Here is a 55,253-nt window from a genome sequence, read left to right as displayed (position 1 = left end):
CCTGACCAGCTTCACGCCGGAAATGCGCGACATGGCCGGCATCGTCGTCGAGGCGGCGCGGGTTACGGCGGAAGCGATCCCGCTATTGCGCTCGCTTGGCGACAATGCCGGGCGGCTGCACGAACTGACCGCGCGGCTGATCCAGATCGAGGGCCATGCCGACGACATCCACGATGCCGGGCTGAAGGCACTGTTCAAGGAACATGGCGAGGGCAACCCGATGGCGTTCATCGTCGGGCGTGAAATCTACAGCCATCTGGAAAAGATCATCGACCGTTTCGAGGACGTCGCCAACGAGATCGAGGGTCTCGTGATCGACCACGCCTGATCCGCCGCGATGGAACTGTCCTTTCCGCTGCTGGTCGGCCTGATCGGGGTCGCGCTGCTGTTCGATTTCCTGAACGGCCTGCACGATGCTGCCAATTCGATCGCCACCGTCGTATCGACGCGGGTGCTGAAGCCGCACCACGCAGTGCTGTGGGCAGCGTTCTTCAACTTCATCGCCTTCACCGTGTTCGGCCTGCACGTTGCCCAGACGGTTGGCACCGGCATCGTCTCCGCCAACATCATCGATCCGCAGGTGATCTTTGCGGCGCTGGTTGGGGCGATCGGCTGGAATGTCGCGACCTGGCTGTTCGGCATCCCGTCCAGCAGCAGCCATGCGCTGATCGGTGGCCTGCTCGGCGCCGGCATCGCCAAGGCGGGCTTCGACGTCATCGTCTGGGCCGGCGTGTTGAAGACAGTCGCCGCGATCGTGCTGTCGCCGGGTGTCGGCCTGCTGCTCGCGCTGCTGCTGGTACTATTCGTGGCGTGGACCAGCATCCGGCTCACGCCGCTCGCGGTCGACCGGCGCTTTCGCAAGCTGCAGCTCGTCTCGGCTGCGCTCTATTCGCTTGGCCATGGCGGCAACGATGCGCAGAAGACGATGGGGGTCATCGCGGTGCTGCTCTATTCGCAGGGGATGCTGGGCGGGACGTTCCATGTGCCGTTGTGGGTGGTGCTGTCCTGCCAGGCGGCGATGGCGCTCGGCACCGCGTCGGGCGGCTGGCGGATCGTCCACACCATGGGGTCGAAGATCACGCGGCTGACCCCGGCGATGGGGTTCTGCGCCGAGACCGGCGGCGCTATCAGCCTGTTCGCAGCAACCTGGATGGGGGTGCCGGTGTCGTCGACCCACACCATCACCGGCGCGATCGTCGGCGTCGGCGCGTCGCGCCGGTTGTCGGCGGTGCGCTGGAACGTCGCCAACAACATCGTCATCGCCTGGGTGGTGACGCTGCCGGCGGCGGGGCTGATCGGCGCGCTGACTTACGCGATCGTCGGCCTGTTTACCTAGTATAGTTACCGGCCGGTTCCCGACATTGCGGCTTTCAGGCGGCGCGGCTAACAGGTCGCCACGCATGTTGGTATCTTTGAAAGGGACCGTGATGACGCCGACCGTTAAGGCCATTCTCGCCAATTATGAGTCCGACAATCCGGGGGTGAAAGCCAATCTGGCCCGCATCCTGATGCATGGCCGGCTGGGCGGGACCGGCAAGTTGATCATCCTGCCGGTCGACCAGGGGTTCGAGCATGGGCCGGCGCGCAGCTTCGCGGTCAACGCGCCAGCTTACGACCCACATTATCACTATCAACTCGCTGTCGACGCAGGGCTTTCGGCCTATGCGGCGCCGCTTGGCATGCTGGAGGCGGGGGCCGCGACCTTTGCCGGGCAGATCCCGACGATCCTGAAGGTCAACAGCTCCAACAGCTGGGCGACGGGTGCGAACCAGGCGGTGACGGCGGGCGTCGACGACGCGCTGCGCCTTGGCTGCTCGGCGATCGGCTTCACCATCTATCCCGGGTCCGACGACTGTTTCGACATGATCGAGGAGATCCGGGAATTGTCGGCCGAGGCGAAGTCCGTTGGCCTGGCGACCGTCATCTGGTCCTATCCGCGCGGCGGTGCGCTGCCCAAGTCGGGCGAACTGGCGCTCGACGTCGGTGCCTATGCCGCGCATATGGCGGCGCTGCTCGGTGCGCACATCATCAAGGTCAAGCTGCCGAGCGACCATATCGAGCAGAAGGACGCGCAGAAGGCCTATGAGGGCGGCGACTGGTCGACCCAGGCGAAGCGCGTCGCCCATGTCGTCAAGACCTGTTTCGACGGCCGGCGCCTTGTCGTGTTTTCCGGCGGCGCGGCGAAGGGGGCCGACGCGGTCTACCAGGACGCGCGCGATATTCGCGACGGCGGCGGCAACGGATCGATCATCGGTCGCAACACGTTCCAGCGCGAACGGTCCGAGGCGCTGGCGATGCTCGACAAGCTGGTGCGGATCTACAAGAACGAGGAGTGACGATGGCGGAGGAACCCTGGAAGGCGGTCGACGCCTATATCGCCGACCGCCTGCTGCCGCCCGACCCGGCACTCGATGCGGCGCTGGCCGCCAATGCGGCGGGCGGCTTGCCAGCGATCGACGTGTCGCCGGCCCAGGGCAAGTTCCTCCACCTTCTCGCCCGGATCGTCGGCGCCCGCCGCATCCTGGAGGTCGGCACGCTGGGCGGCTATTCGACGATCTGGCTGGCGCGCGCCCTGGCCGAGGGCGGGGCGCTGGTGTCGCTGGAGATCGACCCGCGCCACGCCGCCGTCGCCCGCGCCAATGTCGACCGCGCCGGGGTCGGCGAACGGGTCGAGATCCGCGTCGCACCCGCGCGCGACACGCTGGCGGCGATGGTCGCGGCCGGCGAAGGGCCGTTCGACCTGGTGTTCATCGACGCCGACAAGGAGAACAACGCCCATTACGTCCGTCAGGCGCTGGCGCTGTCGCGCCCCGGCACGGTGATCGTCGTCGACAATGTCGTCCGCAAAGGGCGCGTCGCCGATTCCGGTAGCAGCGACCCGATGGTGCTGGGCAGCCGCGCGGTGTTCGATCTGCTCGCCGCCGAGCCGCGGCTTGACGCGACCGCTCTGCAGACCGTCGGCCTGAAAGGCTGGGACGGGCTGGCGATCGCGGTCGTCGACTGAACCGCCGCCATGTTCTAGAGCGCAGCCATGGATACCGACGACGACGCACTGCCGCTCGACCCCGATTTCGCCGCCCGTTTCGAACGCGATCCCGGCCGGCCGCCGTGTCAGCTTTACCTGATTTCGCCGTCGGCGGTTGATACCGGCTTCGCGGAGCGGCTGGCGCGGGCGCTGGACGCCGGACCGGTCGCGGCGTTCCAACTTCGGCTGAAGGGCGTGGACGATCATGCGATCGCGCGCGCGGCCGAGCCGCTGCAGCGCGTCTGCACGGACCATGGCGTCGCGTTCATCATCAATGACAGCATCGGGCTGGCCCAGCGGCTTGGCGCGGACGGCGTCCATCTGGGGCAGGAGGACGGCGATGTCCGCGATGCCCGCGCCCGGCTTGGTCCCAATGTACAGATCGGCGTTACCTGCCACGCCAGCCGCCATCTGGCGATGGAAGCGGGGGAGGCGGGCGCCGATTATGTCGCGTTCGGCAGCTTCTACCCGACGGCGACCAAGCAGGTCAGCCACTATGCGGAGCCGGCGCTGCTTGGCTGGTGGAGCACGCTGTTCGAGCTGCCGTGTGTCGCGATCGGCGGCATCACCCCAGCCAATGCCCGGCCGCTGGCCGAGGCGGGCGCCGATTTCGTCGCCGTGTCCGGCGCGGTGTGGAACGCGGCGGAAGGAGAGGCTGCCGCCGTCCGCGCTTTTGGGGCCGCGCTTGCCGGAAACCCGCCTACGCGCTAAGGGCCGCGCCTGCCTTTCGATATAGCGAGACCCCTATGAAGATCAGCGGCGTGGACGTTCGTCCCGGCAACATCCTCGAATATGAAAACGGCCTGTGGCGGGCGGTGAAAATCCAGCACACCCAGCCCGGCAAGGGCGGCGCCTACATGCAGGTCGAGATGAAGAACCTGATCGACGGCCGCAAGACCAACGTGCGGTTCCGCTCGGCGGAGACGCTGGAGAAGGTCAGGCTCGATACCAAGGACTTCCAGTTCCTGTTCCGCGACGGCGACACGCTGACCTTCATGGACAAGGATACCTACGACCAGATCACCCTGTCGGCCGACATGCTGGGCGACGAAGTCGCTTTCCTGCAAGACGGCATGGAGGTCGTGCTGGAACTGTACGAGGACCGGCCTATCTCGGTGCAGCTGCCCGACACGATCGAGGCGACGATCGTCGAGGCCGACGCCGTGGTGAAGGGGCAGACCGCCTCGTCCAGCTACAAGCCGGCGGTGCTCGACAACGGCGTCCGCGTGATGGTGCCGCCGCACATCTCGTCCGGCACGCGCATCGTCGTCGACGTTTACGAAAAGACCTACGTCAAGCGCGCCGACTGATCCGATGGCATCGCATTCCGGCCTGCTGACCGTCATGGAACGCGCGGCGCGCAAGGCCGCGCCACGCCTGCGCCGCGACTTCAACGAGGTCGCGCATCTTCAGGTCAGCCGCAAGGGGCCGGCCGACTTCGTGTCGATGGCCGACAGGCGGGCCGAGCGCACGCTGTTCGAGGAGTTGCAGAAGGCGCGGCCGGACTGGGGCTTCCTGATGGAGGAAGGCGGCGAGATCGCCGGCGACCCGACCAAGCCGCGCTGGGTCGTCGACCCGCTCGACGGCACCAGCAACTTCCTGCACGGCGTGCCGCATTTCGCGATTTCGATCGCGGTCGAGGAGCCGCGGCCGAACGGGCGCGGCGAAGTGACCAGCGCCCTCGTGTACCAGCCGCTGACCGATGAAAGCTTCTGGGCGGAAAAGGGTAGGGGTGCCTGGTTGCAGGATGCGCGGCTGCGCGTTTCGGCCCGGCGCGAGTTGGCCGATTCGCTGATCGCCACCGGTATTCCGTTCAAGGGGCACGGCGATTTCGCGCAGTGGTCGCGCATCTTCGGCGCTGTCGCGCCGGAGGTGGCCGGCATCCGCCGGATGGGGGCGGCGTCGCTTGACCTGGCCTGGGTCGCGGCCGGCCGGTTCGACGGTTATTGGGAGAGTGCGCTGTCGCCCTGGGACGTTGCCGCAGGCATATTGCTGGTGCGCGAGGCGGGCGGCTTCGTCACCGACTTTCGCGGTGGTGATCGCATGCTGGAACGCAACGAGTTCCTGGCGGTCAACGATGCGCTTCATTCGCGCCTGCACAAGCTGGTCGCGGGCGCCTTGCGGGGCTGATCGACAGGGCGGGGCGGGTGGTGCCATGCGGTTCCGCACCTTGGCAATTTTTGCGATTCATTCTCAACCCCGCAAGCCTTGCCTCCCCGGTGCGGGGGGCCTAGAAGCCGCCGCCAAGGCCGGGTTTTCCGGTTAGTAGTCGGAGCATGCGCATGGCGACGGTCGCCGCGGGGTATCTGCCGATATTGCTGTTTCTGGGCGTTGCGCTCGTCCTGTCGGCGGTGTTCGTTTTCCTGCCGATGCTGGTCGCCCGCCTGACCGGCGCGCACCAGCCCACTGCAGACAAGCTGAGCGAGTATGAATGCGGTTTTCCTGCCTTCGAGGATTCGCGCGGGCAGTTCGACGTGCGCTTCTATCTGGTCGCGATCCTGTTCATCATCTTCGACCTTGAGGCGGCGTTCCTGTTTCCGTGGGCGGTGTCGCTGGGCGAGATCGGCTGGGTCGGCTGGGCGGCGATGATGGTGTTCCTCGCCGAACTGATCATCGGCTATATCTACGTCTGGAAAAAGGGAGCGCTGGAATGGGAGTAGACCTCTCTCCGCCGCCGCCCGGCACGGCGCCCGATCCCGCCTTCTTCAACGACCTGAACGGCGAATTGAGCGACAAGGGTTTCCTGGTCGCGTCGACCGAGGACCTGTTCCAGTGGGCGCGGACCGGATCGCTGTGGTGGATGACCTTCGGCCTCGCCTGCTGCGCGGTCGAGATGATCCACGTCAACATGCCGCGCTATGACCTGGAGCGGTTCGGCGCGGCGCCGCGCGCCAGCCCGCGCCAGAGCGATGTGATGATCGTCGCCGGGACGCTGTGCAACAAGATGGCGCCGGCGCTGCGCCGCGTCTACGACCAGATGTCGGAGCCGAAATACGTCATCTCGATGGGTAGCTGCGCCAATGGCGGCGGCTATTACCATTACAGCTATTCGGTGGTGCGCGGCTGCGACCGGATCGTGCCGGTCGACATCTACGTGCCCGGATGCCCGCCGACCGCCGAGGCGCTGCTGTACGGCATCATGCAGTTGCAGCGGAAAATCCGCCGGATCGGGACGGTCGAACGGTGAGTCTCAGCCCCGCCCCGAGATATGCCGTGAACGACGGCGTGATCGACGCGGCGCGCGCCGCGATCGGCGATGCGCTGATCGATGCGTGGGACCGGGTCGGCGAGGTGACGCTGCTCGTCCGCCGCGATGCGCTGGTCGCGGCGATGACCGCGCTGCGCGACGACCCGGCGCTGCAATACCAGCAGTTGATGGAGATCGCCGGGGTCGATTATCCCGAGCGGGCGGAGCGGTTCGACGTCGTCTACCACCTGCTGTCGGTCACCCGGAACCACCGGCTGCGCGTGACCGTGCGCACCGACGACGAGGCGCCGGTGCCGAGCGTCACGGGCCTGTGGCCGGTCGCCGGCTGGCTGGAGCGCGAAGTCTACGACATGTACGGCGTGCTGTTTTCCGGCAATGCCGACCTGCGCCGCATCCTGACCGACTACGGCTTTCGCGGCCATCCGCAGCGCAAGGACTTCCCGCTGACCGGCTATGTCGAGCTGCGTTATTCCGAGGAGCGCAAGCGCGTCGTCTACGAACCGGTCAAGCTGGCGCAGGATTTCCGTAGCTTCGACTTCACCAGCCCGTGGGAAGGCGCCGAATATGTGCTGCCCGGCGATGAGAAGGCGCAGCCGGAGGCCAAGGGCGCGCCGACGCCGCTGACCGCCGACGAAATCGCGCGCTCGCCTGTTGCCAAGGCGGTGACCCCGGCACCGGCGCCCGCTGTATCGACACCCAAGACGACCGAAAGCCCGGCCCAGACCGGCGCCGGCAAGGCCGAGCCGGAGCTGAAGCCGAGGCCGAAGGCGCGGACGGCAAAGCCGAAGGCGGATGGTGGCGCGAAGGCCAAGGCGGCGCCCGCCAAACCGAAGGCGCCGCGCGCCCGCAAGCCGAAGGGCGACGCATGACCGACTATCTCGACGAGCTGGAAGGGGTCGCCGACGCGGAGAAGCCGACCGTCGGCGACCTGGCGATCCAGAACTACACGATCAACTTCGGCCCGCAACACCCGGCCGCGCACGGCGTGCTGCGGCTGGTGATGGAGCTTGACGGCGAGACGGTCGAGCGGGTCGACCCGCATGTCGGCCTGCTCCACCGCGGCACCGAGAAGCTGATCGAGCACAAGACCTATCTGCAGGCGCTGCCCTATTTCGACCGGCTCGACTATTGCTCGCCGCTCGCCATGGAGCACAGCTATGTGCTGGCGATCGAGAAGCTGCTCGACCTAGAAGTGCCGTTGCGCGCGCAATATCTGCGCGTGCTGTTCGCCGAGTTGACCCGCATCTGCAACCACACCCTGAACCTCGGCGCACACGTGATGGACGTCGGCGCGATGACGCCGAACCTGTGGTTCTTCGAGCTGCGCGAGGACTGCATGCAGTTTTTCGAGCGGGCGTCGGGCGCGCGGATGCACGCGGCGTGGTTCCGCCCGGGCGGCGTCCATCAGGATGCGCCGCTGAAGCTGCTGGCCGATATCGGCGACTGGATCGACAACCGGCTGTTCGGCCTGTTCGAGGACGCGGTGGCGCTGGTCGTCGACAACCGCATCTTCAAGCAGCGCAACGTCGACATCGGCGTCGTATCGCGCGAGGATTCGCTGAAATGGGGCTTTTCCGGCCCGATGATCCGCGCCGCCGGCCTGCCGTGGGATTTGCGCCGGTCGCAGCCCTACGACGTCTACGACCGAATGAAGTTCGACATCCCAGTCGGCACCAACGGTGACTGCTACGACCGCTTCATGGTTCGCTGCGAAGAGGTCCGCCAGTCGGCACGGATCATCAAGCAGTGCCTGGCCGAAATGCCGGAAGGGCCGATCGCCAGCCTCGACCGCAAGGTGGTGCCGCCCAAGCGCGGCGAGATGAAGCGCTCGATGGAGGCGCTGATCCACCACTTCAAGCTCTACACCGAGGGTTTCCACGTCCCCGCCGGCGAAGTCTATGTTGCCACCGAAAGCCCCAAGGGCGAGTTCGGCGTCTATCTGGTCAGCGACGGCACCAACAAGCCGTATCGCTGCAAGATCCGCGTCACCGGCTTCTCGCACCTGCAGGCGATGGACATGATGATGAAGGGCCACATGCTCGCCGATACCACCGCCGTCCTGTCCGCGATCGACGTCGTGTTCGGGGAGGTCGATCGCTGATGGCCGACGCACCGCACATTCCCGACGAGGCCGAGGTCCGCGCGCGCTGGGGCGCGTTCGCCTGGACCAAGGCCAATGCCGCCAAGATCAAGGAGATCATCGGCCGCTATCCGCCGGGCCGGCAGGCGTCGGCGGTGCTGCCGCTGCTCGACCTGGCCCAGCGGCAGGTCGGGGCGGAAACTAATACTCAGGGCTGGCTGCCGGTGCCGGTGATCGAATATGTCGCCGCCCAGCTCGATATGGCCTATATGCGGGTGTACGAAGTCGTCACCTTCTACACCATGTTCAACCTGGCGCCGGTCGGCCGGTTCCACGTCCAGGTTTGCGGGACGACGCCGTGCATGCTGCGCGGCTCCGACGACGTGCTGCGCGCTTGCAAGGACCGGGGGATGGCCAAGGGCGCGACGACGCCCGACGGGCTGTTCACCCTGCACGAGGTCGAGTGCATCGGCGCCTGCGCCAATGCGCCGGTCGTCCAGATCAACGACGACAACTACGAGGACCTGACCTACGAGAGCACGCTAGCCGTGCTCGACGCGCTGGCCCGGGGCGAGACACCGAAGACGCTGTCGCAGATCGGCCGCCAGACCAGTTGCCCGGAAGGTGGCCCGACTGTGCTGAAGCAGATGACGACGGACAACCACGATTATCGTGGGGAATGGGCATGAGCCATTCGCTGCTCTCCTTGCCTTGCCGCAATCCGTCCATCCCGAGCGCAGTCGAGGGACGGGTGGTGCTGGGCCGGATGCGTCCCTCGACTGCGCTCGGGGTGGACGGGGGTGATTGTATGATCGGGGTGGCTGGTTGCATTGGTCCGATGATCGAGGGAGTGGGCGCATGAGCACGCTGCTCGCCATCGTTGTCGGGCTGATCGTCTTCGTGCTGCTGCTGAAGGCGGTGTTCTGGCTGGTCGCGGTCGCGATCGGCCTGGTGCTGGCCATTGCCGCCTATTTCCTTGCCGAGAAGCTGATCGGGAGTGGGCGCTGATGCTTGCCGACAAGGATCGCATCTTCACGAACGTCTACGGATTCCAGCCGTGGACCCTCGACGCGGCGCGCAAGCGTGGCGACTGGGACGATACCAAGGCGCTGATGGCGCGCGGGCAGGACGCGATCATCGACGAGATCAAGGCGTCGGGCCTGCGCGGGCGCGGCGGTGCGGGTTTCCCGACCGGCATGAAGTGGAGCTTCATGCCCAAGGAGCCGCGCGCCGGAAAGCCGAGCTTCCTGGTTATCAACGCCGATGAGTCCGAACCGGGATCGTGCAAGGACCGCGAGATCATCCGCCACGATCCGCACAAGCTGATCGAAGGGGCGTTGATCGCCGGTTATGCGATGCGCGCGCGCGCCGCCTATATCTACATCCGCGGCGAGTTCATCCGCGAAGCGGAGGTGCTGTTCGCGGCGGTGGCGGAAGCCTATGCCGCCGGGCTGATCGGCAAGAACGCCAGCGGCTCCGGCTATGATTTCGACGTGTTCGTCCACCGGGGCGCCGGCGCTTATATCTGCGGCGAGGAAACCGCGCTGCTCGAAAGCCTGGAGGGCAAGAAGGGCCAGCCGCGCCTGAAGCCGCCGTTCCCGGCCGGGGCCGGCCTTTACGGCTGCCCGACGACGGTCAATAATGTCGAGAGCATCGCCGTCGGCCCGACGATCCTGCGGCGCGGCGCGGCGTGGTTCAAGGGCTTCGGCAACGAGAACAACGCCGGCACCAAGCTGTTCCAGATTTCCGGCCATGTGAACCGGCCCTGCGTCGTCGAGGAGGCGATGTCGATCCCGTTCCGCGAACTGATCGAACGCCACGCGGGCGGGGTGCGCGGCGGCTGGGACAACCTGCTTGCCGTCATCCCCGGCGGATCGTCGGTGCCTCTGGTGCCGGCGGCGCAGATCATGGACGCGCCGATGGATTTCGACGGGCTGAAGGCGCTGGGCAGCGGCCTTGGCACGGCGGCGGTGATCGTCATGGACAAGTCGACCGACATCGTCCGCGCGATCAGCCGGATCAGCTATTTCTACCGCCACGAAAGCTGCGGCCAGTGCACCCCGTGCCGCGAAGGCACCGGCTGGATGTGGCGGGTGATGGAGCGGCTGCGCGACGGCAATGCCGATATCTCGGAGATCGACACGCTCTATGAGGTGACCAAGCAGATCGAGGGCCACACGATCTGCGCGCTGGGCGATGCGGCGGCATGGCCGATTCAGGGCCTGATCCGCCATTTCCGGCCGGAGCTTGAGCGGCGGATCAACGAACGTGACGGCGCAATGCCGCTGGCTGCGGAGTAAGGCGGCATGCCCAAGGTCAAGGTCGACGGCGTCGAGATCGAGGTGCCCCAGGGCGCCACCGTGATGCAGGCGTGCGAGCTGGCGGGGAAGGAGATTCCGCGCTTTTGTTATCATGAGCGGCTGTCGATCGCCGGCAATTGCCGGATGTGCCTGGTCGAGGTGAAGCCGGGGCCGCCGAAGCCGCAGGCGTCCTGCGCGCTGCCGGCGGCGGACAATCAGGAAATCTTCACCAATACGCCGATGGTCAAGAAGGCGCGCGAGGGGGTGATGGAGTTCCTGCTCATCAACCACCCGCTCGACTGCCCGATCTGCGACCAGGGCGGCGAGTGCGACCTGCAGGACCAGGCCGTCGCCTATGGCAAGGGCTATTCGCGCTTTCAGGAGAACAAGCGCGCGGTCACTGAGAAGTATATGGGGCCGATCGTCAAGACGGTGATGACCCGCTGCATCCAGTGCACCCGCTGCGTGCGTTTCTCGCAGGAAGTCGCCGGGGTCGAGGAGATCGGCGCGATCTATCGCGGCGAGGACATGCAGATCACCTCCTACCTCGAGCGGGCGGTGACCAGCGAGCTTTCCGGTAATGTCGTCGATCTGTGCCCGGTCGGCGCGCTGACCAGCAAGCCCTATGCGTTCGAGGCGCGGCCGTGGGAGCTGACCAAGACGCCGACGATCGACGTGATGGACGCGGTCGGCACCAATATCCGCCTCGACAGCCGGGGGCGGCAGGTGTTGCGCGCGCTGCCCAGGATCAACGAGGACGTGAACGAGGAGTGGGCGACGGACAAGACCCGCCACGCCGTCGACGGACTAGTCCGCCGCCGGCTCGACCGGCCCTATGTCCGGCGCGACGGCAAGCTGGTCGAGGCGAGCTGGGACGAAGCGTTCGCCGCGATCGCTGCGGTCAAGGCGGGCAAGAGCGTTGCCGCGATCGCCGGCGACCTGGTCGATTGCGAGACGATGTATGCCGCGAAGACATTGCTGGCTGGCTTGGGGTCGGCACTGCTCGAAGGTCGGCAGACCGGCATGGATTATGACTGTACCAGCCTGGGCGCGGTCAATTTCAACACGTCGATCGCCGGCATCGAACGAGCCGACGCGATCCTGCTGGTCGGCAGCAACGTCCGCTGGGAAGCCCCGTTGGTCAACACGCGGATCAGAAAGGCTATCAAGAGCGGCGCGAAAGTATTTGCGATCGGCCCGGAAACTGACCTGACCTATCGTGTCGAGTGGCTAGGCAACGATCTGGCATTGCTCGGCAAGCTGCCCAAGGCGGTTACCGAAGCCTTCGCCAAGGCGGAGCGGCCGGCGATGATCGTCGGCGCCGGCGGCATCCGGGGGCTTGGCGCCGCGCTGAACGCCGCCGACACGCTGAAGCTGGTGCGGGATGACTGGAACGGTTTCAACGTCCTCCACATCAGCGCGGCGCGGATGGGGTCGCTGATGCTCGGCTATGCCCAGCCGGGCGGCATCGCCGACATTGTCGCCGCCAAGCCGAAGCTGGCCTTCTTTCTGGGCGCGGACGAAGTGGATTTCGCTTCGTTCGCCAAGAGCTTCAAGGTGTTCATCGGCCATCACGGCGACAAGGGCGCGGCGGCGGCGGACGTCGTCCTGCCCGGCGCCAGCTACGCCGAGAAATCGGGCACCTGGGTCAATCTGGAAGGCCGGGTGCAGGTGGGGCAGCGCGCGGTGTTCCCGCCCGGCGACGCGCGCGAGGACTGGACGATCCTGCGCGCGCTGTCGGCGGTGATCGGCAAGCCGTTGCCGTTCGACACGCTGGGCGAACTGCGCGCGGCGATGGCCGCCGAGGTGCCTGAACTGGGGCAGGAGGGGCTGGTCCGCTTCCCGTGGGCGCCGCCGAAGCTGGATGCCAAGGCGGCGGGCGAGATCGCCTATCCGATCAAGGATTTCTACCTGACCAACGCGATCTGCCGCGCGTCACCGACGATGCAGCGCTGCTCGGCGGAACTGATCCACGGCGAGAGCTTTGCGGAGGCCGCGGAATGACCGAGTGGTTCCAGGGCGTGTTCGGCTTCGGCCTCGGCTGGTTCCTCGCGACGCTGAGCCTGATCCTGCTTATCGCGCTGCCGCTGATGTTGGCGGTGGCGATGATCATCTACGCCGATCGCAAGATCTGGGCGGCGATGGCGCTGCGGCGTGGGCCGAACGTCGTCGGGCCATGGGGGCTGCTGCAATCCTTCGCCGACGGGCTGAAGGTGTTCCTGCAGGAAACGATCATTCCGTCGGCGGCTAATCGCGGCCTGTTCTTGATCGCGCCGATCATCACCTTCACCGTCGCGTTGGTTGCCTGGGCGGTGATCCCGTTTGCTGACGGGTGGGTGCTGGCCGACATCAATGTCGGGCTGCTCTACATCCTCGCGGTGTCGTCGCTCGGCGTGTACGGCGTCATCATCTCCGGCTGGGCGTCCAACTCCAAATATCCGTTCTATTCGGCGCTGCGCGCATCGGCGCAGATGATCTCCTATGAGGTGTCGATCGGCTTCGTGCTGATTTCCGTCGTGCTGTGGGCGGGGACGTTCAACCTGTCGGGCATCGTGCTGGCGCAGCAGGGGCTGTACGGTTTCCTGAACGGCTTCGGTTTCAACCCGCTGCTGTTCCCGATGGCGGTTGTGTTCCTGATCTCGTCGATGGCGGAAACGGCGCGGACGCCGTTCGACCTGACCGAGGCGGAGAGCGAACTGGTCGCCGGCTACCAGACCGAATATTCGTCGATGAGCTTCGCGCTGTTCTGGCTTGGCGAATATGCCAACGTGCTGCTGATGTGCGGGCTGAACGCGATCCTGTTCTGGGGCGGGTGGCTGCCGCCGGTCGACTGGGCGCCGCTCTATCTGGTGCCGGGAATCATCTGGTTCTTCATCAAGATCTTCGTCTTCTTCTTCATCTTCTCGTGGGTGAAGGCGACGGTGCCGCGCTACCGTTATGACCAGCTGATGCGGCTGGGCTGGAAAATCTTCCTGCCGATCTCGCTGCTGTGGGTGTTCCTCGTCTCCGGATTCCTGATGCTTACTCGTTACGGGGGCGTGCTATGAGCCTCGCTTCGCACATCAAGGCGTTTACGCTGTGGGAGTTTTTCGAGGCGCACTGGCTGACCTTGAAATATTTCTTCAAGCCGAAGGCGACAATCAATTACCCCTATGAGAAGTCGCCGCTGAGTCCCCGTTTTCGGGGGGAGCATGCGCTGCGTCGCTATCCAAACGGCGAGGAACGCTGCATTGCGTGCAAGCTGTGCGAGGCGGTGTGCCCGGCGCAGGCGATCACCATCGAAGCCGAACCGCGCGCCGACGGCAGTCGCCGGACGACGCGCTACGACATCGATATGACCAAGTGCATCTTCTGCGGGTTCTGCCAGGAGGCGTGCCCGGTAGACGCGATCGTCGAGGGGCCGAATTTCGAATACGCGACGGAAACCCGCGAGGAGCTGATCTACGACAAGGCGAAGCTCCTCGCCAACGGCGACAAGTGGGAAAGCGCGATTGCCGCGAACCTTGCCGCCGACGCACCCTATCGGTAGGTGGCGCGGATGACCGGAATCCTCCTTTTTTCCCACGCGGACGCGAGGCGCGCGGCATGATCGAAGCTGTCGCCTTCTACCTGTTCGCGACGCTGGTGATCGCGGCCGGGGCGCTGACCGTGCTGGTCCGCAACCCGGTGCACAGCGTGCTGTGGCTGATCGTCGCGTTCTTCAACGCCGCCGGGCTGATGGTGCTGGTCGGCGCCGAGTTCATCGCGATGCTGCTGGTCATCGTCTATGTCGGCGCGATCGCGGTGTTGTTCCTGTTCGTGGTGATGATGCTCGACATCGATTTCGCCGCGCTGCGTGCGGGGTTCGTGCGCTATCTGCCGCTGGGCGCGCTGCTGGCGTTGGTGCTGGCGGCGGAGATGGTGTTCGCGATCGCGGCGTGGACTGCGGGCGGCATCGACCTGGGCGCGCGGATCGCGCCGACGCCGGCGGCCAAGCCCAATATCGAGGCGGTCGGCGCGCTGCTCTACACCCATTATCTGTTCGTGTTCGAAGCGGCCGGGCTGGTGCTGCTGGTCGCGCTGATCGGCGCGGTGGTGCTGACCCAGCGCAAGCGCGGCGGCGGACGCCCGCAGAATGCGGCGAAGCAGATCGCCCGCCGGCCTGAGGATGCGGTCCGCAACATCGATGCGCCGGTGGGCGAGGGGATCGAACTGTGATCGGGCTTCAGCATTATCTGGTGGTCGGGGCGCTGCTGTTCGTGCTCGGGGTGTTCGGCATTCTGTTCAACCGCAAGAACGTCATCATCGTGCTGATGGCGATCGAGCTGATCCTGCTGGCGGTGAACATCAACCTGATCGCGTTCAGCGCCTATCTCGGCGATCTGGTCGGCCAGGTGTTCGCGATGTTCGTGCTGACCGTCGCGGCGGGCGAAGCGGCGGTCGGCCTTGCCATCGTCGTCCTCTATTTCCGCGGACGCGGCACGATCGCGGTTGACGACGTCAACCGGATGAAGGGTTGAACGCGGCGTGATCCAGCTCATTGTCTTCCTGCCGCTGCTCGCGGCGCTGATCGCCGGGCTCGGTAACCGGGCGATCGGCAATACCGCCGCCAAGGCGGTGACGACCGGCGCGCTGCTGGTGTCGTGCGCGCTTAGCTGGCCGGTATTCATCGGCTATCTCGCCGGGGATGGCGCGGCGACCGTGGTGCCGGTGCTGCAGTTCATCCATTCCGGCGACCTGATGGTCGACTGGTCGCTGCGCGTCGACACGCTGACTGCGGTGATGCTGGTCGTCGTCACCAGCGTGTCGGCACTCGTCCATGTCTACAGCTGGGGCTACATGGCCGAGGACCCCAGCCAGCCCCGCTTCTTCGCCTATTTGTCGCTGTTCACCTTCGCGATGCTGATGCTGGTGACGTCCGACAACCTGATCCAGATGTTCTTCGGCTGGGAAGGGGTGGGCCTCGCGTCTTACCTGCTGATCGGCTTCTGGTACGAAAAGCCATCGGCCAACGCGGCGGCGATCAAGGCGTTCGTCGTCAACCGCGTCGGCGACCTTGGCTTCATGATCGGCATCTTCGCGACCTTCATGGTGTTCGGCACCGTGTCGATCCCCGCGATCCTGGAAGCAGCGCCCGGCATGGTCGGTACCACCATCGGCTTTGCCGGCGGACGGTTCGAGGTGATGACCGTCATCTGCCTGCTGCTGTTCCTCGGCGCGTGCGGCAAATCGGCCCAGCTTGGGCTCCACACCTGGTTGCCCGACGCGATGGAAGGCCCGACGCCGGTTTCCGCGCTGATCCACGCCGCGACGATGGTCACCGCCGGCGTATTCATGGTCTGTCGCCTGTCGCCGATGTTCGAGGCAAGCGAGACGGCGCTGACCGTCGTCACCGTCGTCGGCGCGGCGACCGCGCTGTTTGCGGCGACGGTCGCCACCGTCCAGACCGACATCAAGCGGGTGATCGCCTATTCGACCTGCAGCCAGCTCGGCTACATGTTCTTCGCCGCCGGTGTCGGCGCCTATGGCGCGGCGATGTTCCACCTGTTCACTCACGCCTTCTTCAAGGCATTGCTGTTCCTTGCCGCCGGCTCGGTCATCCACGCGATGCACCATGAGCAGGACATGCGCTATTACGGCGCGCTCAGGACGCGCATCCCGGTCACCTACTGGGCGATGATCGCCGGTACGCTGGCGATCACCGGCGTCGGCATCGCCGGGGTGTTCGGTTTCGCGGGCTTCTACTCCAAGGACGCGATCCTCGAGGCGGCCTTCGCCAGCGGCACCGAGGTGGGGCGCACCGCCTTCGCCGTCGGCGTCGTCGCCGCGCTGCTGACCAGCTTCTATTCGTGGCGGCTGATCTTCATGACCTTCTTCGGCCCGGCGCGCTGGACCCAGAGCGAACACATCCAGCATGCGCTGCACGACGCCCATCACGGCGAAGCCCACGGGCACGACCACGCGGCGGTGGACGGAACCGGCGGTTATCATCCGCATGAAAGCCCGCTCAACATGCTGGTGCCGCTGATCGTGCTGTCGCTGGGCGCGGTGTTCGCCGGCTTCGTGTTCGTCGGGCCGTTCCTTGATGCCGAGCAGGGTGTTGCCTTCTGGCAGGGCAGCCTTTCGTTCGACGCGCATTTGATGCACGAAATGCATCTGGTGCCGACCTGGGTGAAGCTATCGGCCACGGCGGCGATGCTGGCCGGCCTGCTGGTCGCCTGGGCTGCCTATATCCGCTCGCCGGATTTTCCGGCGAAGTTCGTCGACCATTTCCGTGGGTTGCACAATTTCCTGATCCACAAATGGTATTTCGACGAGTTGTACAATCTGGTCTTCGTCAAGGGCGGTTTTGCGCTGGGCCGGCTGATGTGGCGCCGGGGCGACCAGGGCACGATCGACCGCTTCGGCCCCGACGGGATGTCGGCGGTGGTGGCACTGTCCAGCCGGCTGAACGCGCGGATGCAGAGCGGCTATATTTACACCTATGCGCTGCTCATGCTGCTCGGCCTTGCCGGCGCGGCGGCCTGGTTGATCGCGAGCTAACGGCATGAACGGCATTCCCATTCTTTCGATCATGCTGCTGGTGCCGATGGTGGCGGCGCTTGCATGCCTCTACGCGTCTGCCGGCAACGCGCGGCGCATCGCGCTTGGCGCGACCCTGCTCGACCTGGCGCTCGGCGCGCTGATGTGGGCGCAGTTCGACGTGTCCGGCGCGGCACCGCAATGGCAGTTCGTCGAGTTCCACCCGATCTTCGGTCGCTTCGCCTGGGCGCTCGGCATCGACGGCATCGCGTTGATGCTGATCATGCTGACCGTGTTCCTGATGCCGATCTGCATCGCCGCGTCCTGGCAGTCGATCCAGAAGCGAGTGCCGGAATATATGGCGCTGTTCCTGGTCGTCGAAGTGCTGATGATCGGCACCTTCTCGGCCCAGGACCTGTTCCTGTTCTATATCTTCTTCGAGGCCGGTCTGATCCCGATGTATCTGATTATCGGCATCTGGGGCGGGCCGAGGCGGATCTACGCCAGCTACAAGTTCTTCCTCTACACGCTGCTCGGCTCCGTGCTGATGCTGATCGCGATGCTGTGGATGGCGCACGAGGCGGGGACGACCGAGATCCCGGTGCTGTTGAACCACAACTTCCCGGTCGGGGCGCAGAACTGGCTGTGGCTGGCCTTCTTCGCTTCCTTCGCCGTCAAGGTGCCGATGTGGCCGGTCCACACCTGGCTGCCCGACGCGCACGTCGAGGCGCCGACCGCCGGGTCGGTGATCCTGGCCGGCGTGATGCTGAAGCTCGGCGGCTACGGTTTCATCCGTTTTTCGGTGCCGATGTTCCCCCAGGCGTCCGAGGCGCTGATCTGGGTGATCCTGTCGCTGTCGATGATCGCCGTCGTCTACACCTCGCTGGTTGCGCTGGTGCAGGCGGACATGAAGAAGCTGATCGCCTATTCGTCGGTCGCGCATATGGCGATCGTCACCATCGGCCTGTTTGCCTTCAACCAGCAGGGGCTGGAAGGGGCGATGATCGTCATGCTCAGCCACGGGCTGGTGTCCGGCGCGCTGTTCCTCTGCGTCGGCGTAATCTACGACCGGCTGCACACGCGCGAGATCGATCGTTACGGTGGGCTGGCGGAGAATATGCCGCGTTATGCGCTGTTCTTCATGCTGTTCACGATGGCGTCGATCGGCTTGCCGGGGACCAGCGGCTTCGTTGGCGAGCTGCTGTCGCTGATGGGCATCTATCAGGTCAGCAGTATCGCGACCGTCGTCTGCACCACCGGCATCATTCTGGGCGCTGCCTACATGCTCTACCTGTATCGCCGCATTGTCTTCGGTGCGCTGACCAAGCCCGACGTGAAGGCGATGCCCGACCTGTCGAAGCGCGAGATCGCGTTCCTGCTGCCGATCGCGCTGGCGGTGCTGTGGATGGGTATTTACCCGGAAAGCTTCTTGCGGCCGATGCGCGCCGACGTGGCGACGCTGGTCGCCCGGGTGGCGCAGGCCAAGCCGATCGGCGACGCGCAGCTTGCCGTATCCACTGTCGAGCCGGCTGATGCTGGTGCTGAAGGGGCGCATCAATGACCTACGCCGCTTCGCTGGCGCTGACCTTGCCGGAAATGATCCTTGCCGGCGGCGCGCTCGTGTTGCTGATGATCGCGGCTTTCGCCGGCGACCGTTCCGCCCGCGCCGTCCACTGGCTGGCGGTGGCGCTGATCGCTGCCGCCGGGCTGGCGTTGCTCGGCCCGGCCGGGAACGGCGGCGACGCCTTTGGCGGCCTGTACCGCGCCGATCCGTTCGCGGCCTTCGCCAAGTTGCTGATCTATGTCGCGGCGGCGGTCTCGCTGGCGATGGCGCCCGATTTCTTCGCGCGCGACACGACAGGCGGGCCGCAAGGGCAGCTTCGCGCCGAATATCCGGTGCTGATCCTGCTCTCCGCCGTCGGCATGGGGATGATGGTGTCGGCGGTCGACCTGCTGACCCTCTATGTCGGGCTGGAGCTGCAGAATCTGGTCGCCTACATCCTGGCCAGCTTCATGCGCAACAACACGCGCTCGGCCGAGGCGGGGCTGAAATATTTCGTGCTGAGCGCGCTGGCCAGCGGCATTCTGCTCTACGGCATCTCGCTGCTCTACGGTTTCACCGCAACCACCGGCTTCGACGGCATCGCGGCGGCGGTGGCGACGCAGGTCGAGGGCGGCGGGCTGGGCGCGGGGACGCTGATCGGCCTGGTGTTTCTGCTCGCCGGGATCGCGTTCAAGATCGCGGCGGTGCCGTTCCACATGTGGACGCCGGACATCTACGAAGGCTCGCCGACCCCGGTCACAGGCTTCTTCGCCTCGGCGCCGAAGGTGGCGGCGATGGCGCTGTTCGTCCGCGTGACCGTCGAGGCGCTTGGCCCGGCGACGGACGCCTGGCGGCAGATCATCATCTTCGCCGCGCTCGCCTCGATCCTGCTCGGCGCGTTCGGCGCGATCGGCCAGGGCAACATCAAGAGGATGCTGGCCTATTCCTCGATCAACAATATCGGCTTCGCGCTGATCGGCCTGGCGGCGGGGACCGAGGCGGGGGTCGCCGCGGTGATGAGCTACATGGCGATCTATATCGCTATGACGCTCGGCAGCTTCCTTGTCGTCCTCCAGATGCGCGATGCGGATGGCCGCCCGATCGAGACGATCGCCAGCCTGTCCGGCCTGTCGCAGTCGCGGCGCGGGCTGGCGGCGGCGTTCGCGATCTTCATGTTCTCGCTGGCCGGCATTCCGCCGCTGCTCGGCTTCTGGGCGAAGTTCCTGGTGTTCGACGCGGCCGTCGCTGCCGGGCTATGGCCGTTGGCCGCGATCGGCATCGCCGCGTCGGTGATCAGCGCCTTCTATTACCTGAAGATCGTCAAAACGATGTATTTCGACGATCCCGCGCCCGCCTATGCTCCGGCGAACAGCGTGCTGGAGGGCGGGCTTATCGCACTGGCCGCGACGGCGGTGTCGCCGCTCGGCTATTTCGCTGTACCCGCACTGGGCGTCGTTACCGCCAGTGCCGCGCGGGCGCTGTTCTGATCCGTTTTCGCACCGTCGCGGTCACCGCTTCGACCAACCTCGACATGATGGCGCTCGCTGGCGACGGTGCCGAGGAAGGACTGTGGCTGCGCGCCGAACGGCAGACGGCAGGACGCGGCCGGCTGGGGCGCGACTGGGTGTCGGCATCGGGGAACCTGTACGCCAGCACGCTGGTGCGCCTGCGCGCCGGCGACCCGCCGCCGGCGACGTTGGCCTTCGTCGCGGCGGTGGCGCTGGATGAAGTGGTCTCGGCCTATGCCGATCCGTCGGTCCTGATCCTCAAATGGCCGAACGACCTGCTGCTCGGCGGTGCCAAGCTGTCGGGCATCCTGCTGGAGCGGACGCACGAAGTGGTTGTCATCGGCATCGGTGTCAACCTGGCGGACCATCCGCATGACCTCGGTCGACCCGTCACCAGCCTCGCCACCGCCGGTTATGGCGCGCCCGATCCCGCGCTGTTCCTGGCCGATCTTGCCGATGCGTTCGCGCGCTGGCTGGCGGCATGGCGGCTGGGCCTTCAGGCCATTCTGGCCCGCTGGCAGGCCCGCGCCCACCCGCGCGGCACCGCGCTTTCGGTCCACCTGCCGGGCTTGGGCCGGCACGAAGGTCTGTTCGCCGGGCTTGACGCCGATGGCGCATTGAGGCTCCGTCTTGCCGGCGGCGCGGAGGAAGTCATCCACGCCGGCGACGTCTTCCTGGTCTAGGAACCCGCGATGCTGCTCGCCATAGATGCCGGAAACACCAACATCGTCTTCGCGCTGTTCGACGGCGACGACATCCGGGCGCGCTGGCGGATCGCCGCCGATGCCCGCCGTACCGCCGACGAATATGCCGTGTGGCTGCACCAGTTGCTGCTGCTGGAGGGGCTGGACCGAGGCGCTATCACCGGGGTCGTGATCGCGACGGTGGTGCCGCGGGCGCTGCACAACCTGCAGGTGCTGGCGCGCAAGTATTTCGGGGTGGAGGCGCTGGTGGCCGGGCGCCCGCCGCTCGCCTGGCCCGTCGTCCTCGACGTGGTCGAGCCGGATACGGTCGGCGCCGACCGGGTGGTCAACGCGATCGCCGCCCATGCCGCCTATGCCGGCGACCTGATCGTCATCGATTTCGGCACCGCCACCACCTTCGACGTGCTCGACTACAAGGGCACGTACAAGGGCGGAGTGATTGCCCCGGGCCTCAACCTGTCCCTGGACGCGCTGGTCGCTGCCGCCGCCAAGCTGCCGCGCATCGCCGTGGCGGTGCCGGTTTCCAGCTCGGTTATCGGGCGAAACACAGAGGACCAGATGTTGATCGGCATCTATTGGGGCTATGTCGCGATGATGGAGGGGATGATCGCGCGGTTGAAGGCGGAGATCGGCCGCCCGGCGCGGGTGATCGCAACCGGCGGGTTGGCGGTGCTGTTCGACGAACATGTCCCGCTGTTCGATGCGGTGGAACCCGATCTGACCATCAAGGGGCTGGCGATGCTGTATCGGCAGGCCCATATAGGCGGGTGACACATGCGCCGCCGTGATGCGGGCGCCACCAGAATAAGAAAGAATTGGATGACACCGGAAAACGAGCTGATCTTCCTCGCCCTCGGCGGATCGGGGGAGATCGGCATGAACGTCAATCTCTACGGCTGCCAGGGCAAGTGGGTGATGGTCGACTGCGGCCTGACCTTCGCCGACCCCGGCTATCCGGGCGTGGAACTGATCCTGCCCGACCTGAGTTTCATCGAGGAACGGGCCGGCGACCTGCTCGGCATCGTCCTGACCCACGGGCATGAGGACCATATCGGCGCGCTGCCCTATCTGGCTGCCGACCTGGGCGTGCCGCTCTATGCGACGCCGTTTACCGCCGGACTGATCCGCGGCAAGCTGGACGAGGAGGGGCTGGGCAACCAGGTCAAGCTGCATGTCGTCGAGAATGGCGGCCGTGTCGCCCTTGGCCCGTTCGGTTTTCGCTACGTGCCGCTTGCCCATTCGATCCCCGAGGGCAACGCGCTGCTGATCGATACCCCGCACGGCCGGATATTCCATACCGGCGACTGGAAGATCGACACCGATCCGCTGCTCGGCACGCCGGCCAGCGCGGCCGACCTGACCGCGATCGGCGACGAAGGGGTGCTGGCGCTGGTCTGCGATTCGACCAACGTGTTCAACGGCGAGGCGTCCGGTTCCGAAGCCGGGGTGCGCGAGGGGCTGGCGAAGGTGATCGGCGAGGCGAAGGGCCGGGTGCTCGTCACCACTTTTGCCTCCAACGCCGCGCGATTGCAGACGCTGGGCGAGGTGGCGCGCGACACCGGGCGCCAGTTGTGCGTCGCCGGGCGCTCGCTCGACCGCATCCTGCGCGTCGCGCAAAGCGTCGGCTACATGAAGGATTTCCCGCCGCTCGTCGATTTCGACGAGGCGATGCGCCTGCCGCCGCGCGAGGTGCTGATCGTCGCCACCGGCGGGCAGGGCGAGACGCGCGCCGCGCTGGCTCGCATCGCCTTCGGCCAGCACCAGATCAAGCTGTCGGAAGGTGACCTGGTGGTGTTCTCTTCCCGCCAGATCCCTGGCAACGAGATGGCGATCGGCCGCATCCAGAACACGCTGGCCGCCGCCGGCGTCGAGATGATCACCGAGCGGCAGGCGCACGTCCATGTTTCCGGCCACCCCGGCCGGCCGGAACTGGAAATGATGTACAAGTGGATCAGGCCGGACATCCTGGTTCCGGTCCACGGCGAGATGCGGCACATGGCCGAGCAGGCGCGCCTGGGCAGCGCGCTTGGCGTGCCGAACGTGGTGGTGCAGGACAACGGCACGATGATCCGCCTGGCGCCTGGCAAACCGACCGAGATCGGGCGCGAGCGCACCGGCCGGCTGGTGCTGGACGGCGACGTCATCCTGCCGGCGGACGGCACGACGATCAACGAGCGGCGGCGGATCGCGGCGAACGGCCAGATTTCCGTCGCGGTGGCGCTGAGCGGCAAGGGACGGCTGGCGGCGGACCCGGAAATCCGGCTGCAGGGTATTCCGGTCGAGGAGGATCGCGACGCCTTCGTCGACGATGCGCGCGACGCGGCCGCTGCCGCCGCCGTGACGGGCGAGCGCGACGAGGACCGGCTGCGCGAGGCGATCCGGCTTGCCGTCCGCCGTCGGGCGACCGAGTGGACGGGCAAGAAGCCGGTCGTCGACGTCCTGCTGTTGAGGACCGCATGAATCTCTACTCGATCGTCGCGATCTGGTCGTTGTTCTGGGTGCTGTGCGCCTTTCTGGTGATGCCGTTCAGCGAAAAGACCGACGAGGAGGCGGGGGCCGAGAAGATTCCGGGGCAGGCGGACAGCGCGCCGCATAATTTCCGCCCCGGCCGCATCATCCTGCGCACGACAATCCTGTCGTCGCTGCTGTTCGGCCTGTTCTACCTGAATTACGTCAATGGCTGGGTCGGCACCGAAGACATCAACCTGTTCAAATACGACCGAGCCGCCGCCGCGCACGGCGACTGACACCGATCAGTTGCGCAGCCGCTCGATCGCCTGGGTGAGCGCAACATAGAGCTTGCCCATGTCCGACGACAGGATGGTGACGCCGAGCGGCGAGCCGTCGCGGCTGTTGAGCACGGTGCGCAGCATCGATTCGAAGTCGTGGACGTAGCGGTTGACCTGTTCGCGGAATTCCGCGTCCTCTTCGTAATGGCGCAACACTTCGCGCGCTTCCGCCGCGTCGAGCAGGCGCACGGCGCGGCGGGTGAAGACGCCGCGGTCCCCCTTCAGATAGGCCGCCCAGGCGCTGTCGGTCACGTCGTTGGAGAGGATCTTGGTGACGTCGATCGCGGTCGAGTTCAGCGATTCGATCAGCAGCGAGACCCGCCGGGCGAATGCCTCGCGGCTGGTTTCCTCAGCCTCCGTCCGATGCTGTTCGAAGCGGCTGTCGATGTCCGCAGCCGTGGCGGAAAGGGTCAGCATGTGCGCGGCCAGCCGCTGGGACGCCTGACCCGCGGCGTCGACCGCCCGTTCCGCCGCGGTGGCGATCGCTGCCATCTGGGTTTCGATCCGGCTGCTGATCGCCTGTTCGATCGCCTGCTCGCTGGCTGCACCCAGGGCACTGCTTGCCTCCGGGATGATCCGCGCCATCGCTTCGCGGGCGCGCTCGGCCGCCTGCTGAGCGGTATCCCGCACGCGGAGCATCACCTCGATCAGCTGTGGCGCCGACTGGTCGGCAAGGTTGCGCGCCTGCCCATCGGCGGCGGCGAGCGCGTCTGCGAGCTGCTCGGCGCTCTGCCGGCTGCCGGCCAGCCGTTCCGCCACCGCCGCGTCGAGCTGGTCGATCGCCTCGCGCTGCTGGGTCAGCAGCTTTTCGGTTTCGGCGAGCCGGTCGATGGTCGCGCCGGCGACCGCCTCCAGCGCACCGATGTCGGGGGCGAGAGCGCTGATCCGCTCGCTGCTCGCCTGAGTCAGTGCCTGCAACCGGGCGAGCGCGCCGGGCAGCGTCTCGTCGATCTCGCGCGCGCTGGCGTCGAGTGCGGTCAGCAGCGTTTCCGCGCGACCGATCAGGGTTTCGGCGGTGTCGCCGCCGGTCGCCAGCGTTTCCGCCAGCGTTCCGGCATGGCCGGAAAGCGCCGCCACCGCCGCGCCAAGCCGCTCGGTTCGTACCGCGCCGTCGCTGTCGAGCGCGGCCAGTCGCGCTTCTATGTCGGCAAGGCCGTTGCTCAGCCACGAAACGAGCGCGTGGCCGCTCTTGTCGTGCGCCTCCAGCCGAGCGCCAAGGGCATCGACCTCCGCGACGATGGCGGCGACGCGCCGGGCGAGCGATTCGGCGGTTTCGTCGCTGGTGCGCGCCAGCGCCGCCCGCGACTGTTCGACCATCGCCAGCATCGCGCCGCCCTGCGCCTCTATTCCGCGCCGGGCTTCGTCGACCGCATTGACCGTGCGGGCCAGCGCGGCGTCAACCGTCTCGTTCATCCGGCCGGCAGCGTCTTCCAGCCTTGTGCCGGCATCGGCGCCGGTCGATTCGATCTGGCCGAGATGAGCGGCAAGCCGTTCCGCCGCGCCGCCGGCGATGTTGTCCGCCTCCTGCCCGCGCGCGGCGAGGGCGGCGATCTGCGTTTCCAGCGCCTGCGCCTGTTCGAGCGCGCCGGCGCCGGCCGCCTGCAACGCGGCGGCGAGCTGCCGGGTCTGGACCTGCGCCTTGGGCAGGCTGGACAGCAGCACCGCCATGTCGGCGCGGGCGGCTTCCGCCGCGCTGTCCAGCGCGCCGGCGTGGGTGCCGATGGCGTCGGCATCCTCCCGCATCGCGGCGGCGAGCGCGCCGAGCCGCCCGCTCGCTTCCTCGCCGAGGGTGGTCAGCGATTCGGCCTGGGCGGCGAGAGCGCGACGATTATCCTCCAGCCGGGCGCCGAGCGCCGCGACGCGGGCTTCCAGGCGGATCGCCTCGTCCCGCAGCGCGGCGGTGGTTTCGCCGAAGCGCCGCGCTTCGCGCCGGCTGCTCCGCATCAGCAGCAGGTAGAGGACGCCGATCAGCGCCAGCGGCGCGCTGGCCATCGCGATCGCGCCGACCGCGTCGGCCGGTGCCGCCACCGTCGCGGCGGTAGCCCAGGCAGTGAAGCCTAGCCAAGCCAGCGCAAGCAGGGCGCAGAGGACCGCCACAGCGTGGTCGCCGCGCCCGGATCGCGCTTCGTCCGGCGCATAATCCTCCATGACCGGCTCCGTGGCCGGGGCTTCCGCTGCGGGGACCGGTGGGTCGCCCCACAGGCCGACGATCTTCGATCCGCTTGCCATCCGTATTGTGTAACATTTTTCGGGGCGATGGAAACAGGCGGCGGCAACCCCGCGTTAACCCTGCCGCCGTTACAGCACGGGTCATGGCCGTTTATGATCCCGGAGCGCTCGACGCCGCCCTCGCGGCCGCCGTCGGCGACGACCCCTCGCTGGTTGCGGAGCTGCGCAGCGCCTTCATGGACAGCGCCGCCGCCCATATCGACGCGATGAGCAAGGCGGAGAACCCCGCCGACTGGCAGGCCGCCGTCTATCGGCTGAAGGGTCTTGCCGCCAGTTTCGGTGCGACCCGGCTGATGGATGTCGCCGAGCGCGCCGCGACGGCGCCCGCCGGCGATGCCGACGCGATCCGCACCGCCACGCGCGCGATATCGCGGTTCGGCAGCTAGAATCCGATTCGGCCGAGCCGAATCCGGGGCTGCACCATACTCATTTATCGGGACCGGACGCTTTGCAAGCGGCGGCCGAACCGCCTAACGCTGTGCCCCGATGGAAGCGGGGAGTGTCGCGATTTGCTGGCCGGCCTGATCGTTGCGATCGCCGAGGCGGAAGGCGAGGGCGTGCTGCGCGCCGAGCTGCCGCTTGCCGGACAGACATTGATCGAACAACAGGCGCGGTTGCTCGCATCGGCCGGCGCGACCCATCTGGTGCTGCTGGTCGAGCGGCTGCCGCCGGCGCTGCTCGCCGCCGTCGACCGGCTGCGCCGCGACGGACTGAGCGTGGAGATCGCGCGCAACGTCGCCGAGGCGGCCGACCGCGTCCACCCGGAGGAGCGGCTGGTGTTGCTGGCCGACGGCGTCGTCACCGACCGGGCGGTGCTCGACCGGCTGCTCGCCCGGCCGGACAGCGCTGTGCTGACCCTGCCCGACACCCCCGCGCATAGCGAATGGGAGCGGATCGACGCCGACGCGCGCTGGGGCGGGCTGATGCTGCTCGACGGCGCCCTGCTGCGGACGACCGCGGCGATGCTTGGCGACTGGGACCTGCAATCGACGCTGCTGCGGCGGGTGTTGCAGGCCGGCGCGCTGTATGTCGACGCTCCGGCGGGGGTGCTGGCGATGGCCGGCGCGCGGGGCGATTTGCCGGTGATCGAACGGGCGCTGGGCCGCCGCCGCACGGACGCGGGCACCGGGCTGCTCGACCGGATGCTGTTCGCGCCCGCTGCCCGCCTGGCGGCGCCGCTGGCGATGCGCGGGATGTTGGCGCCGGCGTGGTTCGTGTGGGGCGCGGTGGCGCTGCTCGGCGCGGCCGGGGGGCTGGCGCTGATCGGGCGGCCGGGGATCGGCCTTGGCCTTGCGATGCTGTCCGGGCCCGTGGCGGCGCTTGGGCGGCGGATCGCGGCGCTCGGTTGGCGCGACGACGGGGACGGCTTGCGCTGGCGGGATTGGGCGGGGGTGGCGGCGCTGCTGGCACTCGCCTGGCAGCTTTATGCGGGGGGTGCCGGTTGGGGCGTGTTCGCGCTGGCCGGGGCGATACTGGGCCTCGGCCTGGCGCTGATCGGCCACCGCCGCTTCGTCGGCAAGCCGACGGGCGTGCCCGGATGGCTTGCCGATCTGGATACCGCGATCTGGGGCCTGCTGCCGTTCGCGGTATTCGGCGCATGGGTGGCCGGGCTGGTGGCGGTGGCCGGACATATGCTGGCGACCCTGCTGATGATCCAGAAGTTGACGGCGCGAAAGGGAAGCGAATGCCCTTAACGTCGTTTTCACGGCATTGGCGCTAGGGCGGCGGGCATGTCAGTGGTGATCAGCGAGGAGCGGACGCAGCAGGCGGCGCCGGGCGGCGAGCGCCTGCTGGGCGATGCGGCGCGGGCGGCCGAAAGCAGCCACGCCCGGCTGGCCGGCCTGCTGACCGACATATTCCTGCCCGATGCCCACCGCGCCAGCGACCGGACGCGCGCGGTGATGGCGCGGCTGTTCGACCAGCTGGTCGGCGCGGTCGAGGCGGATCTGCGCGCGATCCTGACCCCGCATTTCGAAGGCGAGGCGCCGGACGTCGCCGCCGTACTCGCCAGCGAGCGGGTGGCGATCGCGCTGCCGATCCTGCACGAAACCGGGTTGCTGCGCGACACTGATCTGGTCCAGTTGCTGCTCGTCCGTGCCGAGGAACACCGGGTCGTCCTGGGGCTGCGGCGGATTGCCGAATCCGGACTCGACCCGGCGCCGGTGCTGTCGCCGCCGGACGATGTCGTTGCCGCCGCTGCCGACCATGCGCTGCGGTTGGCCGAGAATGACCGGATCGACGCCGCCTATGAGCCGGTGTTGGCGGCGTCCGACCTGCCCGCCGACCTGCTGCGTCGGGTGATATGGCGGGTCGCGGCGGCGCTGCGCGATTATCTGGTCCGCGCCCGCAATGTCGACCCGGCGGTTGCCGACCGGCATATCGCCGCCGCCGGAGCGGCGCTGCTCGCGGCGCATGATGCCGACGCGACGCTGGAGGCGGCGGCGCTGCGGCTGGCGACGCGCTGGCGGGAGCTGGGGAGCGATGACGATGCCCGGCTGCACCACGCGTTGCGGCAAGGGCGTTTCGTGCTGTTCGCGGCGATGCTGGCGGTGCGTGCCGGGATCGACGTCGATACCGCGACCGCGATGGCGGCGGACAGCGACATCGCCCGGCTGGCGGTGCTGCTGCGCGCCGTTGGCGTCGGCCGCGACACGGCGGTGATGATCCTGTTCGAGATGGCGGCGATCCACGGGCTGGAGGAGCAGCGGCTGATCGCCTGCGCCGACGCCTACGGCCGCCTTGACCCGGCGGCGGCGCGGGCGGCGCTGATGCCGCCGCCGCTCGACCCGGGCTACCGCTCGGCGCTGGCGGCGCTGGCGGTGGAGCGGGCGCCGTGACCGGCTTCGACGCCGTGCATGGCCGTGTCGACGGCGACGGGTTGCTGATCGAGGCCGATCCGCCGCTGGCCACGCTCAACGCCCGCAGCGGCGGCGCGATCGGGCGCGGCCTTGCCATCCCGCGAATCGCCGCCCTGGCGCGGCTGGCGCGCCGGCTGAACATTCCGGTGTCGCGCAGCGTCGTCGTCGCCGACGACGGTCAGGACCTGGAACTGTGGATACGCGCCCGGCCGGACGGCGACGGCGTCGCACTGGCGATCGGCGGCTGGCACCAGCGAGCCGCCCCGGCCGCGTCGCTGACCGAATCCGTCGAGCGCGAGCATGATTTCCTGCGCGCGAGCGCCGACTGGCTCTGGGAGACCGACGAGGCGATGCAACTGGTCGCGGTGCAGCCGGGCGGCAATGGCGTCGACCCGGCGTCGCTGATCGGCGCGCCGCTGACCGGGTTGTTCCGCTTCGTCGAGGATAGCGACGGCACGATGCCGCTGCTTGGTGCGCTGGCGGCGCACCGGCGCTTTTCCGGCCAGCCGGCGGAGATGCGGCCGACCGGCGCCCGCGTCCGGCTGTCGGCGGTGCCGCTGGTCGACGGCGCTGGGCGCTTTTCCGGCTATCGCGGCGCGGCGATCGTCGACGATGCCTGGCTGACGGAGCCGGAACCGGCGCCGGCGGTCAATGACGCGTTCGGCGAGCGGCTGGACGCGGCGCTGCGCCAGCCGCTCGGCCGCATCGTCGCCAGCGCCGAGGGATTGAGCGCGCGGGCCGATGGGCCGCTGCGCCGCGACTATGCCGATTATGCCGCCGACATCGCCAATGCCGGGCGGCACCTGCTGGCGCTGGTCGACGATCTGGTCGACCTGCAGGCGATCGAGCGCGCCGATTTCCAGCCACACCATGACCCGGTCGACCTGGCGGAGCTGGCGCGCAACGCCGCCGGACTGCTGACGATCAAGGCCGGGGCGCGGCGCATCCGCATCGATGCGCCGGGGCCGAAGGAGGCGCTGGCGGCGACCGGCGACTATCGCCGCGCGTTGCAGATCATGCTGAACCTGATCGGCAACGCCATCCGCCATTCGCCGGAAGACGCGATGATCTGGGTGCGCTGCGAGCAGCAGGACGAGATGGCGACGGTGACGGTCGCCGACCAGGGGCGGGGCATCGACCCGGCCGATCACCAGAAGATCTTCGAGAAATTTGTGCGGGTCGCGCCGGAGGATGGGCCGGGCAGCGGCCTTGGCCTCTACATTGCGCGGCGGCTGGCGCGGGCGATGGGCGGCGACATCCGCGTCGACAGCGCGCCCGGGCAGGGCGCCCGCTTCCAGTTCTCGCTGCCGGCGGCGCGGTAAAGCGCGGCACCCCGCCCGCGCCAAACGGACAGGGTGCCTGAGGTGCCTTACCGCTTGTTCAGCGGCACATAATCGCGCTGCGTCGGCCCGACATAGAGCTGACGCGGGCGGCCGATCTTCTGATCGGGATCGGCGATCATCTCGTTCCACTGCGCGACCCAGCCGACGGTGCGGGCGAGGGCAAACAGCACGGTGAACATCGAGGTCGGGAAGCCGATCGCCGACAGGATGACGCCGGAATAGAAGTCGACGTTCGGGTAGAGCTTCTTCTCGACGAAATAATCGTCCTTGAGAGCGATCTGCTCCAGCTCGCGCGCGACGTCGAATACCGGGTCGGTGACGCCCAGCTTGTCGAGCACCTCGTTCGCGGTCTTCTGCATCACCTTTGCGCGCGGATCGTAATTCTTGTAGACCCGATGACCGAAGCCCATCAGGCGGAACGGATCGTCCTTGTCCTTGGCGCGGGCGATATATTCGGGGATTCGCTCCGGACGGCCGATCTCGCGGAGCATGTTCAGCGCCGCTTCGTTGGCGCCGCCATGCGCCGGCCCCCACAGGCAGGCGATGCCGGCAGCGATGCAGGCGAACGGGTTGGCGCCCGACGAGCCAGCCAGCCGGACGGTCGAGGTCGACGCGTTCTGCTCATGGTCGGCGTGGAGGATGAAGATCCGATCCATCGCCTTTTCGATCAGCGGATCGACCTCATACTTCTCCGCCGGCACGCCGAAGGTCATGCGCAGGAAATTGCCGGGGTAGCTGAGCGCATTGTCGGGGTAGAGGAAAGGCTGCCCCAGCGAATATTTATAGGCCATCGCCGCCAGCGTCGGCATCTTAGCGATCAGCCGGTGGCTGGCGATCATGCGCTGGCGCGGATCGGTAATGTCGGTCGAATCATGATAGAAGGCGGAAAGCGCGCCGACCACGCCGCACATGATGGCCATCGGGTGCGCGTCGCGCCGGAAGCCACGGTAGAAGGTCGCCAGCTGCTCGTGCACCATTGTGTGGCGGCTGATCGTGTAGGTGAACTTGTTCAGCTCGTCCGGGCTGGGCAGTTCGTCGTTCAGCAGCAGATAGGCGACCTCCATGAAGGTCGACTGCTCGGCGAGCTGATCGATCGGATAGCCGCGGTGGAGAAGGATGCCGGCGTCGCCGTCGATATAGGTCAGCTTCGATTCGCAGCTTGCCGTGGAGGTGAAACCGGGATCGTAGGTGAAGGCACCGCCCTGGCCGTAGAGCTTGCGGATGTCGACGACATCCGGCCCGACGCTGCCCGATCGCACCGGGAAGGTCAGTTCCTGGTCGCCCAAGGTCAGCTTTGCGCTGGTTTCACCCATGTCGTTCTCCTTGATCAGTCAGATTCACGCCGACGCCGCATCGGCGATGCGCGCCAGCGATTCGTCCCGGCCCAGCAGAACCAGGACGTCGAAGATACCCGGCGAGGTCGTGCGTCCGGTGAGGGCCGCGCGCAACGGCTGCGCCACTTTACCCAGGCCGATGCCGGCCTTCTCCGCAACCTGCCGAATCTGTGCTTCAAGCACATCCGCCGACCAGACCGGCGCGGCGGCAAGCGCATCACGGGCATTGCCCAACAACGTGCGGGCGGCTGCGTCTAGCAGCGCGGATGCCTTGTCGTCGAGAGGAAGCGGCCGGCGGGCGAACAGAAACGCAGCCCCGTCGGCGATTTCATCGAGGGTGCGCGCCCGCGTCTTCAGCGACGGCATTGCCGTGGCGAGCAATCCCTCCTCGGCGCCGGTCAGGCGCGGCGCGACCAAGGCAGCCAGCCGCGCGTCGTCCGCCTCTCGCAGATAGTGGCCGTTCAGATTTTCCAGCTTCTTCAGGTCGAAGCGGGACGGAGAGCGGCCGACGGCGGCGATGTCGAACCATTCGATCGCCTGTTCGCGGCTGATCACCTCGTCATCGCCATGCCCCCAGCCGAGGCGGAGCAGATAGTTGCAGACCGCCTCCGGCAGCATGCCCATCTGGTCGCGATAGGCGTCGACGCCCAATGCGCCGTGCCGCTTCGACAGCTTCGCCCCGTCCGCGCCGTGGATCAGCGGGACATGGGCGTAGGCCGGTTCCGGCCAGCCCATCGCCCGGATGATGCCGAGCTGGCGAAAGGCGTTGTTCAGATGGTCGTCGCCGCGGATGACGTGGGTGACGCCCATGTCGTGATCGTCGACGACCACCGCCAGCATATAGGTCGGCGTGCCGTCGGAGCGCAGCAGCACCATGTCGTCCAGCTCGGCGTTGTTGACCGTCACCGTGCCCTGCACCAGATCTTCGATCGTCGTCGCGCCGTCCGTCTCCGCGCGCAGGCGGACGCTGAACGGGGCGCCGGCCGGCGCGTCGGACGGATCGCGGTCCCGCCAGCGGCCGTCGTAGCGGATCGGTTGCCTGGCGGCGCGCTGGGCCTCGCGCATCTCCGCCAGTTCCTCCGCCGTCGCATAGCAGCGGTAGGCGTTGCCCGATTCGAGCAGGGCGGCGACGACCTCGGCATGACGCGCGGCGCGTTCCGACTGGAAGACGACGTCGCCGTCCCAGTCCAGCCCGAGCCAACGCATGCCGTCGAGGATCGCGTCGATCGCCGCCTTGGTCGAGCGGACCTTGTCGGTATCCTCGATCCGCAGCTTGAACGTGCCGCCGAGGTGGCGCGCATAGAGCCAGTTGAACAATGCGGTGCGGGCGCCGCCGATGTGCAGAAACCCCGTCGGCGACGGGGCGAAACGGGTGACGACGTTGGCGGCTTCGCTGCTTGCGCTCACGCGCGCTTGCTCCCAGGATTCACGGATGGACGGCGATGCCCCTAGCATGGGTTCAGCGACCCTTCAAACAGTTGCGTTCGCACGTATTCGCCATGGCTGGCGGACGGCGATCGCGGCGGTCGAGCGGGGGCTGGAGGCGGAGCGCGACCAGGTGGCGCTGTGGTTGCCCGTTGCCGTTGGCGGCGGCATTGCCGCCTGGTTCGTGTTGCCGGATGCCTGGGAATGGGCGGCGTTCCTGCTGCTGGCGGCGGCGACCGCGCTGGCCGGGCGCTGCCTGCCCGGAACGCGGCTGGGCCGGGTGCTGACCGTCGGCGGGCTGGCGGCGGGGCTAGGTTGCGCGTTGGTCTGGGCGAGCGCCGAGCGGGCGGCCGCGCCGGTACTCCACCGGCCGCTGGTCGCCAGCCTGCTGGTGCGAGTCGATCAGGTGCAGCCACTGGCGGCGCGCAATGCGATCCGGGTAGTGGCGACGCCGATAGGCGCGCCGGCGATGCCGTTCCGCCTGCGCCTGACCATCGCCGAAGCCGACGCACCGGCGCGGCTTGCCGCCGGCGACCGGCTGCGGCTGCGCGCAAGGCTTGTGCCGCCGCAAGCCGCGCCGGTGCCCGGCGCCTATGATTTCGCCCGCGTTGCCTGGTTCCAGCGGGTTGGTGCGACCGGCCGGGCCTTTGCGCCGGTGGAGCGGGTCGGCGTGGGGGCGGAGGGACCCGGGCTTCGCGAGCGGCTGTCCGCCCATATCCGCGCGCGGCTGGCCGGCGGGGCGGGGGCGATTGCCGCCGCGCTCGCCACCGGCGACCAAGGGGCGATGCCCGATGCCGATGCCGACGCGATGCGCCGGTCAGGGCTGGCACACCTGCTGTCGGTCAGTGGCCTGCACATTACCGCCGTCGTCGGCTTTGCCATGCTGCTGGTGCTGCGGGTGCTGGCGCTCAGCCCCCGGCTTGCGCTGCGCTGGCCGCTGCTGCTGATCGCCGCCGGGGCAGGTGCGGTCGCCGGCATCGGCTACACGCTGCTGACCGGGGCGGAGGTGCCGACGATCCGTTCCTGCGTCGCCGCGCTGCTGGTGCTGGCCGCGCTGGCGATGGGGCGCGAGGCGCTGACCCTGCGGCTGGTCGCCGCCGGTGCGCTGGTCATCCTGCTGCTGTGGCCGGAAAGCCTGGTCGGCGCCAGCTTCCAGCTGAGCTTCGCGGCGGTGACGGCGCTGGTCGCGTTCCACGAGCGCCCGGCGGTCAAAGCGCTGCTGGCGCGGCGGGACGAGGGATTTGCCGCCGGCACCGGCCGGTTGCTGCTCGGCGCGTTGCTGACCGGGCTGGTCGTCGAACTGGCGCTGGCGCCGATCGCGCTGGTCCATTTCCACCGGGCGGGGCTGTACGGGGCGCTGGCCAATATCGTTGCGATCCCGCTCACCACCTTCGTCATCATGCCGCTGGAGGCGCTGGCCCTGCTGTTCGATGTCGCCGGGCTGGGCGCACCGTTGTGGTGGGCGGCGGGCAAGGCGCTGGCATTGCTGCTGTGGATCTCCCACGCCGTCGCGGCGGCGCCCGGCGCGGTCGCGATGCTGCCGACGATGGCGCGCGGCGCGTTCGCGTTGATTGTGGGCGGCGGCCTGTGGATGGTCCTGTGGAAAAGCCGGTTGGCATGGTGGGGAGCGATCCCGCTCGCCGCCGGCGCGGCGCTGGCGCTGGCCACGCCGGTGCCCGACCTGCTGGTCACCGGCGACGGCCGCCACGCGGCGGTGCGGGACGGCGGCACGGTGCGGCTGCTGCGCCCGCGGACCGGCGGATATATCCGCGACCTGCTCGCCGAGTCGGCGGGGCTGGACGGGCCGCCGGGGCTGATCGACGACTTGCCTGGTGTCCGCTGTGGGCCGGACAGTTGCATGGCTGAACTGATGCGCGACGGACGGCGGTGGCGAATACTGGCAACGCGTAGTGGCTATTTCCTGCCGTTCGCGCCGCTCGTCCGCGCCTGCGCTGCCGCCGACATCGTGATCAGCGACCGGCGATTGCCGGCGGCGTGCCGGCCGCGCTGGCTAAAGATCGACCGCACGTTCCTCGCGCACAACGGCGGAGTGGCCGTCACGCTGGCGACGGAGCGGGTGGAGACGGTGGCGGCGCTGGCCGGCGCCCATCCCTGGGCCGGCCGTTAGCGCGGATCAGGCGTTGGCGCCCACCGGACCGCCGACACGCCGCGGCGCTTCGCCCCGGTAATGGGCGATGCCGAGTTGAAAGCTTTCGGCGATCCGGTGGGCGCGGTCGGAGAACATCTCCGCTGCTTCGGCGGTTGCGACCTGACGGGCGGTACTGACAAACAAGGCCAGCCAGCGCGCGAAATGCAGGCGGTTGACCGGCAGGACCATGTGCTTGGGCATCGGTGCGCCCTTGAACCGGCCGGTCATCAGCATGACGCCGGACCAGAAATCGCACATCGTCTCGAGGTGGCTGTCCCAGTCCGCGATCCGTTCCTCGAAGATCGGGCCGATCAACGGGTCGTTGCGGACCTCGGCATAGAAGCCGTGGACCAGATCGTGGATCACTTCCTCGGTGATCCCGGCGGCGACGGCCGGCGCGATCGCGCGTGCCCGGCGCTGCAGGATGTCCTCGGATTCGGTGATCATCGGTTCGTCCTCATGCTGCTGAGCCGGCTATCTCACAGGCAAAGATGCATCGTCAATACATGTTTTGATGCGGGCGCACGAAATCGGCGGTGCCGGGGCGGACCGGGATGGCCTGGGCTCCTGCTTTCGCAGGAGCCCAGCGGCGGTGTGTCTATAGAATTTCGCGCACGGTTTCGGGCGGGCGGCAGAGGCGGACGCCCTTGTCGGTTTCGACCAGCGGTCGCTCGATCAGGATCGGGTTGACGACCATCGCGTCGAGGATCGCGTCGTCGTCGGCGCTTTTCAGCCCCAACTCGCCGGCCAGCGCTTCCTTGGCGCGCAGCCCCTGGCGCGGGGTCATGCCGGCGCGGGCGTAGAGCGCGGCCAGTGTCTCACGCGTCGGCGGGGTCGCCAGATATTCGACGACGGTGACCGAGACACCATGCGCCCCGCGCAGGATCTCCAGCGTCTTCCTGGAGTTGCTGCACCGGGGATTGTGCCAGATCGTCGCTTTCATCGCCTAACCTTCCTGCCGGGCCAGCCATTCCTCCAGCCACTTGATCGTGTAGTCGCCGGCCTGGAATTCCGGGTCGTCGAGCAGCGCCTGATGGAGGGGAATGGTGGTCTTGATCCCGTCGATCGCGAATTCCTCCAGCGCGCGTCGCAGGCGGCGCAGCGCCCCGGCGCGGGTGGTGCCGTAGACGATCAGCTTGGCGATCATGCTGTCGTAATAGGGCGGGATGCGATAGCCGGCGTAGAGGCCGCTATCGACGCGCACATGCATTCCGCCCGGCGTGTGGTAGCTTTTGACCAGCCCCGGCGACGGCGCGAAGCTGCGCGGGTCTTCCGCGTTGATCCGGCATTCGATCGCATGGCCGCGGAACTGCACATCCTGTTGGCGCAGGGTCAGGCCGTGGCCGTCGGCGATGCGGATCTGCTCGCGCACCAGATCGAGGCCGGTGATCGCCTCCGTCACCGGATGTTCGACCTGAAGCCGGGTGTTCATCTCGATGAAGTAGAATTTGCCGGCTTCCCACAGGAATTCGATGGTGCCGGCGCCGCGATAGCCCATGTCGGCCATCGCCCTGGCGACGACGCCGCCCATCCGCGCCCGTTCCTCCGGCGTGATGACAGGGGAGGGCGCTTCTTCGAGCACCTTCTGGTGACGGCGCTGCAGCGAGCAATCGCGCTCGCCCAGGTGGATGGCGTTGCCGTTGCCGTCGCCGAAGATCTGGAATTCGATATGGCGCGGATTGCCGAGATATTTCTCGAGGTAGACGGTGGCGTCGCCAAAGGCGGCTTTCGCCTCCGATCCGGCCTGTGCGATCAGGCTGTCCAGCTCGTCCGGGCCGTTGCACACCTTCATGCCGCGCCCGCCGCCGCCGCTCGCCGCCTTGATGATGACCGGATAGCCGATCTCGGCCGCGATCCGGTGCGCTTCCTCGCTGTCCGACACCGCACCGTCGGAGCCGGGGACGAGCGGCAGGCCGAGCTTGCCGGCGGTGTGCTTCGCCTCCACCTTGTCGCCCATCGTGCGGATATGTTCCGGCTTCGGGCCGATCCACACCAGATTGTGCATCTCGACGATCTCGGCGAAGCGGGCGTTTTCCGACAGGAAGCCGTAGCCGGGGTGGATTGCGTCGGCGCCGGAAATCTCCGCCGCCGAGATGATGTTGGGGATATTGAGATAGGAATCGATGGCGGGCGGCGGGCCGATGCACACCGCCTGATCGGCCAGCCGGACATGCATCGCGTCGGCATCGGCGGTGGAGTGCACCGCGACCGTCTTGATCCCCATTTCATGAGCCGCGCGGTGGATACGCAGCGCGATTTCGCCGCGATTGGCGATCAGTATCTTGCTGATGGGCATCGGATCAGCCGACGACGATCAGCGGCTGGTCGAACTCGACGGGCTGACCGCTTTCGACCAGCAGCGCCTTGACCGTGCCGGCGGAGGGCGCGGTGATCGGGTTCATCACCTTCATCGCTTCGACGATCAGCAGGGTCTGACCGGCCGCGACGCTGTCGCCGACGGAGACGAACGCGCGCGCGCCCGGCTCCGGCGACAGATAGGCGGTGCCGACCATCGGCGAGCGGATGGCGCCGGGATGGTCGGCCAGTACATCGCCGGTCGGCGCAGCCTCTGCGGCCGAGGCGGGGGCAGGCGCGGGGGCCGCCGCCGGGACGGCTGCCGCGGCGACGGGCGCCGCCGCGACGGTTACGGTGCGGGCGACGCGGATCGAGCGGTCGCCGTCCTCCACCTCGATTTCGGTCAGTCCGTTTTCGTCGAGCAGTTCGGCGAGCTGGCGGACCAGCGCCGTATCAACGCGCATCGGCGCGGCATCTTTCTTCTCGGTCATGCGACCCTCTTGGTTCCCTGTTGCGGCGTTCCCTGTCAGAGACGGGCGGCCGCGTCCAGCGCGAGCAGGTAGGACAGCGCGCCGAAACCGGCGACCGTGCCTTTCGCCGCACCGCCGACATAGCTGCGGTGGCGGAAGTGTTCCCGCCGGTGCGGATTGGACAGATGCACCTCGATCACCGGGACCGCAATCGCCTTGATCGCATCGTGCAGCGCGACGGAGGTGTGGGTGTAGCCGGCGGCGTTGAGCAGCACGGCCTTCGCGCCCGCCGCATTCGCCTCGTGCATCCAGTCGACCAGATGACCTTCGTGGTTGGACTGGCGGACGTCGACGGTCAGGCCCAGCTCGCGGGCGCGGTCCTCGAGCATACCGGCGATGTCGTCGAGCGTGTCCGCCCCGTATATCTCCGGCTCGCGCAATCCGAGCAGGTTCAGGTTGGGACCGTTCAGCACGTACACGGTATCGGCCATGACAGAAGCGCCTTTCGGTTGCGGCGGTGCGAAGCCGGTTCCTATATGACCCCTCACTCCAACACGCAAAGGCGCAGGATTCGATGAGCGGCGACAGGACGATCAGCATCACGGTCAACGGGGAAGGCCGCCGGGTCACGGCAGGACTGACTATTGCCGGGCTGGCGACCGAGCTGGGCCTGGCGCCAGAGAAGGTGGCGGTCGAGCGCAATCTGGAGATCGTGCCGCGCTCGACGCTGGCGGATGTGGTGATCGCCGATGGCGATTCGCTGGAAATAGTCCATTTCGTCGGCGGCGGCGACAGCGCCCGGCCGGTTGACGAGGACCGCTGGACCGTTGCCGGGCACAGTTTCCGTTCGCGCCTGATCGTCGGCACCGGCAAATACAAGGATTTCGCGCAGAATGCGGCGGCGGTCGCCGCTTCGGGCGCGGAGATCGTCACCGTCGCGGTGCGGCGGGTCAACATCGCCGACCCCAAGGCGCCGATGCTCACCGACTTCATCGACCCGAAGACGGTCACCTACCTGCCCAACACCGCCGGCTGCTTTACCGCCGAGGAGGCGATCCGCACCCTGCGGCTGGCGCGCGAGGCGGGGGGCTGGGACCTCGTCAAGCTGGAGGTGCTGGGCGAGGCGAAATCGCTCTACCCCGACATGCTGGAGACGTTGCGCGCGACCGAGGTCCTGGCGAAGGAAGGCTTCAAGCCAATGGTCTATTGCGCCGACGACCCGATCGCCGCGCGGCGGCTGGAGGATGCCGGGGCGGTGGCGATCATGCCGCTGGGCGCGCCGATCGGCTCCGGCCTCGGCATCCAGAACCGCGTTACCATCCGCCTGATCGTCGAAGGCGCGAAGGTGCCGGTGCTGGTCGACGCCGGCGTCGGTACCGCGTCCGACGCGGCGGCGGCGATGGAACTGGGCTGCGACGGCGTGCTGATGAACACCGCGATCGCCGAGGCGAAAGACCCGCTGCTGATGGCGGCGGCGATGAAGGCGGCAGTCGAATCCGGGCGGCTCGCCTATCGCGCCGGGCGGATGGGGCGGCGGCTGTATGCCGACCCGTCCAGTCCGCTCGCCGGGCTGATCTGACTGGAACAACAGGCGCTGCCCGTCCGTTATGCCGATCTACCCCGTATCGAGGAGTATGCGTAATGGGCGAGATGATCGACAAGGCCAAGGGCACGGCGAACGAAGCCATCGGCAAGGCCAAGCAGACGATCGGCAAGCATACCGACAACGACAAGCTGGCGGCCGAGGGCGCGGGCCAGCAAGTGCGCGGCAAGGCCCAGAAGGCGGCCGGCGCCATCAAGGGCGCGCTTGGCGACAAGATATAAGAAAATTTGCCGGACAAGCGACGGGCCGCGCGGTGCAATGCCGGGCGGCCTGTTCGATTCCGGGGGCTTTCCGGTCATTGCGCGGCACGGCACCCGATAGCCGGGACGCGAGGCGCCTCGGCGTCGTCGCGCCATGAAATCGCAATGGGCTTTCCGTATGTTGGCGCGGTTCCCCGCCGGATTTGACCGGCGGCATCGGCGCGCTTAATTGCCGTGTCGACAGCGGCAGCCGGAGGATATTTTCGTGAAGAAGCTCTATTCCGACGCGGCGGCGGCACTGGACGGCGTGCTGTTCGACGGCATGACGATCTGCGCCGGCGGTTTCGGCCTGTGCGGCGTGCCGGTCAGGCTGATCGAGGCGATCGAGGCGGCCGGGACCAAGCGGCTGACCTGCGTATCCAACAATGCCGGCATCGACGGGCAGGGGCTGGGCAAGCTGCTGCGCAGCCGCCAGATCGCCAAGATGGTCGCCTCCTATGTCGGCGAGAACAAGGAATTCGAGCGGCAATATCTGGCGGGCGAGCTTGAGGTCGAATTCTGCCCGCAGGGCACGCTGGCGGAACGCTGCCGCGCCGGCGGCGCCGGCATCCCCGGCTTCTACACCAAGACGGGCGTGGGCACGCTCGCCGCCGAGGGCAAGGAGCTGAAGGAGTTCGACGGCGTGACCTACGTGCTGGAACGCGGCATCCGCGCCGACCTGGCGATCGTCAAGGGCTGGAAGGCGGATGAGGCGGGCAATCTGGTGTTCCGCAAGACGGCGCGCAATTTCAACCAGCCGATGGCGACGGCGGGCAAGATCTGCGTCGCCGAAGTGGAGGAGATCGTACCGGTCGGCTCGCTCGACCCGGACCACGTCCACCTGCCCGGCATCTTCGTCAACCGGCTGATCCTGGGCGCGCCCTACGACAAGCCGATCGAGTTCCGCACCGTCCGTCAGCGCGAGGCGGCGTGATCCGGCCGGTGCCCGAACGGCCGCTGGCTGCCGCGGCGCTTGGCCTGCTGCTGTCGGCCTGCTCGACGGTGATGGGTGGAGCGCCGGAAGCGGCGCCGCAGGCCCCGACGGCACCGCCGGCGACGATGCAGTATCTTTATGGATCCGGCGAGGCGGCGGCGCTGGGCGTCCAGGCCTGGCAGGCGTTGGTCGACCATGTCGTCGTCAATCGCGGCGGAAACCCGGAGGACAGCGTCGTGCTGGCCGCCGGCACGACGCTGACGGCGCCGGGATTCGTCCGCTGCGGCGACCGGCCGCCGGCGGTGGTCGTCGATATCGACGAGACGGTGCTGCTCAACCTTGGTTATGAATATGCCGAGGCGGTCAGCGGCGCACCGTTCGACCCGGAGCGCTGGACCCGCTGGGAGCAGAGCGGGGCCGACAAGGTCGTCGCGGCGCCGGGCGCGGCGGCGGCGGTCGACGCGCTGCGCAAGGCGGGCGTTACCGTCGTGTTCAATTCCAACCGCGCCGCCGCCAATGCCGCCTGGACGGCCTATGCGCTGCGTGCCGCCGGGCTGGGCAATGCGGTCCACGGCCAGACGCTGTTCCTGGCCGGCGACGATGCGGGCGGATCGGCCAAGGACGGGCGGCGCGCGACCATCGCCGCCAAATATTGCGTGATCGCGATGGCCGGCGACCAGCTCGGCGATTTCAGTGACCTGTTCGCGGCGATCCCGTCGGTTGCCGAACGGCGGGCCGCGGCGGCGAGCGGGCCGATCGCGGCGCTGTGGGGGCGCGGCTGGTTCCTGCTGCCGAACCCGGTCTACGGAAGCGCGCTGAAGGGCGGCTTCGACGATGTCTTTCCGTCGGACAAGCGCTGGTCCGACCCCGCTACCGTACCTGCCACCGAAGGAGCACGATAATGGCCTGGACCCGTGACGAAATGGCCGCCCGCGCCGCGCGCGAGCTGAAGGACGGCTATTACGTGAACCTGGGCATCGGTATCCCGACGCTGGTCGCGAACCACGTGCCGGACGGCGTCGAGGTGACGTTGCAGTCCGAGAACGGCATGCTGGGCATCGGCCCATTCCCCTACGAGGACGAGGTCGACCCCGACCTGATCAACGCCGGCAAGCAGACGGTCAGCGAACTGCCGTCGACAAGCTTCTTCAACTCGGCCGACAGTTTCGCGATGATCCGCGGCGGGCATATCGACCTTGCGGTGCTCGGCGCGATGGAGGTGTCGGAAAAGGGCGACATCGCCAACTGGATGATCCCGGGCAAGATGGTGAAGGGGATGGGCGGCGCGATGGACCTGGTCGCCGGGGTCAAGAAGATCATCGTCGTCATGGAGCATAACGCCAAGAGCGGCTGGCCGAAATTCATCCCCGAATGTACCCTGCCGCTGACTGGCGCCAATGTCGTCGACATGATTGTCACCGACATCGCGGTGTTCCAGCGCCCGGACCATGACAGCCCGTTCAAACTGATCGAGACGGCGCCCGGCGTCGCCGCCGAAGACGTGGCGGCGCGAACGACCGCGCATTATCTGCGCTGAGTGCCGGCGTCATGGCGTTGGTCGCGCGCCGGACTCACATTGCCGTAAGTTTTCACACTTTATCTTGAAATTGGTGCAATTATCTGATTCCTGAGCTTTCGAGGCGTATAAGGGTCGCGAAGAGCGTGGGGATGTGGAAGGACTATATGCGCGGTGCGCGCCCCCTGCTGGTGGTGGCAGGGGCGTTGGGCACCGTGGCCGCGCTGGTCGCGACCGGCGGGCGGTCCAGCGCCTCCGCGCAGGTCGAACCGCAGCCGCCGCATCTGTCGATCGCCCGCGAGGCGATCGCCGCCGACCCGGCGCTGTTGCGAGCGCCCAGCCGCATCGATTACGCCTTGCTCGACGAGCGGCTTCGCCAGTTGGTCGAGCGGCCGGACATGGTCGGCATGGCGGTGGCGATTATCGAGAACGGCGAGATCAGCTTCGTCAAGGGCTATGGCCTGACCGAGGCGAAGGGCGCCGAGCCGGTCGGCGTCCGCACGGTTTTCCGCTGGGCGTCGCTGTCGAAGGGGGTGGCGGGCACGCTGGTTGCTGAGCTGGCGGCGGAAGGCAAGTTGTCGCTCGACGACCCGATCTCCCGCTATTCCAAGACGCTGCGCCTGCCGCGCGGCGGCGAACAGATCGCCACCGTCGCCGATGTGCTGTCGCACCGCGTCGGCCTTAGCCACAATGCGTTCGACGACCGGCTGGAAGGCGGGCAAGACCCGCGCGTGATCCGGACGTCGCTCGGCGGCCTGTCGGCGCTGTGCCAGCCCGGCACCTGCCACAGCTACCAGAATGTCGCGTTCGATTCCGTCAGCGAAGTGGTGGAGGCGGTGACCGGCCGCCCCTATGCCGAGGAAGTGCGCGACCGGCTGTTTCGCCCGCTCGGCATGCAGGATGCGAGCCTGACCCGCATCGGCCTGATGTCGTCCAGGAGCTGGGCGCGGCCGCATGTCGGGCAGACGACGGTGTCGGTCGAGGACCCGTATTACCGGGTGCCGGCGGCGGGCGGGGTCAACAGCTCGATCATGGACCTGGCGTTGTGGATGCGCGCCCAGATCGGCCTGACGCCGCGGGTCGTGTCGCCGGCAGTGCTGGATGCGGCGCATATGGCGCGCGTCGACACCGGACGGCGCAACACCGCTTTTGCCCGCGCGATGGGGCCATCGCGCTACGCGCTCGGCTGGCGCGACTATGATTTCGAAGGGCATCGGCTGATCGGCCATCAGGGTGCGGTGCGCGGCTATCGTTCGACCATATTGTTCGATCCGCGTACCCGTGCCGGCGTGGCGGTGCTGTGGAATTCGCAGAGCGGGGCGCCCAGCCGTATCCAGTTGGAGGTGCTCGACATGCTTTACGGACTGGGCGACCGCGACTGGTTGCGCCTTGACGGCGGTGTCGGCGGCCACGCGACAATCACCGCGCGGTGACCCCCCGACTTCCCTCGCCGGCGTTAACCGGTTAAGGCGCCGCCGTCATGACCAGCAAGCCCCGCACCCTTTACGAGAAAATCTGGGACGCCCATGTCGTCGAGACGCGCGACGATGGCACCAGCCTGATCTACATCGACCGTCACCTCGTCCACGAGGTGACCAGCCCGCAGGCGTTCGAGGGGCTTCGAGTCGCCGGGCGCACAGTGCGCCGGCCGGACCTGACGCTTGCCGTGCCCGACCACAATCTGCCGACGACGGCGCGGGTCGACGCCGCCGGCCGCCGGTTGCCGATCGCCGATCGCGAAAGCGCCGACCAGCTCGCCGCGCTGGAACACAACACCCGCGCGTTCGGTATCCGCTATTTCGATGCCGTCGCGCCGGAACAGGGCATCGTCCATGTTGTCGGACCGGAACAGGGCTTCACACTGCCGGGTACGACGCTGGTGTGCGGCGACAGCCATACTGCCGCGCACGGCGCGCTGGGTGCGCTCGCCTTCGGCATCGGCACCAGCGAGGTCGAGCATGTCCTCGCCACCCAGACGCTACTGCTCAAGCGGTCGAAGGCGATGGAGGTGCGGATCGACGGCACGCTGGGTTTCGGTGTGACGGCGAAGGACCTGATCCTGGAAGTGATCGGGCGGATTGGCGCGGCGGGCGGCACCGGCTATGTCATCGAATATACCGGCTCGACAATCCGCGCGATGTCGATCGAGGGGCGGCTGACCGTCGCCAACATGTCGATCGAGGGCGGCGCCCGCGCCGGGCTGATCGCGCCGGACGACAAGACCTACGCTTATCTGGAAGGCCGCCCGATGGCGCCGAAGGGTGAGGCCTGGACCAAGGCAATGGCCTGGTGGCGGACGCTGCCGTCCGACCCCGGCGCCGTCTATGACCGCACCGTTCTGGTCGATGCGGCAGAGATCGCACCCAACGTCACCTGGGGCACCAGCCCGGAGGATGTGGTGTCGATCGCCGGCACCGTGCCCGATCCGGACAGCTTCTCCGATCCGTCGAAGCGAGAAGCGGCGCGCCGTGCGCTGGCCTATATGGGGCTGGTGCCGGGCCAGCGCATGCAGGACGTGGCGATCGAGAATATCTTCATCGGGAGCTGCACCAATAGCCGGATAGAGGACCTTCGCGACGCCGCCGGAGTGGTGAAGGGGCGCCGCGTCGCCAGCGGCGTTCGTCAGGCGCTGGTCGTGCCCGGTTCAGGGCTGGTCAAGCGGCAGGCGGAGGAAGAAGGGCTGGACCGCATCTTCATCGAGGCGGGGTTCGAATGGCGCGAGGCCGGCTGTTCGATGTGCCTGGCGATGAACCCGGACAAGGTGCCGGCGGGCGAGCGTTGCGCGTCGACGTCCAACCGCAATTTCGTCGGCCGGCAGGGGCCGGGCGCGCGCACCCACCTGCTGTCGCCGGTGATGGCGGCGGCGGCGGCGGTGACCGGGCGGCTGACCGACGTGCGCGAATTGATGAGGGGGTAGGGCGATGAAACGGGCGCTATTTCTGCTGATTGCCGGGGCCGCGCTCAGCGGCCTTGCCGCCTATGCTGCCTCCGCCAAGGTCGAGCGGCCGGTGTCCGGCTATGCCGGCGGAGCGTGGCGATGAAGCCGGTCAGCCACATTTCCGGCCGCGCTTATCCGTTCGGCGCCAAGAATGTCGACACCGACATCATCATCCCGGCGCACTGGCTGAAGACGATCAGCCGCAATGGCATGGGCAAGGGCGCGTTCGAAACCGTTCGCGCCGAGCCGGGCAACGTGTTCGACGACCCCGAATATGCCGGTGCGCCGATCTTGATCGCCGGCGACAATTTCGGTTGCGGGTCGAGCCGTGAGCATGCTGCCTGGGCGCTGGCCGACATGGGCGTGCAGGCGGTGATCGCACCCAGCTATTCCGACATTTTTTCCAGCAATGCCTTCAAGAACGGCATATTGGCGGTCGTCCTGCCGCAGGAGGCGGTCGACCGGCTGATCGAGGTGGCGAAGACCGACCCGATCGACATTGACCTGGAGAGCCAGACGGTGACGACGCCGTTCCAGGACCGTTTCACCTTCGAGATCGATCCGTTCCGCAAATCCTGCCTGCTCGGCGGGCTCGACGAAATCGGCCTGACGTTGAAGATGGACGGGGCGATCGGTGCTTATGAGGCGCGCCGGGCAGAGGCATTCTCCTGGATGTAGCCCCGTCGCGGCGGCGCAGCCGTAGCGGATTTTGAACGCGGTTCCCGGCTTGCTACCCCCGGTCTTGACGATTCGAGGGAGAGACGGATGAAGGCGCTGTTGTCGCTTGCCCCCGGGGGGCCGGAAACGCTGGTGCTCAGCGACGTCGCGGAGCCGGTTGCCGGTGTCGGCGAACTGCTGGTCCGGGTGGTCGCCTGCGCGATCAATTTTCCCGACGTGTTGATCATTGAGGATAAATACCAGCTCAAGCCGGAACGACCATTCGCGCCGGGCGGCGAGGTATCCGGCATCGTCGAGGCTGTCGGCGAGGGCGTCAGCGGCTGGCGGGCCGGCGACCGGCTGATCGCGATGACCACCGCCGGCGGGCTGGCGGAGAAGGTGGCGGTGCCGGCGGCACGCTGCTTCCGGGTACCGGACAAGCTGTCGATGGTGTCGGCTTCCGCGCTGTTGCTGACCTATGCCACCGCCATTCACGCGTTGCTCGATCGCGGCCGGTTGAACGCCGGGCAGTCGCTGCTCGTGCTTGGCGCGGCCGGCGGTGTCGGCTTGGCGACGGTGGAGCTTGGCAAGGCATTCGGCGCGCGCGTGGTCGGTGCGGTTTCCGACGCCGATAAGGCTGCGGCGGCGCGGGATGCCGGGGCGGACGACGTGCTGATCTATGGCCGGGCGCCGTTCGACAAGGCGCAGTCAAAGGCGTTGGCCGATGCTTTCAAGGACAAGGCCGGGCGCGACGGGTTCGATGTCATCCTCGATCCGGTCGGCGGCGACTATGCCGAACCGGCGCTGCGGGCGATCGGTTGGGAAGGGCGCTATCTGGTCGTCGGCTTCCCCGCCGGCATACCGCGCCTGCCGCTCAACCTGACGTTGCTCAAGAGTTGCGACGTCTGTGGTGTGTTCTGGGGGGCGTTCGCCGCGCGCGATCCGCACGGCAATGCCGCCCATGTCGAGACATTGTTCGCGTTGTGGGACGAGGGGCGTATCCATCCGCGCGTCACTGCCACCTACCCGCTGGAGCGGGCCGGCGAGGCGATTGCCCGACTTGGCGCGCGCGGGGCGATCGGCAAGCTGGTGGTGGTCGTCGACCCGGCGAACGGCTAAGCGTTGTTTTGGACGCTGGCGCTCCCTATTTCGGGGGCGAACGGTTGATACGGGGAGTGGTGATGAGTGGATTTGACGAACGCCAGCGCGCCTTCGAAGCGAAGTTCGCGCGCGACGAGGATGTCGCTTTCCGGATTACGGCGCGCCGCAACCGGCTTGTCGGCCACTGGGCGGCGGAAAAGATGAATCTGACACCCGAAGAGGCAGATGCCTACGCCAAGGCGGTGGTGCAGGCCGATTTCGAGGAAGCGGGCGACGAGGACGTGATTCGCAAGCTTCTCGGCGACCTGACGTCGGCTGGGGTCGAGGTCAGCGAGACTGAGGTCCGCCAGGCGATCGAGGCCAAGGCCGTCGAGGCGCGGCGCCAGTTCATCGAAGAGCAGAACTGACCACGGCATGGCGATGACAGCGGATGAGATCGCGGCGATGATCCGTGCCGGGATACCCGGCGCGGAGGTCGAGATCACCGACCTGGCCGGCGACGGCAATCATTATGCGGCACGGGTGGTCAGCGAGACGTTTCGCGGGGTGTCGCGGGTGCGCCAGCATCAAGCCGTCTATGCCGCGCTGGGCGGGCATATGGGCGATACGCTGCATGCGTTGCAGTTGACTACCGCCGTGCCGGACTGACCGCCCCCTTGAATTCGCGCCCCGACATGGCGATGTGTCGAATGCACAGGGGGATTTTGCGATGGATGATGCGATGACGGACGATGGAATGGCGCGGATCAGCAGCCTGCTGGCCGACAATGACGTGCTGCTGTTCATGAAGGGCACGCCGCTGTTTCCCCAATGCGGCTTTTCCAGCCGCGCTGTCGCGATCCTGGAGCGGGTCGGCGTGCCGTACGAAAGCGTCGACGTCCTGCAGGACCAGGGCATCCGCCAGGGCATCAAGACCTATTCCGACTGGCCGACGATCCCCCAGCTCTACGTGAAGGGCGAGTTCGTCGGTGGATCCGACATCATGCTCGAAATGTACGAGAGCGGCGAACTGGCGCAGCTGATGGTTGACAAGGGCGTCGCCGCTGGTTGAGTCGGCTCGCAGAGCGATTATCGGGCGCGCGACGCGGGGCGTGCGCGCCTTTTCTTTGCGGATATCGTAGAAAGGGGCCGAGCCTGAAAGCGGGTGAGGGTGGGCCAGCGCGAGATCGGGTAAGCAGCTGGCCCACCGCTCAGTTACGCGGCTTTGGAACCGCCTTATCCTATGCAGCCGCCGTGCCAGTCGCATGGAGCCACGGGTTTTCGCCAGGTAGAATGGTAAACGCGCTTTGCCGGGGTGGACCGGGTGTAAGCGTGTCCGACACCGCCGCCACTTGACCGTTCATGGTCGGTTCAGTTAAACGACTACATCTGTAATCGTTACATCTACACATGTGGTCGTGCGATGCCCGAACGGATCAGTGATGCCGAATATGCGGTGATGGAGGCGCTGTGGGAGAGCAGCCCGCTCACCGCCAGCGAAGTCGCCGAACGCGCCGGGGCGGCGCGCGGCTGGAACATGTCGACGGTCAAGACGCTGCTGTCGCGGTTGCTGAGCAAGGGCGCCGTTGACCACGAGCAGGACGGCCGGCGCTACCTCTACCGCCCGGTCATCGCCCGCGCCGACTATGTCGCCAGTGAATCGCGCCGGCTGGTCGATCGGCTGTTCGGCGGGCGGGTGACGCCGCTGGTCGCCCATCTTGCCGAGGATGACGGGCTGTCGGCGGCGGATATCGCCGAGATCGAGGCATTGCTGCGGGAGTTGAAGCGATGACCGGCTGGATCGTCGAGACGCTGATCGCGACCAGTATCCTGATGCTGGTGGTGCTTATGCTCCGTGGTCCGGTCGCCCGGCGGTTCGGCCCGCGCGTCGCTTATGCGTTGTGGCTGCTGCCGGCGCTCAGGACGATCCTGCCGCCCTTGCCCGTGACGGTGGCGCCGCACCCTCTGGCCGCGCTGCCGCCGCTGCTCGACATCGAGATCGTCCGCGAGGCGACGCAAGTGGCGCAGGCGGCCCCGGCGGTCGACTGGGCGGCGCTGCTGCTCGCCCTGTGGCTGGGCGGGGCGGTGGTGCATTTCCTCTGGCATCTGGGCGCCTACGGCCTGTTCGTGCACAGGGTGATCGGCCGTTCGACGCCGCTGCCGATGCTTGACCGCGACGGCATAGAGGTATGCGCCAGCCGCGCGATCCGCGGGCCGTTCGCCACCGGCATCTTCGTCAAGACGATCGTGCTGCCGCATGACTATCGCCGGCGATACGATGCCGACGAACTGCGGCTGGCGATGGCGCACGAGGCGCAGCATCATCGCCGTTGCGATATGTCGGCCAATCTCGCGGCACTGATCGTGCTGTCCGCCCACTGGTTCAATCCGATCGCGCACCGCGCCCATCGCGCGTTCCGCATCGACCAGGAACTGGCCTGCGACGCCGTCGTGCTCGCCGCCGCCACACCGTTCGAACGCCACGCCTATGGTTTGGCGCTGCTGAAATCGACCTGCGACCGCCTGCCTGTGGCAGCGTGCGCACTTGGGGCCGGGGATGACCTCAAGAGGAGATTGAAGATGATGGGCCATAACAAGCCGAGTCGCCGCGCGGCGCGCTGCGGCACGGCACTGGCAGTGGTGCTGACCGGTGGCGGGTTGCTGCTGACCGCGTCGGGCGGGATTGCCGCGGAGGCGGGTGGCGCCGTGGGCGAGGATGTGAGGCTGGCGGTTGCGCAGACGGCAGGTTGGGCTCCGGTCGCGGTGCCGGCGGAGCAGGCTGCCGACATTGCGGAGGTGCTGCCGCCACCGGCTCCCCCGGCGCCGCTCCCGCCGCCTCCGGCGCCCGATGCTGTGGATGCCGTGCCGCCAGTGCCGCCGGCCCCACCCGCGCCCCCGGTACCGCCCCGTGAGGCGTTGGGCGACATTGGGGATATCGGGCGCGAAGTGAGCGTGGCGATGCGCGATGTCGAACGTGACGTACGCGTCGCGGTGGCGGACGCCCGGCGCGCGGTTGTGGATGCGCGCCGCGACGCGCTGGCCGCACAGCGCGAGGCGGCCGCTGCAAGCCGGCAGGCCCGCACGCGAGTGCGCGTGGTGATGCATGATTGCAGAAGCGAAGGGCGCGTTCCGACCACAAGCGTTGCCTATGATCGCAACGGTGCCGAGCTGCACACCGTTTCGGTGTGTGAGAACGGCGGTGTCGATCAAGCCGAGATCCGCCAGACGGTCATTTCCGCGCTGGAAGGCGCGCGCCGTAGCGTCGCGTCGATGGACATTCCGGCCGCTGGGGAAGCGGGGCGCGCCCAGGCGCTCGCCAACATCGACCGCAAGATCGCGGAACTGCGCGCGCGCTGATCGACCGGATCCCGGCGGAAGCCCGGCCCCAGTCCCCGGGCGGCCTCACCAAGGCGGCTTCCGCCGGGCACGATGCCCGATCGCCGGCAAAGGATGCTTGCTTCCTGGTGGCAAATCGCCACATCGGACGGCATGGATGATCTGCCGACCGGACGCGTGATGCGACTTGAACCATTGGTTCGCCGGCTGCTTGCGCCCAACCCCTCGCCGTTTACCTACACCGGCACCCAGACTTACATCGTCGGCAATGGCGAGGTGGCGGTGATCGATCCCGGCCCCGACGCCGCCGATCACGTCGCGGCGCTGCTGCGCGCGGTTGCCGGGGAACGGGTCGCGGCGATCGTCTGCACCCATACCCACCGCGACCACAGCCCGGCGGCGGCGGCGCTGAAGGCGGCGACCGGCGCGGCGATCATCGGTTGCGCGCCACTCGCCCTGGATGATGACGGGCCCCGTGCCGATGCGGCTTTCGACCGGAGCTACGCGCCCGATCGGGTACTGGCCGACGGCGGGACGGTGGCCGGGCCGGGCTGGACGCTGGAGGCGGTGGCGACGCCGGGCCATACGTCCAACCATCTGTGCTTCGCACTACCGGAGACCGGCGCGCTGTTCACCGGCGACCATGTCATGGGCTGGTCGACCACCGTCATATCGCCGCCAGACGGTGACATGGCCGCCTATATGGCCAGCCTCGACAAGCTGGGCCGACGCGACGATCGCATCTACTATCCCGCCCATGGCGACCCGGTCGAGCGGCCGCAGCGGCTGATTCGTGGGCTTGCCGGCCACCGCAGGCAGCGCGAGGGCCAGATATTGCGTCTGCTCGACGAGGCACCGCGCGCCATTCCGGCGCTGGTCGAGCGCATGTATGTCGGGCTGGATCCCCGCCTGGTCGGCGCTGCCGGGCGCTCGGTCCTCGCCCATCTCGTCGACCTGCGCCAGCGCGGTGTCGTCGTCGAGGCGGGAGGCCTTTGGGCGAAGGCGGCATGATGGGATCGCTTGGACGCCTTGTCGTCGGCGTGCTGCTGCTTGCCGTGCTCGTCGGCGCGGCATTCCTGCTGGCGGTTCGCTATGTTGAGCGCCGGGTCGCGCCGGAACCCGAGACGATCGTTTCCGGCAGCCTCCAGGGGTTGCGCGAGCAGAATCGGCTATCGGCCTTTGCCGCACGCTATGTCGCGGTCGTCACCTCCAAGCAGCAGCGTTTCGGCGTGCTCAGCGCCGAGCGGACGCTGATCATGCCCGGCACGGTGCGCTACGAGGTGGATCTGGCGCGGCTGACCCAGCGCGACGTGGCGTGGGATGCGGCAACGCGGACATTGAGCGTCACCCTGCCGCCGGTCGAACTGGTCGGGCCGCAGGTCGACGTCAATCAGGTCAAGGCGTATGACAGCGGCGGCCTGCTGCTCAGCCTGACCGATGCGCGGCAGATACTCGATGACGCCAATCGCAAGGGGGGGCAGGCCGAACTGCTGCGGCAGGCGCGCGACACGGTGCCGATGCGGCTGGCCCGCGACGCAACGCGCCGGGCGGTCGAGCGCAGTTTCGCGATGCCGCTGCGCGCGGCCGGGGTCGAGGCGACGGTGGTCGCCCGCTTTGCCGACGAGGATCGCCCGCCCAGCTATCTCGACCGCTCGCGCTCGATCAAGGAAGTGCTTGGGGATGCGGCCACCGCCCGCTAAACGCCCAAGGAGGAGTGAGGAATCGATGGACGTACGTGGTGGATTGGGCGGCAGCCTGAAGGGGCTGGATCTGAAGGCGGAGATCGAGCGGCTGCGCACCGAACGTAACGCGGTGATCCTGGCTCATTATTACCAGAAGCCCGAAATCCAGGACATCGCCGATTTCGTCGGCGACAGCCTCGACCTGTCGCGCAAGGCAGCCGACACCGACGCCGACGTCATCGCCTTTTGCGGCGTCCGCTTCATGGCGGAGACGGCGAAAATCCTGTCGCCGCAGAAAATCGTTGTGCTGCCCGACATGGAGGCTGGCTGCAGCCTGGAGGACAGCTGCCCGCCGGACCAGTTCCGCGCGTTCCGCGCCGCCCACCCGGATCATATCGCGCTGACCTACATCAATTGCTCGGCCGAGGTGAAGGCGCTGAGCGACATCATCGTCACCTCGTCTTCGGCGGAAAAGATCTTGAGCCAGATCCCGGCGGACCAGAAGATCATCTTCGGCCCCGACAAGCATCTCGGCGGCTATCTGGCGCGCAAGACCGGGCGTGACATGCTGCTGTGGCCCGGCGTCTGCATCGTCCACGAGGCGTTTTCGGAAACCGAGCTGCTGAAGCTGAAGGCGCAGCATCCCGACGCGCCGGTTGCCGCCCATCCGGAATGCCCGGCCTATATCCTCGACCATGCCGATTATGTCGGGTCGACCAGCGGCATCCTGAACTTTGCCAAGACGATGCCGGGCGACACGCTGATCGTTGCGACCGAGCCGCACATCATCCACCAGATGGAAAAGGCGGTGCCGGACAAGCATTTCATCGGCGCGCCCGGCGCCGACGGCAACTGCAACTGCAACATCTGCCCCTATATGGCACTGAACACGATGGAGAAACTCTACCTGGCGCTGCGCGACCTGGAGCCGCGCATCGAGATGGACGAGGCGCTGCGGGTCCAGGCGAAGAAGTCGCTTGACCGGATGCTGGCAATGGCGAGCGCGACCGTCGGCATGGGCGATCTGGGGCCGGTCCGGGTGACCGGCGACTGATAGCGCCGCGGCGCGACGGAACGGGGGAGCGGACGGACGCGATGATCGACATTGCCGGCTTCGACCTCGATGCCTTCGTCGCCCAGACGCTGGCCGAGGATCTGGGTGAGGGGGGCGACATCACGTCTACGGCCGTGATCCCCGCCGATGCGCGTTTCGACGGGGTGATGGACTGCCGCGAGGCGGTGACTGTCGCCGGCCTGCCGATCGCCGAGGCGTTCTTCCGCGCGCTCGACCCGGACGTGCGGATCGAGCGGCTGGTCGAGGACGGGGCGAGCGTTGCCGCCGGGACCGATGTGATGCGGCTGAACGGGCTGGCGCGCGGGCTGCTGACCGCCGAGCGATCGGCGTTGAACACCGTCCAGCACCTGACCGGCATCGCGACGCTGACCCGTCGCTATGTCGACGCGATCGCCGGTACCGGCGCGATCCTACTCGATACCCGCAAGACGATCCCCGGCCTGCGGCGGCTGGAGAAATATGCGACGCGGATGGGCGGGGCGACCAACCATCGCATGGGGCTGTGGGACGCGGCGATGATCAAGGATAACCACGTCGCCGTCGCCGGCGGGGTGGGCGAGGCGGTGCGCCGGGCGAAGGCGGCCGGCATCGCCCGGATCATCGTCGAGGTCGACCGCGTCGACCAGATCGAGCCGGCGCTGGCGGCGGGGGCGACGCATCTGCTGCTCGACAACATGGACCCGCCGACATTGCGCGGGGCGGTGACGTTGGTCGGCGGACGGGTGCCGACCGAGGCGTCGGGCGGGGTGCGGCTCGACACGATCCGGGCGATCGCGGAGAGCGGCGTCACCTATATCTCGGTCGGGCGGCTGACCCAGTCGGCACCGGCGGCGGACATCGGCCTCGACTTCGTCAGTGCTTAGGGCGGTGCTGGCCGGGGCGGTGCTGGCGCTGCCGGCGGCGCTGCCGGCGCAGGCGCTGCATTGCAAGATTCCACCTGGGTTATCACGTCCACATCAGGATGGGCCGACCGGCAACCAACCGCGGTGGGTGGTGCCGATCGGCGGATATACGCTGGCGCTGACCTGGGCGCCGCAGGACTGCGCGGCAAACGGACGCCAGGCGGACAGGCGTTTGCAGTGCGGCGGCGGCAACCGTTTCGGCTTCACCCTGCAGGGCTGTGGCCGGATGGCACCGGGGCGCAGTGGCCGCAATATTGCCGGGGGGCGGCGTTGCTGCCGCCGGCGGTGATCCGCCGCAGCCTGTGCGCGACGCCGTCGGTGCAACTGTTGCAGCACGAATGGGCGAAGCACGGCACCTGCATGGCGCGCGAGCCGGACGCCTATTTCGCCCGCGCGACCACGCTGTACCAGCGGATCCGTTATCCGGACATGGGGGCGCTGGCCGCCCGGCCGCTGACCGTTGGCCGCTTCGCCGCCGCCTTCGCCGCCGCCAATCCGGGGATGAGCGCGGCGATGCTGCGGGTGACGACCGACCGGCGCGGCTGGCTGGAGGAAGTGTGGCTGTGCCTGGACCGGCGGTTCCGCGCCACCCGCTGCCCGGCGCACCAGGCCGGCGCGACGCCGGCGGCGCGGTTGCGGATCAGGCCGAGCTGAGGGCGGGGCTGGGGGGCGGCCCGGCCGGTTCGGATCAGCGTTCGATGGTCGCGGTCGCCGGGTGATGGCGGTCGAGATGCTTGCGGATGATCCTGAGGTTGCGGGTGTTGGAGCGGAAGAAGAAGTCGGGGATCGCGCCGATGAACGGCACCGCGCCGAGCAGCGTGTCGATGCCGACGTTTCCGGCCATCCGCGTCATCTGCCATTTCGACATGCCGAGGTTGCGCGCTTCCCAGACGATCCACGCACCCATCGCGGTGCCGATGACGTCGCCGACCACCGGCACGATGTTGAGCAGCACGTCCAGGCCGACTGGGCGGTTGATGCCGGGAATGACGAACATGCGTTCGAGCAACTGCTCCATCGCCTCGATGCGGCGGCGGACGGAGGCCGGATCGCGTCCGATGTCGGGCATCGCATCGGCAATGCGGTCGAAGCGGGTGTTCGGCAACGGCGTCTCCTTTGCCGATGATATTGGGACGGGCGGCGGCGCTGTCCAGTGGCGGGCGCTGCAGGGCGGGGGATGGTTTCACGCCCTGTGAAACTGGAGACCATGCGGGCGGCGGTCTTGTGCAAGGTTTCGAGCCCCCACCCCAACCCCTCCCCTGAAGGGGAGGGGCTTTATATGTCTCGATCAAAGTCGGAAAAGCTCTAGCGGCTGCTGCCGATCAGGCGGTTGAGCGGGTGCCAGGCGCGGGGGTTTTCGCGGAATTCGGTGAGCCGGCGGGTGGCGAGCGCCCAGCGGACCGGGCGACCGAGCACGATGAAATGGGCGGCGGCGACCAGCGCCTGGTCGGCCTCCGCCAGCGCCTGCCCGCGCGCGGCGGCGGTATCGGCGGCGGTCGCCCGCGCCAGCGCGTCGGCGGTCGCCGGGTC

At 67.8% G+C, this 55,253-nt stretch carries 60 protein-coding genes and 1 pseudogene (1 of these 61 running past the window's edge); 51 read left to right on the top strand and 10 right to left on the bottom strand.

The genetic code is table 11. The features are described 5' to 3' along the window. From E4A53_RS11950 to E4A53_RS11830, 26 genes are all read left to right on the top strand, one after another. Window positions 1-328, top strand: partial view of a DUF47 family protein gene (locus E4A53_RS11950; RefSeq protein ID WP_136163347.1) — the end only. Its footprint begins 788 nt before the window's first position; only the last 328 of its 1,116 coding nucleotides appear in the window; its start codon lies off the left edge, out of view; the stop codon is at window positions 326-328. Between the two features lie 9 nt (window positions 329-337). Beyond that, window positions 338-1,336: an inorganic phosphate transporter gene (locus E4A53_RS11945; protein ID WP_136163346.1), complete on the top strand. Its 999-nt coding sequence runs from the start codon at window positions 338-340 to the stop codon at window positions 1,334-1,336. Between the two features lie 91 nt (window positions 1,337-1,427). Next, entirely contained in the window at window positions 1,428-2,336 is a 909-nt protein-coding gene (locus E4A53_RS11940; RefSeq protein WP_136163345.1) for a class I fructose-bisphosphate aldolase, read from the top strand. Between the two features lie 2 nt (window positions 2,337-2,338). After that, on the top strand, window positions 2,339-3,004 hold the full coding sequence (locus E4A53_RS11935; RefSeq protein ID WP_136163344.1) for an O-methyltransferase: 666 nt from the start codon (window positions 2,339-2,341) through the stop codon (window positions 3,002-3,004). Between the two features lie 27 nt (window positions 3,005-3,031). Continuing rightward, entirely contained in the window at window positions 3,032-3,736 is a 705-nt protein-coding gene (thiE, locus tag E4A53_RS11930; protein ID WP_136163343.1) for a thiamine phosphate synthase, read from the top strand. 35 nt (window positions 3,737-3,771) lie between these two features. Further along, window positions 3,772-4,335 (top strand): elongation factor P, encoded by a 564-nt coding sequence (gene efp, locus E4A53_RS11925; RefSeq protein WP_136163342.1) that lies wholly within the window; start codon window positions 3,772-3,774, stop codon window positions 4,333-4,335. A 4-nt stretch (window positions 4,336-4,339) separates the two neighbouring features. Continuing rightward, window positions 4,340-5,155, top strand: a complete 816-nt coding sequence (locus tag E4A53_RS11920; protein ID WP_136163341.1) for an inositol monophosphatase family protein — start codon at window positions 4,340-4,342, stop codon at window positions 5,153-5,155. 152 nt (window positions 5,156-5,307) lie between these two features. Further along, on the top strand, window positions 5,308-5,685 hold the full coding sequence (gene ndhC, locus E4A53_RS11915; RefSeq protein ID WP_136163340.1) for an NADH-quinone oxidoreductase subunit A: 378 nt from the start codon (window positions 5,308-5,310) through the stop codon (window positions 5,683-5,685). Further along, a complete protein-coding gene (locus E4A53_RS11910) occupies window positions 5,676-6,212 on the top strand; it encodes a NuoB/complex I 20 kDa subunit family protein (RefSeq protein ID WP_136163339.1) in 537 nt (178 codons plus the stop codon). The genes ndhC and E4A53_RS11910 overlap by 10 nt, the downstream gene beginning before the upstream one ends. Before the next feature lie 26 nt (window positions 6,213-6,238). After that, window positions 6,239-7,102: an NADH-quinone oxidoreductase subunit C gene (locus tag E4A53_RS11905; RefSeq protein WP_420822626.1), complete on the top strand. Its 864-nt coding sequence runs from the start codon at window positions 6,239-6,241 to the stop codon at window positions 7,100-7,102. Then, window positions 7,099-8,334, top strand: coding sequence for an NADH-quinone oxidoreductase subunit D (locus E4A53_RS11900; protein WP_136163337.1), 1,236 nt, complete (start codon window positions 7,099-7,101; stop codon window positions 8,332-8,334). The genes E4A53_RS11905 and E4A53_RS11900 overlap by 4 nt, the downstream gene beginning before the upstream one ends. Then, window positions 8,334-9,002: a complex I 24 kDa subunit family protein gene (locus E4A53_RS11895; RefSeq protein WP_136163336.1), complete on the top strand. Its 669-nt coding sequence runs from the start codon at window positions 8,334-8,336 to the stop codon at window positions 9,000-9,002. Before E4A53_RS11900 ends, E4A53_RS11895 begins: the two co-directional genes overlap by 1 nt. Before the next feature lie 169 nt (window positions 9,003-9,171). Beyond that, the gene (locus E4A53_RS14680; protein ID WP_168694377.1) at window positions 9,172-9,321 is read left to right on the top strand and encodes a hypothetical protein; all 150 of its coding nucleotides are present in this window, start codon (window positions 9,172-9,174) and stop codon (window positions 9,319-9,321) included. Then, the gene (nuoF, locus tag E4A53_RS11890) at window positions 9,321-10,613 is read left to right on the top strand and encodes an NADH-quinone oxidoreductase subunit NuoF (RefSeq protein WP_136163335.1); all 1,293 of its coding nucleotides are present in this window, start codon (window positions 9,321-9,323) and stop codon (window positions 10,611-10,613) included. The genes E4A53_RS14680 and nuoF overlap by 1 nt, the downstream gene beginning before the upstream one ends. A 6-nt stretch (window positions 10,614-10,619) precedes the next feature. Continuing rightward, window positions 10,620-12,617 carry an NADH-quinone oxidoreductase subunit NuoG gene (gene nuoG / locus E4A53_RS11885; protein ID WP_136163334.1) on the top strand — a complete coding sequence of 666 codons (1,998 nt, stop codon included), beginning with the start codon at window positions 10,620-10,622 and terminating at the stop codon, window positions 12,615-12,617. After that, entirely contained in the window at window positions 12,614-13,660 is a 1,047-nt protein-coding gene (nuoH, locus tag E4A53_RS11880) for an NADH-quinone oxidoreductase subunit NuoH (protein ID WP_136163333.1), read from the top strand. Before nuoG ends, nuoH begins: the two co-directional genes overlap by 4 nt. Next, window positions 13,657-14,142 carry an NADH-quinone oxidoreductase subunit NuoI gene (gene nuoI / locus E4A53_RS11875; protein ID WP_136163332.1) on the top strand — a complete coding sequence of 162 codons (486 nt, stop codon included), beginning with the start codon at window positions 13,657-13,659 and terminating at the stop codon, window positions 14,140-14,142. The genes nuoH and nuoI overlap by 4 nt, the downstream gene beginning before the upstream one ends. A 56-nt stretch (window positions 14,143-14,198) precedes the next feature. Then, a complete protein-coding gene (locus E4A53_RS11870) occupies window positions 14,199-14,810 on the top strand; it encodes an NADH-quinone oxidoreductase subunit J (protein ID WP_136163331.1) in 612 nt (203 codons plus the stop codon). After that, complete coding sequence (gene nuoK / locus E4A53_RS11865; protein WP_136163330.1) at window positions 14,807-15,112, top strand: NADH-quinone oxidoreductase subunit NuoK; 306 nt, start codon at window positions 14,807-14,809, stop codon at window positions 15,110-15,112. The genes E4A53_RS11870 and nuoK overlap by 4 nt, the downstream gene beginning before the upstream one ends. 7 nt (window positions 15,113-15,119) lie before the next feature. After that, window positions 15,120-17,135, top strand: coding sequence for an NADH-quinone oxidoreductase subunit L (gene nuoL, locus E4A53_RS11860; protein WP_136163329.1), 2,016 nt, complete (start codon window positions 15,120-15,122; stop codon window positions 17,133-17,135). 4 nt (window positions 17,136-17,139) lie between these two features. Next, entirely contained in the window at window positions 17,140-18,675 is a 1,536-nt protein-coding gene (locus E4A53_RS11855; RefSeq protein WP_136163328.1) for an NADH-quinone oxidoreductase subunit M, read from the top strand. Continuing rightward, window positions 18,672-20,144 (top strand): NADH-quinone oxidoreductase subunit NuoN, encoded by a 1,473-nt coding sequence (gene nuoN, locus E4A53_RS11850; protein WP_136163327.1) that lies wholly within the window; start codon window positions 18,672-18,674, stop codon window positions 20,142-20,144. The genes E4A53_RS11855 and nuoN overlap by 4 nt, the downstream gene beginning before the upstream one ends. Continuing rightward, window positions 20,144-20,848 (top strand): biotin--[acetyl-CoA-carboxylase] ligase, encoded by a 705-nt coding sequence (locus tag E4A53_RS11845; RefSeq protein ID WP_136163368.1) that lies wholly within the window; start codon window positions 20,144-20,146, stop codon window positions 20,846-20,848. Before nuoN ends, E4A53_RS11845 begins: the two co-directional genes overlap by 1 nt. A 9-nt stretch (window positions 20,849-20,857) precedes the next feature. Next, entirely contained in the window at window positions 20,858-21,640 is a 783-nt protein-coding gene (locus E4A53_RS11840) for a type III pantothenate kinase (RefSeq protein WP_136163326.1), read from the top strand. Between the two features lie 48 nt (window positions 21,641-21,688). Continuing rightward, window positions 21,689-23,329: a ribonuclease J gene (locus E4A53_RS11835; protein WP_136163325.1), complete on the top strand. Its 1,641-nt coding sequence runs from the start codon at window positions 21,689-21,691 to the stop codon at window positions 23,327-23,329. Continuing rightward, complete coding sequence (locus tag E4A53_RS11830; RefSeq protein WP_136163324.1) at window positions 23,326-23,616, top strand: DUF1467 family protein; 291 nt, start codon at window positions 23,326-23,328, stop codon at window positions 23,614-23,616. Before E4A53_RS11835 ends, E4A53_RS11830 begins: the two co-directional genes overlap by 4 nt. Before the next feature lie 6 nt (window positions 23,617-23,622). Here E4A53_RS11830 and E4A53_RS11825 read toward each other — a convergent pair whose 3' ends face one another. Continuing rightward, entirely contained in the window at window positions 23,623-25,887 is a 2,265-nt protein-coding gene (locus E4A53_RS11825) for a coiled-coil domain-containing protein (protein WP_136163323.1), read from the bottom strand. Window positions 25,888-25,970: 83 nt separating this feature from the next. Between E4A53_RS11825 and E4A53_RS11820 the strand changes: the two genes are divergently transcribed. The 4 genes from E4A53_RS11820 (at window position 25,971) to E4A53_RS11805 (ending at window position 30,067) form a co-directional block, all read left to right on the top strand. After that, window positions 25,971-26,273: an Hpt domain-containing protein gene (locus E4A53_RS11820; protein WP_136163322.1), complete on the top strand. Its 303-nt coding sequence runs from the start codon at window positions 25,971-25,973 to the stop codon at window positions 26,271-26,273. Between the two features lie 123 nt (window positions 26,274-26,396). After that, the gene (locus E4A53_RS11815) at window positions 26,397-27,581 is read left to right on the top strand and encodes a hypothetical protein (protein WP_136163321.1); all 1,185 of its coding nucleotides are present in this window, start codon (window positions 26,397-26,399) and stop codon (window positions 27,579-27,581) included. Between the two features lie 36 nt (window positions 27,582-27,617). Next, window positions 27,618-28,724, top strand: coding sequence for a DUF2336 domain-containing protein (locus E4A53_RS11810; RefSeq protein ID WP_136163320.1), 1,107 nt, complete (start codon window positions 27,618-27,620; stop codon window positions 28,722-28,724). Further along, a complete protein-coding gene (locus E4A53_RS11805; RefSeq protein ID WP_136163319.1) occupies window positions 28,721-30,067 on the top strand; it encodes a sensor histidine kinase in 1,347 nt (448 codons plus the stop codon). The genes E4A53_RS11810 and E4A53_RS11805 overlap by 4 nt, the downstream gene beginning before the upstream one ends. 47 nt (window positions 30,068-30,114) lie before the next feature. On the opposite strand, the gene E4A53_RS11800 is transcribed toward E4A53_RS11805, so the two are convergent. Both E4A53_RS11800 and gltX read right to left on the bottom strand, forming a co-directional pair. Beyond that, window positions 30,115-31,401: a citrate synthase gene (locus E4A53_RS11800; RefSeq protein WP_136163318.1), complete on the bottom strand. Its 1,287-nt coding sequence runs from the start codon at window positions 31,399-31,401 to the stop codon at window positions 30,115-30,117. 24 nt (window positions 31,402-31,425) lie between these two features. Continuing rightward, complete coding sequence (gene gltX / locus E4A53_RS11795; protein ID WP_136163317.1) at window positions 31,426-32,829, bottom strand: glutamate--tRNA ligase; 1,404 nt, start codon at window positions 32,827-32,829, stop codon at window positions 31,426-31,428. Window positions 32,830-32,875: 46 nt separating this feature from the next. On the opposite strand from gltX, the gene E4A53_RS11790 reads away from it, so the two are divergent. Then, window positions 32,876-34,975: a ComEC/Rec2 family competence protein gene (locus E4A53_RS11790; protein ID WP_136163316.1), complete on the top strand. Its 2,100-nt coding sequence runs from the start codon at window positions 32,876-32,878 to the stop codon at window positions 34,973-34,975. Window positions 34,976-34,981: 6 nt separating this feature from the next. Here the strand turns inward: E4A53_RS11790 and E4A53_RS11785 are convergent, their stop codons facing one another. From E4A53_RS11785 to aroQ, 5 genes are all read right to left on the bottom strand, one after another. Then, window positions 34,982-35,443 (bottom strand): group III truncated hemoglobin, encoded by a 462-nt coding sequence (locus E4A53_RS11785; RefSeq protein ID WP_136163315.1) that lies wholly within the window; start codon window positions 35,441-35,443, stop codon window positions 34,982-34,984. 151 nt (window positions 35,444-35,594) lie between these two features. After that, on the bottom strand, window positions 35,595-35,939 hold the full coding sequence (gene arsC / locus E4A53_RS11780) for an arsenate reductase (glutaredoxin) (RefSeq protein WP_136163314.1): 345 nt from the start codon (window positions 35,937-35,939) through the stop codon (window positions 35,595-35,597). A gap of 3 nt (window positions 35,940-35,942) precedes the next feature. Beyond that, the gene (gene accC / locus E4A53_RS11775) at window positions 35,943-37,292 is read right to left on the bottom strand and encodes an acetyl-CoA carboxylase biotin carboxylase subunit (RefSeq protein WP_136163313.1); all 1,350 of its coding nucleotides are present in this window, start codon (window positions 37,290-37,292) and stop codon (window positions 35,943-35,945) included. Window positions 37,293-37,296: 4 nt separating this feature from the next. Further along, window positions 37,297-37,782 carry an acetyl-CoA carboxylase biotin carboxyl carrier protein gene (gene accB / locus E4A53_RS11770; RefSeq protein ID WP_239018282.1) on the bottom strand — a complete coding sequence of 162 codons (486 nt, stop codon included), beginning with the start codon at window positions 37,780-37,782 and terminating at the stop codon, window positions 37,297-37,299. A gap of 35 nt (window positions 37,783-37,817) precedes the next feature. Next, entirely contained in the window at window positions 37,818-38,252 is a 435-nt protein-coding gene (gene aroQ / locus E4A53_RS11765) for a type II 3-dehydroquinate dehydratase (RefSeq protein ID WP_136163312.1), read from the bottom strand. A gap of 83 nt (window positions 38,253-38,335) precedes the next feature. Between aroQ and thiS the strand changes: the two genes are divergently transcribed. The 20 genes from thiS (at window position 38,336) to E4A53_RS11670 (ending at window position 54,377) form a co-directional block, all read left to right on the top strand. Continuing rightward, window positions 38,336-39,340, top strand: coding sequence for a sulfur carrier protein ThiS (thiS, locus tag E4A53_RS11760; RefSeq protein ID WP_136163311.1), 1,005 nt, complete (start codon window positions 38,336-38,338; stop codon window positions 39,338-39,340). 62 nt (window positions 39,341-39,402) lie between these two features. Further along, window positions 39,403-39,585 (top strand): CsbD family protein, encoded by a 183-nt coding sequence (locus E4A53_RS11755; RefSeq protein WP_136163310.1) that lies wholly within the window; start codon window positions 39,403-39,405, stop codon window positions 39,583-39,585. A 244-nt stretch (window positions 39,586-39,829) separates the two neighbouring features. After that, window positions 39,830-40,537 carry a CoA transferase subunit A gene (locus E4A53_RS11750; protein WP_136163309.1) on the top strand — a complete coding sequence of 236 codons (708 nt, stop codon included), beginning with the start codon at window positions 39,830-39,832 and terminating at the stop codon, window positions 40,535-40,537. A 71-nt stretch (window positions 40,538-40,608) separates the two neighbouring features. Next, the gene (locus tag E4A53_RS11745) at window positions 40,609-41,439 is read left to right on the top strand and encodes an HAD family acid phosphatase (RefSeq protein WP_136163366.1); all 831 of its coding nucleotides are present in this window, start codon (window positions 40,609-40,611) and stop codon (window positions 41,437-41,439) included. Continuing rightward, window positions 41,439-42,074, top strand: a complete 636-nt coding sequence (locus tag E4A53_RS11740; RefSeq protein WP_136163308.1) for a CoA transferase subunit B — start codon at window positions 41,439-41,441, stop codon at window positions 42,072-42,074. The genes E4A53_RS11745 and E4A53_RS11740 overlap by 1 nt, the downstream gene beginning before the upstream one ends. 131 nt (window positions 42,075-42,205) lie before the next feature. Next, a complete protein-coding gene (locus E4A53_RS11735; protein WP_136163307.1) occupies window positions 42,206-43,486 on the top strand; it encodes a serine hydrolase domain-containing protein in 1,281 nt (426 codons plus the stop codon). Window positions 43,487-43,533: 47 nt separating this feature from the next. Then, on the top strand, window positions 43,534-44,970 hold the full coding sequence (gene leuC, locus E4A53_RS11730) for a 3-isopropylmalate dehydratase large subunit (RefSeq protein WP_136163306.1): 1,437 nt from the start codon (window positions 43,534-43,536) through the stop codon (window positions 44,968-44,970). 120 nt (window positions 44,971-45,090) lie between these two features. After that, window positions 45,091-45,669 carry a 3-isopropylmalate dehydratase small subunit gene (gene leuD / locus E4A53_RS11725; RefSeq protein ID WP_136163305.1) on the top strand — a complete coding sequence of 193 codons (579 nt, stop codon included), beginning with the start codon at window positions 45,091-45,093 and terminating at the stop codon, window positions 45,667-45,669. 87 nt (window positions 45,670-45,756) lie between these two features. Next, window positions 45,757-46,767 carry an NADPH:quinone oxidoreductase family protein gene (locus tag E4A53_RS11720; RefSeq protein ID WP_206366312.1) on the top strand — a complete coding sequence of 337 codons (1,011 nt, stop codon included), beginning with the start codon at window positions 45,757-45,759 and terminating at the stop codon, window positions 46,765-46,767. A 62-nt stretch (window positions 46,768-46,829) separates the two neighbouring features. Next, window positions 46,830-47,156 (top strand): DUF1476 domain-containing protein, encoded by a 327-nt coding sequence (locus tag E4A53_RS11715; RefSeq protein ID WP_136163304.1) that lies wholly within the window; start codon window positions 46,830-46,832, stop codon window positions 47,154-47,156. 7 nt (window positions 47,157-47,163) lie between these two features. Beyond that, window positions 47,164-47,397: a BolA family protein gene (locus tag E4A53_RS11710; protein WP_136163303.1), complete on the top strand. Its 234-nt coding sequence runs from the start codon at window positions 47,164-47,166 to the stop codon at window positions 47,395-47,397. A 73-nt stretch (window positions 47,398-47,470) separates the two neighbouring features. Beyond that, a complete protein-coding gene (gene grxD, locus E4A53_RS11705) occupies window positions 47,471-47,800 on the top strand; it encodes a Grx4 family monothiol glutaredoxin (protein ID WP_136163302.1) in 330 nt (109 codons plus the stop codon). 351 nt (window positions 47,801-48,151) lie between these two features. Next, window positions 48,152-48,520, top strand: a complete 369-nt coding sequence (locus E4A53_RS11700) for a BlaI/MecI/CopY family transcriptional regulator (RefSeq protein WP_136163301.1) — start codon at window positions 48,152-48,154, stop codon at window positions 48,518-48,520. Then, window positions 48,517-50,085, top strand: a complete 1,569-nt coding sequence (locus tag E4A53_RS11695) for a M56 family metallopeptidase (protein WP_136163300.1) — start codon at window positions 48,517-48,519, stop codon at window positions 50,083-50,085. Before E4A53_RS11700 ends, E4A53_RS11695 begins: the two co-directional genes overlap by 4 nt. Before the next feature lie 159 nt (window positions 50,086-50,244). Further along, complete coding sequence (locus E4A53_RS11690) at window positions 50,245-51,075, top strand: MBL fold metallo-hydrolase (RefSeq protein WP_239018281.1); 831 nt, start codon at window positions 50,245-50,247, stop codon at window positions 51,073-51,075. Further along, window positions 51,075-51,764, top strand: a complete 690-nt coding sequence (locus tag E4A53_RS11685) for a DUF4230 domain-containing protein (RefSeq protein ID WP_136163298.1) — start codon at window positions 51,075-51,077, stop codon at window positions 51,762-51,764. The genes E4A53_RS11690 and E4A53_RS11685 overlap by 1 nt, the downstream gene beginning before the upstream one ends. 25 nt (window positions 51,765-51,789) lie before the next feature. Continuing rightward, entirely contained in the window at window positions 51,790-52,800 is a 1,011-nt protein-coding gene (gene nadA, locus E4A53_RS11680) for a quinolinate synthase NadA (protein WP_136163297.1), read from the top strand. 41 nt (window positions 52,801-52,841) lie between these two features. Beyond that, the gene (nadC, locus tag E4A53_RS11675) at window positions 52,842-53,684 is read left to right on the top strand and encodes a carboxylating nicotinate-nucleotide diphosphorylase (RefSeq protein WP_136163296.1); all 843 of its coding nucleotides are present in this window, start codon (window positions 52,842-52,844) and stop codon (window positions 53,682-53,684) included. Continuing rightward, complete coding sequence (locus E4A53_RS15065) at window positions 53,677-54,012, top strand: hypothetical protein (protein ID WP_338054997.1); 336 nt, start codon at window positions 53,677-53,679, stop codon at window positions 54,010-54,012. Before nadC ends, E4A53_RS15065 begins: the two co-directional genes overlap by 8 nt. Beyond that, complete coding sequence (locus tag E4A53_RS11670; RefSeq protein ID WP_338054996.1) at window positions 53,901-54,377, top strand: ribonuclease T2 family protein; 477 nt, start codon at window positions 53,901-53,903, stop codon at window positions 54,375-54,377. Before E4A53_RS15065 ends, E4A53_RS11670 begins: the two co-directional genes overlap by 112 nt. Window positions 54,378-54,411: 34 nt before the next feature. Here the strand turns inward: E4A53_RS11670 and E4A53_RS11665 are convergent, their stop codons facing one another. Further along, entirely contained in the window at window positions 54,412-54,792 is a 381-nt protein-coding gene (locus tag E4A53_RS11665) for a DUF4112 domain-containing protein (RefSeq protein WP_136163364.1), read from the bottom strand. A 236-nt stretch (window positions 54,793-55,028) separates the two neighbouring features. Beyond that, window positions 55,029-55,253: pseudogene (locus tag E4A53_RS14675) on the bottom strand (ABC transporter substrate-binding protein); the annotation flags it as partial.

Source organism: Sphingomonas flavalba (genome assembly GCF_004796535.1).
Classification (GTDB): domain Bacteria; phylum Pseudomonadota; class Alphaproteobacteria; order Sphingomonadales; family Sphingomonadaceae; genus Sphingomonas_L; species Sphingomonas_L flavalba.
The sequence above is the reverse complement of the archived record's forward strand: the minus strand, read 5'-3'. Positions and strand labels throughout refer to the sequence as shown.

What these genes read in the sequence shown, in the direction of transcription:
- E4A53_RS11945 (WP_136163346.1), top strand. Translation starts at nt 338, where the DNA reads ATGGAACTGTCCTTTCCGCTGCTGGTCGGCCTGATCGGGGTCGCGCTG.
- E4A53_RS11940 (WP_136163345.1), top strand. Translation starts at nt 1,428, where the DNA reads ATGACGCCGACCGTTAAGGCCATTCTCGCCAATTATGAGTCCGACAAT.
- E4A53_RS11935 (WP_136163344.1), top strand. Translation starts at nt 2,339, where the DNA reads ATGGCGGAGGAACCCTGGAAGGCGGTCGACGCCTATATCGCCGACCGC.
- thiE (WP_136163343.1), top strand. Translation starts at nt 3,032, where the DNA reads ATGGATACCGACGACGACGCACTGCCGCTCGACCCCGATTTCGCCGCC.
- efp (WP_136163342.1), top strand. Translation starts at nt 3,772, where the DNA reads ATGAAGATCAGCGGCGTGGACGTTCGTCCCGGCAACATCCTCGAATAT.
- E4A53_RS11920 (WP_136163341.1), top strand. Translation starts at nt 4,340, where the DNA reads ATGGCATCGCATTCCGGCCTGCTGACCGTCATGGAACGCGCGGCGCGC.
- ndhC (WP_136163340.1), top strand. Translation starts at nt 5,308, where the DNA reads ATGGCGACGGTCGCCGCGGGGTATCTGCCGATATTGCTGTTTCTGGGC.
- E4A53_RS11910 (WP_136163339.1), top strand. Translation starts at nt 5,676, where the DNA reads ATGGGAGTAGACCTCTCTCCGCCGCCGCCCGGCACGGCGCCCGATCCC.
- E4A53_RS11900 (WP_136163337.1), top strand. Translation starts at nt 7,099, where the DNA reads ATGACCGACTATCTCGACGAGCTGGAAGGGGTCGCCGACGCGGAGAAG.
- E4A53_RS11895 (WP_136163336.1), top strand. Translation starts at nt 8,334, where the DNA reads ATGGCCGACGCACCGCACATTCCCGACGAGGCCGAGGTCCGCGCGCGC.
- E4A53_RS14680 (WP_168694377.1), top strand. Translation starts at nt 9,172, where the DNA reads ATGAGCACGCTGCTCGCCATCGTTGTCGGGCTGATCGTCTTCGTGCTG.
- nuoF (WP_136163335.1), top strand. Translation starts at nt 9,321, where the DNA reads ATGCTTGCCGACAAGGATCGCATCTTCACGAACGTCTACGGATTCCAG.
- nuoG (WP_136163334.1), top strand. Translation starts at nt 10,620, where the DNA reads ATGCCCAAGGTCAAGGTCGACGGCGTCGAGATCGAGGTGCCCCAGGGC.
- nuoH (WP_136163333.1), top strand. Translation starts at nt 12,614, where the DNA reads ATGACCGAGTGGTTCCAGGGCGTGTTCGGCTTCGGCCTCGGCTGGTTC.
- nuoI (WP_136163332.1), top strand. Translation starts at nt 13,657, where the DNA reads ATGAGCCTCGCTTCGCACATCAAGGCGTTTACGCTGTGGGAGTTTTTC.
- E4A53_RS11870 (WP_136163331.1), top strand. Translation starts at nt 14,199, where the DNA reads ATGATCGAAGCTGTCGCCTTCTACCTGTTCGCGACGCTGGTGATCGCG.
- E4A53_RS11855 (WP_136163328.1), top strand. Translation starts at nt 17,140, where the DNA reads ATGAACGGCATTCCCATTCTTTCGATCATGCTGCTGGTGCCGATGGTG.
- nuoN (WP_136163327.1), top strand. Translation starts at nt 18,672, where the DNA reads ATGACCTACGCCGCTTCGCTGGCGCTGACCTTGCCGGAAATGATCCTT.
- E4A53_RS11840 (WP_136163326.1), top strand. Translation starts at nt 20,858, where the DNA reads ATGCTGCTCGCCATAGATGCCGGAAACACCAACATCGTCTTCGCGCTG.
- E4A53_RS11835 (WP_136163325.1), top strand. Translation starts at nt 21,689, where the DNA reads ATGACACCGGAAAACGAGCTGATCTTCCTCGCCCTCGGCGGATCGGGG.
- E4A53_RS11830 (WP_136163324.1), top strand. Translation starts at nt 23,326, where the DNA reads ATGAATCTCTACTCGATCGTCGCGATCTGGTCGTTGTTCTGGGTGCTG.
- E4A53_RS11825 (WP_136163323.1), bottom strand. Translation starts at nt 25,887, where the DNA reads ATGGCAAGCGGATCGAAGATCGTCGGCCTGTGGGGCGACCCACCGGTC.
- E4A53_RS11820 (WP_136163322.1), top strand. Translation starts at nt 25,971, where the DNA reads ATGGCCGTTTATGATCCCGGAGCGCTCGACGCCGCCCTCGCGGCCGCC.
- E4A53_RS11810 (WP_136163320.1), top strand. Translation starts at nt 27,618, where the DNA reads ATGTCAGTGGTGATCAGCGAGGAGCGGACGCAGCAGGCGGCGCCGGGC.
- E4A53_RS11800 (WP_136163318.1), bottom strand. Translation starts at nt 31,401, where the DNA reads ATGGGTGAAACCAGCGCAAAGCTGACCTTGGGCGACCAGGAACTGACC.
- E4A53_RS11790 (WP_136163316.1), top strand. Translation starts at nt 32,876, where the DNA reads ATGGGTTCAGCGACCCTTCAAACAGTTGCGTTCGCACGTATTCGCCAT.
- E4A53_RS11785 (WP_136163315.1), bottom strand. Translation starts at nt 35,443, where the DNA reads ATGATCACCGAATCCGAGGACATCCTGCAGCGCCGGGCACGCGCGATC.
- arsC (WP_136163314.1), bottom strand. Translation starts at nt 35,939, where the DNA reads ATGAAAGCGACGATCTGGCACAATCCCCGGTGCAGCAACTCCAGGAAG.
- accC (WP_136163313.1), bottom strand. Translation starts at nt 37,292, where the DNA reads ATGCCCATCAGCAAGATACTGATCGCCAATCGCGGCGAAATCGCGCTG.
- accB (WP_239018282.1), bottom strand. Translation starts at nt 37,782, where the DNA reads ATGACCGAGAAGAAAGATGCCGCGCCGATGCGCGTTGATACGGCGCTG.
- aroQ (WP_136163312.1), bottom strand. Translation starts at nt 38,252, where the DNA reads ATGGCCGATACCGTGTACGTGCTGAACGGTCCCAACCTGAACCTGCTC.
- thiS (WP_136163311.1), top strand. Translation starts at nt 38,336, where the DNA reads ATGAGCGGCGACAGGACGATCAGCATCACGGTCAACGGGGAAGGCCGC.
- E4A53_RS11755 (WP_136163310.1), top strand. Translation starts at nt 39,403, where the DNA reads ATGGGCGAGATGATCGACAAGGCCAAGGGCACGGCGAACGAAGCCATC.
- E4A53_RS11745 (WP_136163366.1), top strand. Translation starts at nt 40,609, where the DNA reads ATGGGTGGAGCGCCGGAAGCGGCGCCGCAGGCCCCGACGGCACCGCCG.
- E4A53_RS11740 (WP_136163308.1), top strand. Translation starts at nt 41,439, where the DNA reads ATGGCCTGGACCCGTGACGAAATGGCCGCCCGCGCCGCGCGCGAGCTG.
- E4A53_RS11735 (WP_136163307.1), top strand. Translation starts at nt 42,206, where the DNA reads ATGTGGAAGGACTATATGCGCGGTGCGCGCCCCCTGCTGGTGGTGGCA.
- leuC (WP_136163306.1), top strand. Translation starts at nt 43,534, where the DNA reads ATGACCAGCAAGCCCCGCACCCTTTACGAGAAAATCTGGGACGCCCAT.
- leuD (WP_136163305.1), top strand. Translation starts at nt 45,091, where the DNA reads ATGAAGCCGGTCAGCCACATTTCCGGCCGCGCTTATCCGTTCGGCGCC.
- E4A53_RS11720 (WP_206366312.1), top strand. Translation starts at nt 45,757, where the DNA reads ATGAAGGCGCTGTTGTCGCTTGCCCCCGGGGGGCCGGAAACGCTGGTG.
- E4A53_RS11715 (WP_136163304.1), top strand. Translation starts at nt 46,830, where the DNA reads ATGAGTGGATTTGACGAACGCCAGCGCGCCTTCGAAGCGAAGTTCGCG.
- E4A53_RS11710 (WP_136163303.1), top strand. Translation starts at nt 47,164, where the DNA reads ATGGCGATGACAGCGGATGAGATCGCGGCGATGATCCGTGCCGGGATA.
- grxD (WP_136163302.1), top strand. Translation starts at nt 47,471, where the DNA reads ATGACGGACGATGGAATGGCGCGGATCAGCAGCCTGCTGGCCGACAAT.
- E4A53_RS11700 (WP_136163301.1), top strand. Translation starts at nt 48,152, where the DNA reads ATGCCCGAACGGATCAGTGATGCCGAATATGCGGTGATGGAGGCGCTG.
- E4A53_RS11695 (WP_136163300.1), top strand. Translation starts at nt 48,517, where the DNA reads ATGACCGGCTGGATCGTCGAGACGCTGATCGCGACCAGTATCCTGATG.
- E4A53_RS11690 (WP_239018281.1), top strand. Translation starts at nt 50,245, where the DNA reads ATGCGACTTGAACCATTGGTTCGCCGGCTGCTTGCGCCCAACCCCTCG.
- E4A53_RS11685 (WP_136163298.1), top strand. Translation starts at nt 51,075, where the DNA reads ATGGGATCGCTTGGACGCCTTGTCGTCGGCGTGCTGCTGCTTGCCGTG.
- nadA (WP_136163297.1), top strand. Translation starts at nt 51,790, where the DNA reads ATGGACGTACGTGGTGGATTGGGCGGCAGCCTGAAGGGGCTGGATCTG.
- nadC (WP_136163296.1), top strand. Translation starts at nt 52,842, where the DNA reads ATGATCGACATTGCCGGCTTCGACCTCGATGCCTTCGTCGCCCAGACG.
- E4A53_RS11665 (WP_136163364.1), bottom strand. Translation starts at nt 54,792, where the DNA reads ATGCCCGACATCGGACGCGATCCGGCCTCCGTCCGCCGCCGCATCGAG.